Here is a 56,405-nt window from a genome sequence, read left to right as displayed (position 1 = left end):
TTCCTGCCTACCCTGTAAGCATCTCTCACCGGTTCGTGACGATGCCTGTTGCCACATCCCATACTAGATACTAGCGGAGAGTCCGGATTTGGCCTTGATAAACACCAAAGGCTGGGCCCTTGTTATTTTTCTAGGCCAGGACTTAATCCTTGTCAACCTGAAACTCATCCATCTGAATGGCGGTGTTTGCAATTGTCTGGCCACTTCTTCAAGCCGGATCTCAAAATTTTTGTACGCTACCGTACCGACTTTCCACGGCGGAAGTTCCAGGGTTATGGACTGGCTTTGTTTTTTTCCTTGAAGCTGAAAGCCATGTTTGTTAAACCAACTAAAGGAGACGCCACCATGACCCACACTACCGATCCCAAAATGCAGGCATGCATCGAGGCATGTAACCAATGCTATCAAACGTGCCTGCACGACGCGATGAATCAGTGTCTGGAGTCAGGCGGCAAGCACGTCGCCGCCGATCATTTTCGCCTCATGATGAACTGCGCCGAGATCTGTCAGACCTCGACCAATTTCATGCTGGGCAGCTCAGCCTTCAGCCAGCAGGTTTGCGGCGTCTGCGCCGAGATCTGCGATGCCTGTGCCAGGAGTTGCGAACAGCTAGGCATGGAAGACTGCGCCAGAGCCTGCCGCAAATGCGCCGAGAGCTGCCGCCAGATGGCTGGCTAACGTCCAAGATTCATCAATAGGGATGATAGCCGGCATGTCGGTCGGGCCGTTGAGCGAACTCATGCTCCAGCATATGGTGCTTATGAATCTGGCGGTGCCCGGTCTCATCTATGTACTGCGTCCCGCAGTGCCTTCCACAACCTTCCGGAACTGGCCCCTGGCCACGGCAACCCAATTGGCCCTGCTCTGGGGGTGGCATTCGCCCCCGGCACTCGAGGCGGCGATGTCGAACGTGGTCATCATGCTCGCCATGGGCGCAAGCTTGACTGCGGCGGCGGCGTGGTTCTGGCTGGCAATTTATGCAACGCCGGCGGCTGGACGCTGGCGAGCGGTCTTCGCCCTGCTGGTCACGGGCAAGCTCTTCTGCCTGCTCGGCGCCCTGCTGGTCTTCGCGCCGCGCGCATTGTTTGACACCATGATGCGCGGAGCTGATGCTGTCCCCATGGCTGCGAGCCTCGCCGACCAGCAACTGGCGGGACTGGTGATGCTCGTGGTATGTCCCCTGATCTATATCACAACCGGTGTCGTGCTCGCGTCGCGCTGGTTTCTGAGGATGGAAGCCGAGAGCCGTGCCGATGGTTGAGGGCAGAACCGGCAGGACGCGTCTATTGACGCATCTGCGGCCGCATTTGCGGCGGTTGGGCCCGGCGATGCTTGTCGTTGTGGGGGGGATGATTGTCGGCGTCGCGGTTTTCGTCGTCTCGGGGGTCTACAATGTTGCCGCCCGCAGCGAACATTGGTCCATAACCAACTGGATGCTTACAGTGGTGCGGGACCGCTCCATTGCCATGGCGGCCATCGGCATCTCCGTACCCGACCTCGTGGACGACGACCTGGCCGACTTAGGCGCCGAACACTATCGAGGCGCTTGTGCCCACTGCCATGGAGTGCCGGGGCGGGGCCCCGGCCCGGTTAATCAAAGCATGCTGCCTTTTCCGCCAGACCTGGCCTCCGCCTACGAAGACTACAATTCCAAAGAGCTGTTCTGGATTATCTATAACGGCCTGAAATTCACTGGCATGCCATCCTGGCCGGGTGACGGACGAAAGGACGAGGTCTGGTCCCTGGTCGCCTTCCTCGACCGGCTCCGCCGTGAAGGCACGGATAGCTACACCGGCAGCGAACCACCTGTGGTTTTGCCCCTGGAACTGGAAGCCGCCGGGATAGCGGCCGAGCCGCTCGGAAATTGCGTGCGCTGCCATGGCGACGCGCGATCCCCCCCTGTCAGTAGCCTTGTGCCGCGCCTTGGCGGCCAGTCTGAGGCCTACCTAGTACGCGCTATTAAAAACTATTGGGACGGGAGCCGTCAGAGCGGCATCATGGAGCCGATCGCGCACCAGATGTCAACGGAGGAAACCGCGGCGCTGGCCCGCTATTATGCGTCCCTGTCCCCCCCCAGGGGAGGGGCGTCGGAAGACCCCGCGGCGGTGGCGCGCGGAAAGCGCATTGTGACGGACGGATTGCCCGAACGTGGCATCCCGCCGTGCTCGAGCTGCCATAAGGATAACAGGGATAATGGGGACAAGGGTGGCACGGGCAATCCACAGTTTCCCAAACTCGCGGGGCAATCCTCTGCCTATCTCAGAGGGCAACTGGAGCTTTGGCGCAAGGGGCTGCGGGACCGTTCGGGCTATGGCGCCATCATGGCCGTGATCGCGAAACGCCTGACTGACGCACAGGCCCATGATGTCAGCGCCTTCTATGCCAGCCAGTCCCCCGAGCCCGAGGTGCCGATCCCATGAGCAAAGGCCCGCTTTGGACAATGGCCGGCACCGGCCTCCTGGTGCTGCTGGCAGGGTGCAATTCGGAGCAGTCGGCCTTCACTCCCGCCGGCGCGGAGGCGGAGAGGATCAACATCCTGTTCTGGATCATGACCATCGCCGGCGGTTTGATTCTCGTCGGCGTGATCGTGCTGAGCGCCGTGGCTATCCATGCGGGCGAGACATTGCGCTCGCGGCTTTCCAGTGAGCGCTTCATCATTGGCGCCGGCCTCGTTTTTCCAGTTACCGTGTTGAGCATGCTGCTGGTCTACGGCTTTGTAGTGCTGCGCGCCGGCGCCAGTGCGCCGCCATCGGATAACGGAATACGCTTTGTCATCAGCGGAGAGCAATGGTGGTGGCGCGTTACCTACTTCGACGCGGACGGCAACAGCTTCGAGAGCGCAAACGAGTTGCATATCCCCGTTGGCCAGCCGGTGCGCCTGGAACTGACCACCGCGGACGTCCTCCATTCCTTCTGGGTTCCGCGCCTCGCGGGCAAGCTCGACATGATCCCCGGACGGACCAATGTTCTGACTATAACGGCGACCGAAGAAGGGGTCAGCCGTGGCCAGTGCGCCGAGTATTGCGGCGGCGCGCATGCCTTGATGTCGTTCCATGTCGTGGCGCAAACCCCCGAAGATTTCGAAGCGTGGATGGCGAAGGAATCGGGGCCCGCGGTCAGAAGCGAGGCAGGGCCCGCCGTGCGCGGCGGCCAATTGTTTCTCGATTCCGGCTGCGGAGGTTGCCATGCGATCCGCGGAACCCCGGCCGCCGGCGTCATTGGCCCCGATCTCACCCACGTCGGAAGCCGCCACTCCCTCGCTGCGGCAACCCTGCCCAACACCGCCGAAGCCTTTGCTCATTGGATCGCCAACAATCAGCATATCAAGCCGGAAAACAAGATGCCGCCCTACAACATCTTCACCCGGTCCGAACTTGAAGACCTTGCCTTCTATCTGGAGAGCTTGCAGTAGCTATGTTCGACTTCACCCAAACCAATATATCGGTCAACCTCTCCATCTTCGCGGTTGCGGCAGTCGTCGTCTGGTTCGCTGGCGCACGGATAACAGGATATGCCAACGCGATCAGTTCCAAGACCGGCATCGGGCAGGCAACCATAGGCCTGCTGCTGCTGGGGGGCGTCACTTCTTTGCCCGAGATCGGCGCGACAGTGACATCCGCGGCAACCGGCGCGTCAGAACTGGCGATCAACAACCTCTTGGGCTCAACCGCCATTCAGGTCGCCATTCTGGCGATCGTCGATCAGCTCATTGGGCGCAAGGCGCTGACCTCGGCCATTCCCGATCCCAACGTCATGCTTCAAGGCGGACTGAATGTCCTGCTGCTTGCCATCGCGGCGGCCGGAATGGTCGTGGGCGATATTTCTGTCCTGGGCGTTGGCATCTGGGCCTGGATCTGTGCCGCGGGATACGCCTTCAGCATCTATATACTTTCCCGGTCACGGAACCGAAAGCCCTGGATCGCCGCGGAGCACGGCAAAGTCGATCACCGGCTCGAAAAGCAACAGGCCGAGGCCGAAGAAGAGGCCAGCAAGGAGCTTGCGGATCGTTCTTTGCCGAATCTGATTACCTGGACCGCCGGACTGGGTCTTGTCATCCTGGTGGCCGGTTATCTGCTGTCGCGGGCAGGGGACGCGCTTTCGGAACAGTCGGGGCTGGGCGGCAGTTTCGTGGGATTCGTGCTGCTGGCTTTTGCGACCTGTCTGCCCGAGTTCAGCACCGCCGTAACCGCTGCCCGCGCCGGTCTCTATACCCTCGCGGTTTCCGAGATCCTGGGCACCAACCTCATCCATGTGGGCCTGATCTTTGTCATTGATCTCGTGGGCACGGGAGACCCGATCCTGAATCAGGCCGGAGCCTTCAGTGTTTTCGGGGCCCTTCTGGGCATCGCGCTCACCGCGCTCTTCGTCATTGGCATGGCCGAGCGCGGCGACAAGACCATCCTGCGCATGGGGATCGACTCCGCGACCGTGCTCGGTTGTTATTTCGCCGGACTGATCGTCCTGTTTTTCCTGCGCTGATCGGGGACCATGATGCAACAATATCCAGCAGAGCTGCCGAACAAAGGCCCACGCCCCAAAGGGGAATTGGAGGAGCTCGAGCGGATCTGGGCGACCCCCAAAGGCTTCAGAATGCTGACGGCGGTGAACAACACCGTCATCGGTACGCTTTATATCGGCGCGGCGCTCCTGTTTTTTGTCTTGGCAGGAATTCTGGCGCTATTGATGCGCACGCAGTTGGCGGTCCCCGACAACAATTTCCTCGGCCAGGACCTTTATAACCAGATTTTCACTGTCCACGGCACGACGATGATGTTCCTGTTCGCGGTCCCCGTGGTCGAAGCCCTGGGGGTGATGCTGCTTCCTCAGATGCTGGCGGCCCGCGACCTGCCTTTTCCCCGCCTCAGCGCCTTCGCCATCTGGGCCTATATCATCGGGGGCCTGGTGTTCTTCTCCACCATTTTTTACGACATGGCGCCCAAAGGCGGGTGGTTCATGTATCCGCCGCTGACGCTTACCGAATATTCGCCGGGCAGCAATGCCGATTTCTGGCTGCTCGGAATCGGCTTTATCGAAATATCGGCGATCGCCGGGGCCATCGAAATCATCGTTGGCGTTCTGCGCACGCGTCCGCCCGGCATGACGCTGGCGAAGATGCCCATTTTCGCCTGGGCAATGCTGATTTTCGCCGCGATGATCGTATTTGCCTTTCCCGCCGTCATCCTCGCCACCATGCTGCTGGAACTCGAACGCGCCTTCGGCTGGCCCTTCTTTACCGCGGCGTCCGGGGGCGATGCCCTGCTCTGGCAGCATCTGTTCTGGTTCTTTGGCCACCCTGAGGTCTACATCATCTTCCTGCCCGCAGCAGGCCTGGTTTCCATGATGATCCCCGTCATGGCGCAAACACCCCTGGTCGGCTACCGGCTAATCGTCGTCGCCCTGATCGCCACCGGCTTTTTCAGCTTCGGGCTGTGGGTGCATCACATGTTCACCACGGGTATTCCCGGGCTCAGCCTAGCGTTTTTCTCGGCGGCAAGCATGGCCGTCGCCATTCCGTCCGGCATTCAGGTATTTTCGTGGATCGCCACTATCGCCACCCGCAAAAGCCGGTTCCGCGTGACGGTGCCGTCCCTGTTTGTCATGGGTTTCCTGTTCATCTTTGTACTTGGCGGACTGACCGGGGTGATGGTGGCGGTCGTGCCGTTCGATTTCCAGGCGCATGACACCTATTTCATTGTCGCCCACCTGCATTACGTGCTGGTGGGGGGCATGGTGTTCCCGCTGTTCGCGACCTTTTATTTCTGGGCCCCTATGGTCAGCCGCAAGATGCTGTCGGAACGGTTGGGCCGCTGGGCCTTCTGGCTGATGTTCATCGGCTTCAACACGGCATTTTTTCCCATGCATATTACCGGCCTTTCCGGGATGCCTCGCCGCGTCTGGACCTATCCCGGCTATCTCGGCTGGGATATGCTCAACTTGATTTCGACAGCCGGCGCTTTCATCATGGCCACCGGCGTTCTGGTCTTCATCATCGACCTCGTCCGCAATTTCCGCTTTGGCCGGGGTGGACCGGAAAATCCATGGAATGCGGGAACGCTCGAGTTCCTCCCCAACGATGTTTATTCGACCCGCTCGATCCCCCACGTGACCAGCCGGGACCCTCTGTGGGATCAGCCCGACCTGGCCCAACAGGTGCGTGAAGGGCTGCATTATCTGCCCAATGCGCCCACGGGAGGGCGTGAAACCGTCATCACCTCGGTCATCGAGGCCAAGCCGCAATATGTGATCCAGATGCCCGGCCCGAGCTGGACGCATCTGGCTGCCGCTGTTTTTACCGCCGCGTGCTTTTTACTGCTGACTGTCAAGGCTGTTGCCATCGCCCTGACTTGCGGCGTGCTGGCCATCGTCTCCTGCATCGTTTGGGCCTGGCAGCTGGACAGGCCGGATCAAGGGGAAGTCGATATCGGCGGCGGGATCAGGTTGCCAACTTACATGACCGGTCCGATGAGCCATAGCTGGTGGGCCATGGTGATCCTGATGCTGGTCGGGGCGTCACTCTTTATTTCTTACGTCTTCTCCTATCTTTATCTCTGGACCGTTTCTCCGGAAGTCTGGGCACCCGGTGGTTCTCCGGCATTGCCCCCGTGGACCTATCCGCTTGGCTCCGCGCTTCTCCTGACTGGCGGAAGCGCGTTGGTCTATTGGGCGGAAAAGCGGCTTCCCGCAGCAGGCCGGTTTTCCTTGCTGGTGCCTGCCCTGCTGGTACTGGCGGCGGCGTTGCTCGCCGGCGCGGTCGGCCTGGAGGTGCTCGGGCATGTGCGGACGGGCCTCGACCCCTCTGCCAATGCGTACAGCGCCATGGTATATATGGCCGCTGTCCTCACCGGGCAGGCTGCTTTCGCCACGATCATCCTGTGCGCCTTCGCCTGCGGCAGACTTGCCGCTAAACGGATGGACCGGGAGCGCCGCATCACGTTCGACAATGCCGCGCTGCTCTACTGGTACACCGCGGCGCAGGGCCTGTGCGGCCTCGTCCTCATCCATGGCTTCCCGAGGTTGATAGGGTGACGCGCATGGGAACCAATTCCAATCGTCAGGGCATGGGCACGCTGGTCTTCATTCTGTTCGGTCCCATTGTCTGGGCCGTGCATCTGACCTTGATCTACGGCAGCCAGTCCTCGCTATGCGCCTTCAATCCGGGTGAAGACAGGGCAGGGGGGGATGGCCTCGTCATCTCCATCATCCTGGCCGCCACCGCCGTGTGCATCGCGATCGTCGGCTTCAGCGCTGTCCGCGCCGGTTCCGTCCATGCCCTGATCGCGCGAGTCGCCCCTCCCGCGGAGCAGGTCGGGTTTATCCTGGCGACCATGCGCGTCCTGGCCGGGCTTTCGATTCTCGCAATGTTTTATGGGGGACTGGGCGCCGTCATCCTGCCCGGCTGTGATCAGTTGCGCTGACGCTGCACCTCTCCCTGAAAGCCCGATACTAGACGGCTGCCGATTTTCTCCTAACGAGGTACAAGCGTCACATTCTCTTTTTCTACAACTTCCATACCGGCTACTGCGTGATCCCTTGATTTTGGCAAACGTTCATCCAGCTGACACGCCCAGATCATCAATGAAATAGATTCAATGCCATGCCGAGGGTGCCGCAACCCAGGATAATGGGTATGACTCCCGCTTTAAAACGAAATAAGGCAATCAGGGCTACGGCAGCAATCAGGACAGAAAGCCAGTCCACCGGCTGACCCAGGCCGGAAGGCCAGAATACGTGATAGGCGAAGAACAGGGCAAGGTTCACGATAACTCCTACCACGGCGGCGGTAATGGCCGTGAGGGGTGCCGTCAGCTTCAGGTTGCCATGCGTGGTTTCGATAAAGGGACCTCCTAGCAAAATAAAAATAAAACTGGGCAGGAAGGTAAAGAAAGTGGCGATTGCAGAGGCAACGAAGGCTGATGCAAAGATCGCATCAGGGCCAAAAGCCTCCTTGGTCCAGCCGCCAACGAAACCCACAAAAGTGACCACCATGATGAGAGGACCAGGAGTGGTCTCGCCCAGGGCAAGTCCATCGATCATCTGGACTGGGGATAACCACTGGTAATGTTCCACCGCTCCCTGGTAAACATAAGGCAGAACTGCGTAAGCGCCACCGAAGGTAAGTAACGCCGCCTTGGTGAAGAACCAGGCGATTTGGGTGAACGCACTGTCCCACCCGTACCGAAGCGTCAGCATGCTTATCACGACCACCCAAAGAGCCAATCCCACAGCTGTGACACGCGCCAGTTTTACCCAACTGAACAAGGCATGTGGGGGCGTGGGGGTATCATCATCGATGAGAGCGGGACCAAATCCTTTCTCAGCACCGCCATGTCCCCCACCTGGCTTGAAGTATCGAGGAGCTATGTTCCCCCCTACGAAGCCAATCAGACCGGCTGTCAATACGATAACGGGAAATGGCAGTTTAAAAACAAAAATCGCCAAAAAAGCCGCGGCGGCAATGCTCCAGGTAACTGTATTTCGTAATACCCGTGAGCCAATGCGATAAGCGGCGAACAGGACAATTGCAACCACCGCGGGCTTAAAGCCGTAGAGCATGCCCGCCACCGCTGGAAGCGAGCCATAAGCCATGTATACCCATGCAAGCCCTACCAGAATAAAAAACGAGGGCAGGACGAACAATCCGCCTGCTATGATCCCGCCCCAGGTTCGATGCAGCAGCCAGCCAATGTAGGTAGCGAGCTGCTGCGCTTCCGGACCGGGTAGAACCATGCAATAGTTTAAGGCGTGCAGAAAACGCTTTTCTGAAATCCAGCGTTTCTCCTCCACCAAGTCGTGGTGCATGATTGCGATTTGCCCGGCAGGACCGCCAAAGCTCATGAATCCAAGCCTTAACCAATACCGCGCAGCTTGTGCGAGCGTGATGGGCGTGGGGGGATTTGGGATTTGCGAGGCCTTGCTATTGTTACTTGCAACGTCCATGAACTCTCCTCTACGGGGGAAACCCCTAAGATTGGAGCAAGCCTTGGACGCGAGCGTCTTGAATGGGGAGGCTGCTAAATCCCCCGGTTTGGTATCCGGATGTTAGTTTTTTACAGTGCAAAAAACAAGGGGTCGGCCATGTCTATTTGTTGCTAAGATGATTAGGGAAGGGGGAAATTTCTTCGGACCTGGGTTGTCGAGCGTTTCTGAAAGGTTCCCCCGTTTCTCCCGTTTCTCATTTAAGCCGCCTGCTGAAAAGGCTGAAAGCGGGCTATCAGATGGTGGCACAAGGCCTTGGGCAAAGGCACCCGGGGCGCTGGCGTGATCCTTGATATTCACGCTAAACATGCGTTCGTCGATATTGAAGGTGTGTGCTAACTGGCTTTGGTAAATTGAGGAAATCAAAATGAAGCAATGGCTGATTCCGGTTACTGTGTTTGCGGGTATTGCCGCGGTGGGCGTGGCCTATATTTACGCCGGCATATACGACATCGCAGCCGACAAACCGCATTGGCCTATCACTACGAAGATCCTGGAAACGTTGCGCCAGCGTTCCATCGAAATCCGCGCAGCGGATATCGAGGTCCCGGAATTGGAGACCCCCAGGCTGGTGCTGCAAGGCGCCGGGGAATATGCCGCAATGTGCAGAGGTTGTCATTTGGCTCCCGGGGCGGAGGAGTCAGCCATAAGGCTGGGCCTTTATCCAAAACCGCCAGATCTTTCCGAGGTGCGTATCGATCCAAAACTAGCTTTCTGGGTGATTAAACACGGCATCAAGATGACGGGGATGCCTGCCTGGGGGCGAAGTCATGACGACGACACGCTATGGGCCATCGTCGCCTTTATCAGGAAACTGCCGGAAATGACGCCTCAGGAATATCAGGACATCACCGCAAAAGCGCAGGCTGGCGAAGAAACCACGCATATGGGCACTCCCGGAAATGCACAGGATGGACATACGCACTAGCGTCCTTACGCAAAACCGGAATCCGGAAACGTAAAACCTAGTAGCGTCGGAGAACCAGGCGAGGGGTAAATAAGAGCTGTCCTTATCGTCCCTCACTGGTAGGATGGGTGGAGCAAAGCGCAACCCATCAAAACCATCCCAAAAAACCATCCGCCATCACACACTGAATCATGACCGAATATCGGCGCAATTTCGTCAAGGGTGGCAGCTATTTTTTTACAGTGGCACTGGCTGATCGTAGCCAAAATCTACTCGTGGACCATATTGACGCCTTGCGCAAGGCGTTTCGCTCTGTAAAAGCCGAATATCCTTTTGTTCTCGACGCCATGGTTGTTCTGCCGGAGCACTTGCATTGCATCTGGACATTACCGGCGGGCGACGCCGATTATCCCGACCGCTGGCGGCGTGTCAAAGCAGCATTCTCGCGCGGCTTGCCAGATCGTAGTCCCCGCTCCCTCAGCAAAGTCCGGAAGGGTGAGCGCGGCATCTGGCAGCGCCGTTATTGGGAGCATACGTTGCGCGACGATAATGATTGGCAACGTCATATGGATTACATTCATTACAACCCGGTAAAACATCGGCATGTCGAGTACGTTGCGGATTGGCCGTATTCCACGTTTCATCGTTACGTAGAAGTTGGGATATATCAAAGAGATTGGGCTGGAAATGCGGAGGTAAGCAGCGGTCAATTTGGTGAGGTGTGAAGTAAATCGAAATGATGGGGCTGCCGAAATGATGGGTTGCGCTTTGCTCCACCCATCCTACGAAAGACTAAGCACTTTCGTTTGGCGCTCCAGGTAGGATGGGTGGAGCAAAGCGCAACCCATCACGATTGTAACAACCAAATAATCTCAGGCCTCAGGAGAGGCCCATCGGAACAATAAAATAATTCCCAAAAATTGTTCAAATATTAAAAGCTGATCTAATATGAATTATGGCTGAGTGAAAATGCGGCCCATTTGAAGTACTTGCACGTTTAGCAGCCAGGTCGCCAAGCCATATTCCCGGAAACGATTTCACGCGAGATCGGAAATGAACAAAGGCCTGAACCATCCGCAGCCATCACGCGCTCACGATCATCAGGATGAGGACGTCACGGCTCCGGGCTCCCGGCCGGCAGCGGAGGGAGTCAAATGGACGTGTCCGATGCATCCCGAGATCGTGCAGGCCTCAGCGGGCGATTGCCCCATCTGCGGCATGGCACTCGTGCCTGTTCCAGGCACCGGCGCGGGCGAGGACGAGGATTCCGAGCTAGCCGACCTTGCGCGCCGGCTGCGGGTCGGAATCGCGCTGTCGATCCCCTTGGTGGCCGTTGCGATGGCGCCAATGACGGGCATCCACGAGCCGTTCGGACTCCAGCCCCGTGAACGCGGCTGGGTCGAGTTCCTGCTGGGCACGCCGGTGGTGCTGTGGGTTGGCTGGCCGATCCTGCATAAGTTCTGGCTTTCTCTCGCACATCGTGCACTCAACATGTATACGCTGATCGGGCTGGGAGTGGGGTTTGCATACCTGTTCAGCCTCGCCGCCGTGCTAATGCCCGGCTGGTTCCCGGCGGGATTCCGCGAGCACGGCGCGGTGGGAACGTATTTCGAGGCGGCGGCAGTCATCGTCACGCTGGTGACGCTCGGCGACTTCCTACAGTCGCGGGCCATGGGCCAGACCAGCCGGGCAATCCAGCAATTGCTGAAACTCGCGCCCAACCAGGCGTGGCGGCTGAATGACGATGGAATGGAGGAACAGGTGCCGCTTGAGGTGGTGGCCGTGGGCAACCGGCTGCGCGTGAAACCGGGGGAAAAAATTCCCGTGGACGGGACGGTACTCGAGGGCTCAAGCCGGGTGGATGAATCGATGATCACCGGCGAGCCCGTGCCGGTGGCCAAGGCAACGGGGGACAAGGTCACCGGTGCAACCGTGAACAGCAACGGCTCGCTGGTCATTCGCGCCGAGCACGTGGGGGCGGATACGCTGCTGGCGCGCATCGTTCACATGGTCGGGGAAGCGCAGCGCACGCGTGCGCCAATCCAGCGCTTCGCCGATGTCATCGCGGCATACTTCGTTCAGATCGTTATCGCTATCGCCGTCATGACGGCCCTCGCCTGGTGGTTTCTCGGCCCCGAGCCAAAATTTGCCTACGCGTTTCTCAATGCCGTTGCGGTTCTCATCATCGCCTGTCCCTGCGCACTGGGTCTCGCCACGCCGATTTCCATGACTGTTGCAATGGGGCAGGGCGTCAAATCGGGCATCCTATTCCGCAATGCCGAAGCGATCGAGCGCATGCGCGATATCGATACGGTGGTAGTAGACAAGACCGGCACCTTGACGCTTGGGCGTCCCGCGCTCACGGATTTTATCGCTGAAGGCATCGCGCAGGACGAAGCGCTCGCGTTGGTGGCGGGTGTGGAGCAGCTTTCCGAGCATCCGATAGGGCTTGCAATCGTCGAGGGCGCCAAAGCACGTGGGCTGACTACGCGCCCAGCGGAAGCGTTCGATGCAATCAACGGTCTTGGCGTGCAAGCCGATATCGACGGCAAGCACGTGCTGGTAGGCAGCCGCAATTTCCTTTCCCAGCACGACGTCGATACGCAAGCCTTGGAAACGCGTGCGGAAACCTGGCGCAAGGAATCAAAAACGGTGGTGTTCTTCGCTGTCGACGGCCGTGCCGCCGGCATCGCCGCGGTTGCTGATCCTGTCAAGAACAGCACCCCGGAAGCCATCGCGACCCTAAGGGATCTGGGCGTGCGCATTGTCATGCTGACGGGAGATTCACAGCGCACGGCTGACGCGGTTGCGCGGCAACTGGGTATCGATGAGGCGCTGGCGGAAGTCCTGCCCGAGGACAAGGCGGGTCATGTGAAGCGGCTGCAAGCTGCCGGGCGCACGGTGGCGATGGCGGGCGACGGCATCAACGATGCGCCTGCACTTGCCCAGGCCGAAGTCGGAATCGCGATGGGTACCGGCACCGATGTCGCGATGGAAAGCGCCGGCGTTACGCTCGTGAAGGGTGATCTGCGCGCCATCGTGCTGTCGCGCGCCACCATGCGCAACATCCGGCAGAACCTGGCTTTTGCTTTTGGCTATAACGCGCTTGGCATCCCGCTGGCAGCAGGCGTGCTGTATCCGGCCTTCGGGTTGCTATTGTCGCCGATGTTCGCCGGCGCCGCGATGGCGATGAGCTCGGTATCCGTCGTCACCAACGCTTTGCGCCTTAATCGCATCAAGTTATGACATACTATCGTAAATTCCAATGTACTATTGCTTTCTCATATCAACCCACCCACGGAGAGACATCATGAAACTGAAAAGCTTTTTCGTAAGCCTGGTTGCCCTCGGCTTTCTGGCGTCCTGTGCGCATCTCGATCCTCACCCCATGGATATGTCCAAAGCAATCCGGACTGCGGAAACCAAAGCAGACCATATCGCGCTGGCCAAGCACTACGAGAAAACAGCGCAAAGAATGCAGGCAAAGGCAGACATACAGAAAAAGAAGCTCCAGGAATACGAGGTACACGGCTATTACTACGGCAGGGTAACGGAAGATCTGCAAGAGCATACCGCGGCATTAATACGTCTCTATGAGGAGGCGGCGGAAGCAAACATGAAGATGGCGAACGGTCAGCGCCAGTTGGCGGAGCAGGCCCCACGGTGACGGTTATAGGAGGCTTATGGGCGATCTGTCGGCAACCTAACTCCTGGGTTGCAACTCCAATCCAAGAGTTACAAGGTGGGATACCGAGCGTGATTCTGTTTGGTAGGAGGCCACCATTGCTGAAAAACTTGGGACCGACCTCTGGAAAGAAATGCTGGGAAAACCGGCAACCATGAAAAGATGGAAGCCGTCCCGGCTTGTCACCCCCTGGACGGCAATCGCCAAGAAAAATATTTCAGGCAGCGCGAGCGCCCAAAAAGGCTTTGCCATGCCCTTCGAGATAACAATAAAGGGGAAGAGCCTTTTTGATATTTCGCCGTTCACGTGACTTGCTGGAACATCGCTTGCAGGATCAAGCCGGCACCAGCAACGGAAACAGTCCGCGCAGTCCGGTGGCCATCATCTCTATGGCCATCGCCGCAAGAATAAACCCTCCAACGCGTTGCACGACATCGAGGGTGGATTGTCGAATCTTCTTTTCCGCGTGGCTTGCCATATAAAACGTTATCCAGCACACGATGCCCACGATAAGGATCGGCACCACGACATGAACCAAATCCGCAGGGGTATGCCACACATTGGTTCCCATCACATAGCTGAACGCCGCTGGCCCGGCCAGTAGTGGCACCGCCAAGGGAACGATTGCCGCTTCCCGGACCCCTTCTTCGTTGACAATGGAGGGCGATCCCTTGAAAGTCGATTCCTTGCCGAGAACCATCGCTATTGCAAGCAACAAGACGATGACTCCGCCACCGACCTGCATCGCTCCTATGGATACGCCGAGCAATCCTAAAATAGGCGTTCCCAGAAACGTTGCGGCCAGCAATGCGACCGTCACGCTGAGTCCAATCGTCCTGGCAAAGCGGCCCCTGCTACGCAGATCGAAGCCTTCCGTCGCGGCAAGGAAAACCGGAATCATGGAAATAGGCCCCATCAGCACAAAAAGCGTGATGGTTTTCTTGATGGTTAAGGCCAAAATGGAAAGCATTGTCCCGCCGAGGGGTGAAATATCGGGCATTCCATACTGATGTGGAATAGCGGTTTATGCCTCTTCATCCAGGCACTCAACATTCGACCTGAATCACCTCCGGAATGAAATGCCGGGAAACGCCACCACGAAAAGATGGGAACATCCCCAGTTTATCGCCAAATGGACGGTAATCAAGAAGAAAAATATTTCTGGCAGCGCGAGCGCGCAAAAGACTTTGTCATGTTGACCGTTTGAATCCGCCGCAGCTAAAAATGGGGAGGGTATCCTTCTCCGATATTAGAATTATATGTCACTCATCTAAGGCTTACTTATGATTTATGACATGGCAATCCTGGAATCGATCCTGACATGCCCGCACTGCGGATACGTCAAACAAGAAATAATGCCAACCAACGCGTGCCAATTTTACTATGAGTGCAGCGGCTGCAAGACGCTGTTGCGTCCCCATCCCGGTGACTGCTGTGTCTTTTGCTCCTTTGGGACCGTCAAATGCCCACCCGTGCAGATGCACTCGGGTTGCTGCGAATAGCAATCCATTTTCTGGATTAATGGTGATATATTATTGATTCAATTAATAAACAGCGCAAACGTCATACCGGCGAAAGCCGGTATCCAGTGGCGTTCAAGGCAGGCCGCTATTTTCGGCTGGATTCCGGGTCAGGCCCGGAATGACGAATTCATAGTATTTTTTCGGTGGATCAAATAGCGCTATTCTCTCAGGACTGGACGACCACTATCTTGCTTGTTGTCCCAGCGTGATTTGTATGTCCCAACGCATCGGCCATATATACAGGGCTGCCATACTTATTCTCGACGGCCAAACGGAATAATTCTTTAGGCTCTGCATATTCTCCGCTCAGTCAAGCCGAATTTATCAGGCTTAGCGGGGCAGGGGAGTAGCCTAAGTTTTTTAGAGGGAACACTTTAGGCCCCGGGCGGAACTCTTACATGCGTTCAGACGACGCCTATCCGGACTTTCAGTCGGTAATTCCAACCCACCGGCTTTAGCCGGTGGTTGTTGGGTATTACTAATATTTTTGAAACGCATCACAGGAGATTTTGAATTCGGTTCGCGAAATGGAGAAACCGTAAGCGAAGGCCGTTATTGAGTTAGCGATCTTCTCGCGTATGCCAAGGCCGTAGAACGTAAATGACAGATTCTTTAATGTCGTAGCGCATTTCGTAATGCCCAACGAGGATTCTACGCACTTCGCGTGGGTCGAATTCTTCAAGCCTTTCGCCGCACGGGGATTTGCCAGCAAGCTCGCCGGGGCGGTGGCAAGAGATTGCACGGTGCGTGCCGCAGCTGGTTTATTCACGGGAGCCAATAACTCGTACAGCCGCGCCAGATCGGACAGCGCTTTGCTCGTCCACTTCAATTGCATTAACGTGGAAGCTGCACCGGCTGATCGGTGCTCAGGCTATCAGCCCATGCCTGTACGGCCTGGTGATCGATTACGCGGCCGGCATCTACGTCGGCCAACGCTTCTCGCGTCAGACGACTGCGTTCTTCCTCCTGATCGATCCAGGCCGACAATGCTTGTTTCATAATCCAACCTCGGGATCGCTCAAGGCGAGCGGCCATCTGATCGACTTTGTCCGCCAGCGGGAGCGGCACGTGAGCAGTAAGTACTTTCGTTTCTCTTTGGGTCATGGCTTTTCCTTGTACCGTCGACTTCGGAAGCGAGCACCAGATGCGTACTATGGGACACCGTGGGCATTCCCCACGAACGTCGGATCGCGCCAAGCGAAACGTCGGTTTTCATGATGCTCCACTTGGCTGATCATGAGCGCTGCAAAACGCCCCGGCAAAGTCCTTCATTTTCTGCCTATTATGATTCATTACGAATCATATAGATTAATTTTTGATTCAATCAACGTGCTCTGTCGATGGCGGAGTAGGGCGATCCAAGCCTAAAGTCAGGATATATAGGAGCCGTCTTCGCCGTTCACGTCATCAATAAAAAACGCGCCTTGCTGATTGGCTGGGATCCCTGGCCAAGCCCGGAATGACGAGTCATGGGATTTCGCATCGGATCAATAGAGGTGGAAACGCAACAAATCCACGATATGAGATACCGGTGGAATATCGGCGTTATCGTCTTTTTAAGCGGCTGGCGGGAATCAGCCTGATTCCTGTGAGGAATAGGGGGTGTGTTTCCGTGACCACGCGAATAACGTATCGTATGGCTAGCGATGCCGCCGAAGCAGTCACCGCTAGCCTGTCATAGCCGGCGTGGCCTGATGCCTCCCCCACAAGGATTCCGCCAGCTTATCGACACCAACTCGCCTGCCTTATCACTTTCGCGGACCTTCACACGTTGCGCGCCCACGGTGGCGCGCCCACGGTGGCGCCGCGATAAGGCAGCCCTCTTGCGAAACTATTGCCTAACAGTCCTCAGTTTCTTTACGTCACCCAGATTTTGTGCAATCTGATACGACTTTTTCTTTTTCCATACCATTCTGCATAACGGATCGCTGAAAAGGGTTCTTTTTTGCGCCACATTCCTGGCTAATCCGCTTAAAGCAGCGATACTGATTACCGTAAAAACAACAAGAAGTATCAGTGGGAACCATTTCTTTACCAAAAGTATCTCCGCGGCATAAGAGCCAAAACTGTTTTCATTTAATAACCGATTGCCCTGCATTCGTCCTGGTCAGGCTCGAATGCAGGAGAAGTCGCACGAGGAGTCGGTTGCCGAGCCGCTTTTCCGGCAATTGCTACGAGACGAACTGCTTCTCCGGCGTAGCCCGGGTGTATTGAAACTTCAGCGTGTCTCGCTTGACCCAGGTCGAATCCGGATCAATGCTCTGCGCTTCGGCGCAACTGGCGAGCGTGGGCGACATCACTGCCGTACGGCCAGTCACCCCGCCTTTTTTAACCTTGGGCCTGTTTGCGGAACCCGGCTTGAAAATCATTTCAGGCTTGAGATAGGCTGCGGATTGGACGGGCGTGGCATCAGCCATCGCACTGTGGCCCTTGACCAGGAGGCCATGACGCTGCAAGAGCGTATTCACTCCGGCAAGCAATCCCGCGAGCCTGCCTGACGTGATCAAACGATTGCGAAAACGACGCAGCATGGCTTCATCCGGCACATCATCGGATGCACAAAGACCACAGAAATGCATGAAGTCGCTACGCATGCGCAGTGCTTCCTCGAGCTTCGGGTCCGACAGGCTGTGCCACTGGCCCAGCAGCACCGCTTTGAACATGACTAGCGCATCGATGGGTTTTTGTCCCGCCTCCCGGCTGACCTCGCGCCGGTAGAGCTCAACAATCCGTACACGCAGCCCTTCCCAGTCGATTAGCGCGTGTGCCCTCATCAATGCGCTGTAGCGCCTCGCGCGTGCGTCCGTTTCCATCGGTCTTAAATTGGTCTGACTGATCTGCATTTTGTTCGCCCTCCCTTTGTCAAAGTCTCTGCTTCTGAATCATTCCAATAATCCATTTCCCCAGAGGTTCTTCAATTGAAGATAGCTATAATTCAGCCGTTTGCGCCGATGCCTGATTCATGACAGGCTGAATGAAATGGCGCGACGAATAGGATTGCCTTTGTAGTTGTCGATTTGAAGCCTTTAGTTTGCGTTAGTAGTGGCGGCCTCGGAATTCCGCCGGATAGCGGCTGCGTAGCCGTCTCGCTCGCCGCGCGCGAGTTCCGCCGCCTTTTGCCGGTGCGCTGCCGCGTTGGCAAGGCTTGTCTTTACAGCCAGCTCATACCTGTTCATGAGAGCCCACGTATGCGATTGCCGGCTTAGAGCTTGCCGCCCATAGAGGTAGCCCTTTTCCTCGTAATGCTCAAGCAGCTTTCTTTGCTCCTCTGCCTTTACTTGCATTTCCTCGGCCAGATTTTCAAAGTATTTCGTCAAGGCATCATGGTCACTGCGGGTTCTGGCATTCTGGACAACCTTTCGCAGAACGGGACTATTGACAGCCTCGTGAGGGCTCATCGGGGCGCATGAAGCCAGTAAACCGAGGATAGCGACAATCGTTATAACTTTTTTTGTTTCCATAATGTGCTTTGCAAAATTCCTATAGATCAGATCTGCGAAACGGGCTGGCGAGGTGCTTCCGAGATTGCAGACTACCAATTATCCGACACTTTGTCAACATTATTATGTTTAAAGTGTCTTAAGGACAATATCCGGGGTAATAGTCCGACATGCAATAGGGTAGGGCAAAATGATATACTTTGTTTTACGTATATCTATGAGAAGTCAATCATGAGAGTCTCGAAATGGGGTAACAGTCTCGCCATCCGCTTGCCGGCTTCGGTGGTAGAAGCACTCGAATTACGCGAAGGTGACGACATTGAAGTGATGATTGCTGATGAGCGGGTATTCAAGGTAAAAAAGAAACCCGGCAAAGACGCTTTGCTCGAACAGCTACGAAAGTATAGAGGGAAGCTCCCGGCCGATTTCACTTTTGATCGGGACGACGCGAATTCCCGTGCATGAATTCATCGACAGCAATGTTCTGCTATACCTCTTATCGGCTGATCCTGCCAAGGCCAACCGGGCGGAAGAGGTTATGCAGGCAGGCGGCGTTATCAACGTGCAGGTATTGAACGAAATAGCCAATGTGATGCGCTGCAAGCTCTCCATGTCATGGAGGGAAATCAATGACGTATTGGCGCTGATCCGGGCGATATGTCCGGCAGAACCATTGACGGCCGAAGTACACGACCGGGGCAGGCTTGTCGCGGAGCGGTATGGGCTGAACGTTTATGATGCGATGATCGTAGCGGCCGCTCTCGTTACAGGATGCAAAACCTTATACTCAGAGGACATGCAGGACGGGTTGCTGATCGATGGTCAGTTGCATATCCGCAATCCATTCAGCGCAACTGGCTGATTCTCAGCAGTATCGGCTCCTGAAGCATTTGGTACTTGATGTTGCAATGATTGCCATGCCAACGCCGTATTCTCGCATGGCCAATTGTCGATTGCGAGATACGGCATTCCTGTTCCTAATTTTGATGAAGGCGGGCTTCTCGCCGGAGCGGATCATCGATTCCGAAGCCCATATCGTCATCGAGCATCCCTTGAAAGCGTTGTCGCCGGAGCAGTTCATCGATTGTGAGGCCCACCGGCAGAAAGCCGTCGAATACGGTACCCAGCCTTTTCGTCTTAAAGAATTCCATATTCTTGGTGTAAGCTCTGGGGGGCAAGGGGATGTACTGGATTTCTCTCACCACGGCGGATGCGTTTTTCATGTAGAACTCGATGAACTCCTTGATTTCGGGTTTCTCCGCCGCCTTCATGTTCACGTAAATGAATATGGGACGGGATAAAGGCTGGTAGGTCCCGTTCTCCACCGTTTCAGCGGATGGAATGATGCCTTCGCCTCTACCATTAGCTACCGCGACAGCGCGGATCTTATCCTGATTCTCTATGTAGTATCCAAACCCAAAGAAGCCCAGCGCATTCTTGTCGTTCGCGATCCCCTGCACCAAAACGTTGTCGTCCTCGGATGCGGTAAAATCGTTACGGCTTGATCTTGCCTTGCCGATGACGGCCCGGGTAAAGTAATCGTAAGTACCGGAATCCGCGCCCGCGCCGTAGAGCTTGAATGGTTCATCGGGCCATGCCGGGTTCACCTGGCTCCATCTGGTAATTTTACCCTGGGCGGCTGGCTCCCACATTTTTCTCAGTTCCGCGACGGTTATGGTTCTGAGCCATTTATTCTCCGGATTCACCGCTACCGTTATGGGATCAAACGCCACCGGCAATTCGACGAATTCCACGCCGGCCTTATTGCAAGCCTTCATTTCCTTTCGCTGAATGGGGCGGGAAGCATTGGCGATATCTATTTCACCACGGCAAAATTTCGCGAAACCGCCACCGGTGCCGGAGATGCCGACCGTTACGTTGACTGCGCCTTTTTGGGCCATCTCAAAATTTTTCGCCACCGCTTCAGTAATCGGATGCATGGTGCTGGAGCCATCAATTTTTATTATTGCCTCAGCACCCGCTGCACTGGCAGCGCCAATTAACGTACCCAGCACAACGGTCACACCCAGTACTTTTTTATATGATATCAACATTCTTCTCTCCATTCGATTGGTCGGACAGCCGCCAAATACTAGCATATGGTATAAGACAGAAATATGACAGAAAGCACAATATTAACGGCCGGCAGCGCCAGTATTGCGCGCCGGTTCCATGCGGGTGTCAAAATGGAAATATGGGGAGCCCACGGGCAGTAATGCGCCAGTGCGCCGCGAACCGGGCAAATGAAACTGAAAACAGGAGTCCGGGCAAGAGTCAGGTGGCCGATGCAGGATTATGATGCCAGCCGGCCTTCTTCAATAAACGAAATGTCAAAAGGCATGACGACACGTTTGTCCGGCAGGATCAGCCGTTCATCTTTATCCACGTAGTCAAGACGGCCGAGAAGATCCTTGATGATATTGATCCGCGCCAGCTGCTTGTCATCGGCATGCACAATGGTCCACGGCGAGGTAAGGTTATGGGTGTGGGCCAGCATTTTGTCGCGCGCCAGGCCGTATTCTTTCCATTTCTTGAGCGCATGCTGGTCGAGCGCGCTTATTTTCCATTGCGCAAGAGGGTTCCTCTTGCGATCTTCCAGCCGCTCCGCCTGCTCGGATTTGCTGATGTCGAGGTAGTATTTGAGAAGCTTAATGCCGGAACGTACCAGCATATTCTCGAATTCCGGCACCGAACTCATGAACTCCTCATACTCCGCATGGGTGCAAAAGCCCATTACCGGTTCCACTCCCGCCCGGTTGTACCAGCTGCGGTTAAACAACACCAGCTCCTGGGCTGCGGGTAGATGCGAGATATAACGCTGGAAATACCATGAACTGCGGTCCCTGTCCGAGGGTTTGCCAAGGGCAACGACGCGCGTTTCGCGGGGACTCAGGTGCTGGATAATGCGCTTGATGGCGCCGTCTTTGCCGGCCGCGTCCCGGCCCTCGAAGATGACCAGAATCTTGTCGCCGCACTTGATGAAATGCCGCTGCAGCTTGACGAGCTCGACCTGGAGTTTATACAGGGTATCCTCATAGTCTTTTTTGGATATCTGAGGTACTGGTTCGTCCGCCTCTTTTTTAGTATCTTTCTTGTTCATGGTTCAAAACCTTTTTAGCGGACATACTCCCCCTGATTTGCTCCTGGATTGAATGGCGCTACGACCTGAGCCTCGCCCTACGTTTTGCTGGCCGCTTTCCGCAGGGGCGGCACATTAAGGCAGCCTGCGTAGGATGGGTGGAGCGAAGTGCAACCCATCGTCGGTTATTTTCATACCCTCACAACTACAATTGCGACAGTGTAGTTGAAGGTTGATGGCTTACGTTTCGCTCCACCCATCCTACAAAGCTTCGTCATTCCCGAAGTGGGAATCCAGACGCTGACTGGAACAGGCCGTCATCCCGCTGCGGGTGAATTCGGGCAACCGAAAACCCATGGATTCCCGCTTTCGCGGGAATGACAGGTTAAAGGGAAGCAGGTGTAGGGAATGTGCCTGCATAAAGAAAAAGATCAAAAATATCGTTGACAGCGAACAGAGCATGTACCAGGAACTGATTTGTTCCTGGTTGACTAGCTATCAAACCATAAAACGCGGTTTGCCTAGGTGCGGCGGGACGCTCTCCATTGCTGCACTCGCTTGGATTTCAGGATCTTGTATCCAAACAGGGTCAACAGCAGCAACGCGATCAGGGGGCCTATCGCAGCACGAAAAATATTCGTGTAATTCACCATCTTTACCCGCAACGGATACTGATAGTGCACCGGGGGCACTGCTTCTCCCGTAATAAATACCGTATACACTCCCTGGTCCAGGCTGGTTTCTCCCTTGATCACTCCGTCAGGGTGATAGCTCGGACGCAAGTAGGTCACCGTCTCATCGTCTAACTCGCTGGTTCCCCTGACGACACGCACCCCTACCGGGATATCGCGCAGTGCCTGGTCGACGAGATCAACCACCAGAAAGGTTTCTCCTTCCTTCGGTATTTCGGTGCAGTAGTGGCCGTTCGGCTCGTGTTGCGGCTGATAGGCGCTTAGATGCACCATGCTGTTGTCCCCGAGCCGGCGCATGCATGTATCTTCTTCCATCGCGACTTTTCCATGCGCACCCGCTGCGCCACAGTAAAGCGCTGTGGCGAGGACAAGAGCAGATGCGCCAGCCTGCAGTACTTGCTTGATTATCATGATTACTCCTCTCGATCTGTGTTTGCTTGCTCCGCGCGAACCCGCGCTTGAGTCAGGGTAGCAAAAAGGACGGTAAATTCGATTTTTACCGCCTGTAGAAAAAACGCGTTGTTATGATTTGCCTGCTTGCCTTATTGATTCCGGCGACGCATAAGCACTGTTCGATGTTCGAACTCAAGCCCATCTTACAGCATGCGAGACGGTTTCGAATCCGAAATTCGGCTTATCGGAAGTTGGAGTTCCACCTCCGCTGTTAGTTGCACAATAAAAGTATAATAGATTGATTGCATAATGCAACCGAAGTTAGCCTTCGATATTACCCAATTAAATCCCGGCAGAGTGAGTTGCGAGGAATTGAGGATTACTCCTGCCGCGTCATCCTCAACCCTTTAAACCCTTTATCCCGGCAATCCGGCCCTTGGAAGTTTGTTATTCCTATTCTTCGTAGCGATGACGGCACTGCCACTGAAGAATTATTTGAATTATTTTATTAAACGAACATAACGCCGGAAGGTTGACGGCAATCGCCTTGTCTCACTTGCCAGTTCTTCTGCTATCACGGAGGTAAAAATGGTACAGCTGACGGAAAAAGATAAAATGATCGCCGGGGAATTGTACCGGGCGAATGATGATTTGCTGCGTAATGAAAGAAAGCGGGCGAGGAGACTGCTTAAGCTATTCAACGACTCGCTTCCCGACGAGACCGCGAAGCGTGCCGCGACGCTACAGGAACTGCTGGGCGCGTTAGGGCTGCAGGCCGAAATTGAGCCGCCATTTTTCTGCGATTACGGGTATAACATCAGTATTGGTGATAAATTTTATGCCAATTTCAACTGCATCATTCTGGACTGCGCGAAAGTCATTATCGGCGACAACGTGTTTCTGGGACCGAACGTTCAGATTTACACCGCAACTCATCCATTGACGGCGGAGGAACGCAATAAAGGCCTGGAAGCCGCGAAGCCAATCATCATCGAAGATAGCGCCTGGATTTGCGGCGGCGTCATTATCAATCCGGATGTGACAATCGGAAAGGGAACCACCATCGGGGCGGGAAGCGTCGTTACCCGCGATATTCCACCAGATGTTTTCGCCGCCGGGAACCCTTGCAAGGTAATACGAAACCTGGCGTAATTGCGGTAACAACAGCACTATCTTCCTGATGAACGATATTGACTCAGGCGTAACGGTAAGACTTGCGTTTAAGGAAATACGGAGGACTTCATTTGGCGAAATCTGAAGTTTCCGACGACCTCATCGCTGCTTATCGCGCTGCTGCCTACCGGATAAAACCGGGGCTGGAACCGGGTTGCGACGCCATCATTTTGCGGGTCGGTCATTACTCCGAGCCGCTGTCGCGGCTTTTCGCCGCCTCGGGCCATCAGTGTGCGGCATTTATCACCGCCTGCAACCCATTCAGCATGCCCCAAAGCGATGAGCAAAACGTGGCGGCATCAGCGCGCCTTTATGACAAACTGAATCGCCAGTTGGGTAACGCAGGCCGGATACGTGAGGGCGAGGGTTGCGACCCAGCGGGGGCATGGCCGGGGGAAAAGAGTTTTCTTGCGCTTGGCCTGGATCTTGAAACATCCCGGGCGCTCGGCGGAGAGTTCGGACAAAATGCTATCGTATGGGCCGATGCCGACGCTATTCCCAGGCTGGTTTTGCTGCGATAGCAAATTAGCAGTGCGCGATGCGCGTCGCTGGCACGCCGCTGGTGAAAGCTGCGAAGCTTTCCCGTCCACCGGGCATGATATGATGCTACTTTCGGGCGTGGTTATCGCTCGTTTATCGCCGGGGAAGGATCCGGGCATTCGTATTCCCGCTATCTCACCAGCAAGTCAAACAGAACCATACAATGAATATCGAACAACTGAATACAGATCATGGAATCACCGATCAACTGAAATTCGTTGAAGGTGCGGGAGGACTTCCCTTCATTCAGATCGATAATGCCAAAGCCCGTGCTGTCATCTCCGTCTACGCCGGGCAGGTATTGTCTTTCCAGCCTGTCAATGAGCCGCACGACCTGATGTTCCTGAGTGAAGCTGCGTACTATCAACCCGGTAAGGCCATCAAGGGAGGCACGCCGATTTGCTGGCCGTGGTTCGGGCCGGACCCCGAAGCGTTCGGCCGTCCGGCGCATGGCTTTGTGCGTAACCGCTTCTGGAACGTAATACGTACGGAAACCAAATCGGACGGCGACGTCAGGGTTACACTAGGGCTGACCGACACTCCCGAAACAAGGGCTATCTGGCCGCATTCCTTCGTCCTCGCACTGGAAATTACCGTCGGGGACTCCCTGAACCTGGAATTGATCACGCGTAATACGGGAAAAGAAAGCTTTTCCATCACCCAGGCGCTTCACACCTATTTCAAGGTGGAGCATATCGGTGAGGTCGTTGTATTGGGCCTGGAAGACACCGAATATATTGATAAAGCCGATAATGGCGCCCGTAAACTTCAGAAAGGAGCGGTAACGATCAAAGCGGAAGTCGACCGTATCTACCGGGACGCACCAGATGAGCTGGTAATCGATGATACGGCCCTTGACCGCCGGATTCGCATCGCATCCCGAGGCAGCAAAACCGCCGTGGTGTGGAACCCGTGGGCAAAAATCGCAGCCGAAATGGGTGACTTGAAGGACGATGATTACAAGCGCCTGCTTTGCGTTGAAACCGCCAATGCTGCCTCGGATGTGGCGGAAGTCGGCCCTCGCGGCGAATTCAGGTTGGCGGCAAATTACCGCATCGAGCGGTACGTGCCGGATGTACTGAAAAGGATCAAGGAGCTTTTTTAACCGTTTATCGCTGACCGCTGCGCTTAAAAGTAGATGCTCTGTTCGCTGTCAACGATATTGTTTGATTTTTTCTTTATGTAGGCACATTGCCTGCACCTACTCCCCCGTTTACCCTGTCATTCCCGCGAAAGCGGGAATCCACGGGTTTCGGTTGCCCGATTCACCCACTGCAGAAATGACGGCCCGTTCCGATCAGCGTCTGGATTCCCGCTTTCGCGGGAATGACGAAGCTTTGTAGGATGGGTGAAGCAAAGCGTAACCCATCGGAATCCAAACGGTGAGTTAAACGGCCATGGCTTTGGCGAGGTGTAAATAAGGCAAATGATGGGTTACGCTACGCTTCACCTATCCTACACAGGACCTCACGCGCTCACTTCCTGCCACAATTTCTGTAGCCGCTTGACGGAGACGGGGTAGGGCGTCTTCAGTTCCTGCGCAAACAGCGAGATACGCAACTCCTCGATCTGCCAACGAAATTCGGCGAGCTTGGGATCGCTGATTCCGGCCTTGCGATGCTTCTCCAGACGTTGCTCGTATTGATTCCATAAACCGGCAATAACGGAGCCATGACGCGCGTCGCGCTCCGGGTTGCTGGAATATTTGTCGAGGCGCAGAACCATGCCTTTCAAATAACGCGGCAAATGTTGCAGGCGTTCCCATGGTGTGGCGCTCAGGAATCCCGGATAAACAAGCGCATTTAATTGCCTCTGCAGTTGCACCGCCAGTCCGTCTTTCAATCCGCGGCCATCGGCCGACGCAGCCGGCCCGGCAAAATTTGGCCTGCCCGTCAATGCGTAATGTTCGCCCGCAACGCTTTGCACCAACCGTGTAACGGCTTCGGTTACGGCGGGCAGCCGCACCCTCGCGCGCTGCTTCTGCGCGATAAATTCTTTCTCATTGCGCGGCAGTACATCGTCGCCGATAAAAGCGCGATCGGTAACCGCGTTCAGCATATCTCCCCTGAGCGCATCGGGACTGATGAGACTGTGCAATTGCAAGGTGGCCTGGCTTAGATGCTGATTCTTCCCAGCCAGATTCTTTTCCAACTGCTTCATCTGCTCTTTAAGCTCAAAACGCAGCAGCTCCCGCACGCCGTCACGCATGCCCGCTTGCGCGGCCTCGCGCGTATCGAACAGGCGAATAGCCACTTTATCCTCCCGCTGTACCAGGGCCGGATAACCGGTCAGTTTTTTGCCACTGCGGGTAAAGGCAATTTCTTCGGGCAAGTCGCCAAAATCCCAGCGCTTTACATCGTCGCGCTCGATCGGGTTGCGTTCGCCCGAATCGGGCCGGGAGAATGTGAGTTGCGCCGCCTGACCAAGCTGTGCCTTGAGTTGCGGGAGATCCCGGCTCATTGCCAACTCTTGCCCCGCATCATCGACGATTTTGTAGTTCATCCGCAGGTGCGGCAGGGGCGCTTCATCCTGCCAGGCAGTTGACGAAACCGCGACGCCGGTTTTCTCCCGGATAAATCCGGACAATGCCTCGGTTAGAGGCACGGTCCAAGACTCGGTTTTTTCCGTCTGCCGTCCGGCCAATGCAATTGCTTCCCCATCCCGGCTTTCCAGGAACTGCGTCACAAACTCGGGTATCGGCACCACGTGGCGGCGTATCTGCTTGGGCAGCGCCTTCAGATACCACGTTATTTTTTCGCGGATGAGCCCCGGGACCAGGCCGTCGAATCGCGCTGGGTCAAGTTTGTTGAGCAGCTGCAACGGCACGGTAACGGTGACGCCATCGAGTATGTGTCCAGGATCGAAGCGATACGTCAGGGGCAGCCTGGCGCCATCCACGGTGATGCTGTCCGGAAACCGCTCTTCCGTGATGTTCGCCGCCTCGTGGCGCATCAGGTATTCCCTGGTGAGATACAGCAGGCGCGGGTTTTTTTGTTCCGCCTGCCGGCGCCATTTCTCGAAAGCGGCACCGGTGCAGATGCCCTCAGGGATAATGGCATCGTAAAAGGCAAAAATTTCCGTTTCGTCCACCAGCACATCCGGGCGGCGGGCCTTGTGTTCCAGCGCGGCGACGGCAGCAATGAGTTTGCGGTTGTGCTCGAAAAACGGTGCCTGGGTTTCATATTCACCGGCCGCCAGCGCCGACCGGATGAAAATTTCGCGCGCTTCTTTGGGATTGACGGCGCCGTAATAGACGCGCCGCTTCGGCATCACCGTCAGGCCATAAAGCGTTACTCGCTCAAACGCCGATACCTGTGCCGGCTTCTTCTCCCAGTGCGGATCGAAGTAGTGCTTCTTGCACAGTCCGCCGGCGATTCTTTCCACCCAGAGCGGGTCGATCTTCGCCACGCATCGCCCATAGAGCTTGGTGGTTTCAGTCAATTCCGCGGCCACGATCCATTTTGACGCGAATTTGGATTTGGCCTTCTTGAGCACCGAGCTGGGGAAAATCGAAAACTTGATTCCGCGCGCGCCGAGATATTCGCCGTCCTCCTCGGCCTTGAAGCCGATGTTGCCCAGCAACCCGGCCAGGAGTGCGCGATGAATTTCATCGTAACCGGCGGGAATCTGGTTGGGTCTCAGCCCTGTTTCCATTACCAGTGCGTGCAACTGGCCATGAATTTCACGCCATTCACGCATTCTGCGATGCGACAGAAAATTTTCCTGGCATTGCTCCATCAGCTTGCGATTAGATTTTCTATGCTTCAATAATTCGTCGAAGAAATCCCACAACCTCAAGTAGCCCAGGAAGTCGGAGCGTTCGTCCTGAAAGCGCTGATGCGCCCTGTCGGCCGCTTCCCGCCGCTCGAATGGACGGTCACGCGGGTCCTGCACGCTCAGGGCGGAAGCGATGACAAGCATTTCGCTCAGGCAGTTCTCATCCTTCGCCGCCAGTATCATGCGCGCAATTTTCGGGTCGATCGGAAACTTCGCCAGCCGCCAGCCGATAGTGGTCAGTGCATTGCTGTCATCCACCGCGCCGAGTTCCGCCAGCAACTGGTAGCCGTCCGCTATCATCCGCGGCGGAGGCGGCTCAAGGAACGGGAAATTTTCCACCTCGCCGATCTTGAGGGATTTCATGCGCAAGATCACGGCTGCCAGCGAAGAGCGCAGGATCTCCGGATCGGTGAATTCCGGGCGGGCAAGATAATCCTCTTCCGCGTAGAGCCTGATGCAGACGCCGCTCATTACCCGCCCGCAACGCCCGGCTCGCTGGCTGGCGGAGGCGCGTGAAATCTTTTCCACCTGCAACTGTTCCACCTTGTTGCGGTAACTGTAGCGGTTGAGGCGTGCCAGTCCCGTGTCGATCACGTAGCGAATGCCGGGTACGGTGAGGGACGTCTCCGCCACATTGGTGGCGAGCACGATACGCCTTACGTTAGTGTCCGGCTTGAACACGCGCTCCTGTTCCGCGTATGACAGGCGCGCGAATAGCGGCAGAATTTGAGCGCCTGCACCGTGGCCGGGCCTGAGCCGGTCGAATGCATGCTTGCGCAATAACTCGGCGGTCTCCCGAATCTCCCGCTCCCCGGGAAGGAAGATAAGTATGTCGCCCATGCCGGAGCGGGTGGTCTCGTCCACCGCATCAAGGATGGCCTGTTCGAGATCGCCTTCTTCCCTGTCTTCATCCCTTCCTTTCTGATTCAGGCCAACAGCGTGGTAACGCACTTCCACCGGATACATCCGGCCTGACACTTCGATCACCGGCGCATCGCTGAAATGCGCCGAAAAGCGCTGCGCGTTGATGGTGGCGGAAGTGACGATAAGCTTCAGCTCCGGCCGCCTGGGCAGCAACTGCTTGAGATAGCCGAGCAGAAAATCGATGTTGAGGCTGCGCTCGTGCGCCTCGTCGATAATGATCGTGTCGTAGGCGAGGAGGGAAGGATCGCCCTGCGTCTCCGCCAGCAGGATACCGTCCGTCATGACTTTGACATAAGTCTCCGGCCCTGCCTTATCCGAAAAGCGCACCTTGTATCCCACCGCGTGGCCCAGGGGACTCTTGAGTTCCGAAGCAATCCGCGCCGCCACCGTACGCGCCGCAATGCGCCGCGGCTGCGTATGCCCGATCATCCCCGCCGCCCCGCGCCCGAGTTCGAGGCAGATTTTCGGCAATTGGGTGGTCTTGCCCGAGCCAGTCTCGCCACACACGATCACCACCTGGTTTTCCCGAATCGCGCGCAGTATGTCGTTACGCCGCGCGACGACGGGCAGGTCTTCCGCGTAAACGGGCTTCGGCAGATTAGCCAAGCGTGATGCGACCTCGGCGGCGGCGGCAACGGGAGCTGTGGCAGATGATTTCCTCATCAGTCGCCTTGCAAAAAGGTATGTATTTTAGCGCAGGAGGACAAGGTAGACAGCCCAATTCCAGCTACAAGCCGATGACCTTGCAATCAGCGAGAGAGGCAAAGGGACGCATCACGTTTGGTAGCTCGCGGCTTTTGACGCCCTGGTTTCCCGGTTCTGGCTAGCTTGGAGAGCGGAGCGCAACGACGGGATTGGCCATGGCGCAGACTCATCCGTACGTTGTCGCACAGATATTTTTTTCAAACGACGTCAAAATGAACCCCATGCCATACCGCAATGCATTTCCCGCCCTTGTGAAAGAAGCTGGACTGATGCATCCGATTCGTTAAAGGCGTGCTTGAGTAGCGCAGCCCAATCATGCGCGGGATCGGGCCAGGGCTCCTTCCCTCGCATCTTCCAGATTCAGGGTTATACTAAATATTTCTTTATGCTCAAGCGCTTGCTTTACAGCTATGATTACAAACCCTCGCACGAAACGAATATTGCGGTCATTATCCTTCTCGCTGCTCGTTCTGGGTGGATTACTGATGATCCTGGTGCCTCAACAAATCTGGATCGGCGTGGTGTTTTTCGCTCTCGGTTTTGGTGTAGAAATAGCGCTTATTGTGCTCGGACGCCGCAAATCAGAACCGGCGGACGAATAGGAAGATTACTGGCGAAACGGGCAGGATGTCCACCTGGCGCGCCTGAACCAATGCCGTTCTCAGTCGGGGCCCAAGGGGCAAACTCGTATAATCCATGGATTCATCGCTGGGTTCCACTATTGAAGCCGCCGGTTCGAATACCGAACCTGATCAACTACCCAGCAAGTTGCCGGAAGTTGCCCTATACTCGAAAGCATGCAATCGCAGCAGAGGTAAAAGAGTAATCCACGACATAGACTGCGCGATAACGCCGTCTATCGGAACCAGGCGCGTTGGCGGTACTTTTTCACGATTTTGCTGTTTATCCGGACTTGGGAAGGGAAGGCAACATGCGAGCTACGGTTCAGTTCATCCACCCGGATAGAAAATTCGCCATCCTCACAAAACTGCTGGACATCATTCAAGCAATCGGCAATCTGCGGCAGCATATCCTGACTCACGGGATATTGCTTGAAAAGCTGAGTACGAGTGATGTAGAAACATTAAAAAAAGCACTGACCAAACTGGATTATTCCAGCTATACGGTCACGGCCAGTTCGCTTCGTCTTCTCATTGCCGATGGCGAACTGCACAATCTATTTGGGCTTGTCATCCCTATTCCCGGCAGGCGGAACGATTTCGCGGGAATATTCTGGGAGCGAGGTTTCACCCTCGAAAACCTCAAGCCAAACCAGGCCAACGACCTGAGGCAGCGGCTGGAAACCATCGCCACCGTCGGTATTAGTCCTGACATCCCCCAGCCGCGTATTTACACCGTTAGCGGGCAGGTCAGCAAGGCGGACGGGGTTCCCCTCAGCACGGTCGGCTTTACGGTTCGTCTCTTCGATGCGCTGCCGGCGAACAATTTTGTCCCTTGCGGAAATCCCGCCGCGCTTCAGATCAATGGCGCTTATCGAATCGACTATGTCTGGCAATCCGATGGCAGAAAGGGCCCCGATCTGCTTGTCCGTGTAGTTGATCCGCAAGGAAATATCGTAGCCGAAGGCGGAAAAGCTTCAGCCGCAATGCAGGAATTCATCGAGATTACGGCCGAGGATTTTGCGCCCAGAACCTATACACTGACAGGAACGGTCAGGAATCATGGGACAGGCGCGCCACTACCCAATTCATATGTCGAAGCTGTATTCCGGATCAATACACAGCAGCTGATCCGTTCAGGCACGACGAACAGCAAAGGTGTCGTTCTCTTCCCGGTTGACGAGTCTTTTTTCAGCAGGGGACAAGGCGTGGAGGTTCTCTTCCAGCTCTACCGGGATGACCAGGCTCTTGCTCCCCTGGTTACCGATACCATTATTGCAAATCTGCTGCCAGGAGACCAGGAAGTGGAAATCCTTGTCACCTTGCCTGAACCGGACGGAGAGCGATGCGTCGTTCGCGGTGCCATCCGCCACGTGGATGGCACTCCACTTTCCAACGTCATTGTGCGTGCGTTCGACAGGGATATGCGGGCAGAGACGTTGCTTGGGCAAACGATTGCGGATACTGCCGGAGCTTATGAAATTTCCTACCACACGGGGCAGTTCCGCCAGCCGGAAAAGGCGCAAGCGGATCTGTTCATCCGCGTCTTCGAACCACGGAAGGGGAGTGAGGAACGGGAAGGCGAGGAGGAACTGGAGGGTGGCGAGATCGCGGTGTCGGATATTGTATTCAACGCTGCGCAAGAACAGACCATCGACCTGGAGATTGAATCGGAAAAATTTCGCGGGCCATCCGAATACGAGCGGTATCTTGCCAAACTGGAACCTCTCGTTGAGAGCGTGCCGGTTCACGAATTGATTAATGAGGATTTAGATTTTCTTAACGGCAAAACAGGTATTCCGCTCGAACAACTCGATTACTTGCGCCTGGATGCGCAATGGGCATTTCAGCACGCACTTGCGCCTGCCGCCTGCTACGGTCTCTTTCGCCAAGGGCTGCCGACAGATCTGCTACAGTTATCGAATGAAAGGTCATCGCACCTAGAAGAAGCGCTTCAAGCATCGCTGTCGCACAATATCGTCCCCGCAGCGCTGGCTACGCAAGCCGATCAGGTTATCGAGCAGCTTCTATTTGTGACCGGCTCCAGGGTTTTTGAGTTGGACGCGGACGCCGGATAATCCGGTGAGGATGCGGAACGAAAGGTCCGCCTCCCTGGGTAAATTATCCCGCAGTGTGTCGGAAACAGGAAATGGACGTTTTTCCAGCGGATTCCCTTAAATCGAATCTGCCGAATCTGACGCGCCACTAGTATTTTGCCTGTCAGGGTCTATAGTGATATTGATTTATTCGCGAAGAATTCCATATACCATGATCAGGAATCCTCGTTCCAAGCGGCTCTTATCCGTCACGCTGGTCGTTCTAGGCGGTGTACTGATGTTTCTGGCGCCAGAAAATATCTGGATCGGCGCGATTCTCTTCGTGCTGGGTATTGCTGTGGAAATAGCGGGTCTGGTGCTCGGCCATCGCAAATAATGAAAATTCCAACACCAGCTGCAAGTATTGCATCAATGCGTTGCTCGTCCGCCGCGCAGAAAAAAACCCGAAGGCGACTAGCGGCTTCGGGTTTATAGTTTCCACTTACAAAGGAGAGGATTACTCACACATATGTTAACCCATCTAAAAATAAAGTCAAGTGTTTGTCGCTATGTCTTCTTCGAAATCAGACGCCAATTGGGCGGCGAAGGGGACCAGCGGTACGATTAGGATCACCTAAAAGAACGATACTATTTGCCGACAGTCAAAGATTAAATAGCCGATAGTTACTGGAAGCAACAAGGGGCTGCTTAAGGAGGGGTTATGAATCGACGCGCCGTACTCCAGAGTCTCGCTATGCTGGCGGTGCTGCCAGTGATCTCGGCATGCTCCCGCACCAAAGCAACGGGAAGTCAGCCCGGCGCGGGGACGATCAGTGTAAAACCGCTGAACAAGCCACATGAAGAATGGCGCGAACTGGTTTCGCCAGCGGCCTACCGTGTGCTGTTCGAAGAGGATACCGAGCCTCCTGGCAGTAGCGCCCTGAATCGTGAAGATCGGAAGGGCACTTACCTCTGCGCCGCGTGCTACCTGCCTCTGTTCAATAGTGCCGATAAATACGAAAGCGGTACGGGATGGCCCAGTTTTACGCAACCTATTACAGGGCATGTTACAACAAAGCAGGATTTCAGGATGATTTTGCCCCGCACCGAGTACCACTGCGCGCGTTGCGGCGGCCATCAAGGCCATGTATTTACCGATGGGCCGCTTCCTCGCGGTGAGCGCTGGTGCAACAACGGGCTTGCGCTTCGATTTGTGCCAAAGAACCAGGAGCTGCCCGCACTCAGGAGTTGACCACGACCGGCGCGTCTGGTGACGTCCTCCTTATGCGAGCCCAAACCATTTATACTTAGCAAAATGGCCCTCCGTACTCCCTGCACCCATGTTCACCACCATAGCCATTTGGCGCTTGGCCGCAGGACGCCGTTCCTGGCGTTGTTGCTGGCATTGCTGATGGCTGGGCTAGCCGCATGCGGACAGCCGGATGCAGCCAACAGGTCAACATCCACCAGTGCCAATTCCGCCGAACCGGATTCCGAGGGTATAGCCATCTTTGCCGGCGGCTGTTTCTGGTGTACCGAAGCGGATTTCGACAAAGTGCCAGGTGTGATATCCACCACCTCCGGGTACATCGGCGGTAAGACGGCCAACCCGACCTACGAGCAGGTGTCCGGCGGCAAAACGGGTCATATCGAAGCGGTGCAGGTTCGGTTTGATCCCGCAAAGACAAATTTCGCCAAGCTGTTGGCCGCGTTCTGGCCCACGATCGACCCGCTCACGCCCAACGCCCAATTCTGCGACGACGGCTCGCAATACCGCAGCGCAATCTTCTACCATGACGCCGATCAGCAGCGGCAAGCCGAGGCATCCAAGGCTGAGCTCGTGGCCTCGGGCCGTTTTACGCAGCCCATCGTCACGGAGATACTACCCGCGACGACGTTTTACCCGGCGGAGGAATATCATCAGGACTATTACATCAAGAACCCGGTGCGCTATGCCTACTATCGCAGCAACTGCGGCCGCGATACGCGCCTGGCGGAGCTGTGGGGCATGCCGCAGTAAAGTCCAAATGTATTGTCATTCAGTTAACTGCCCTTAGCGCTGAACCTGAGACGGCTCTGCCGTTGCAGCCGGAGTTGGGCCTCTTGCGTCCTCTTCCTTTATCCGCGGTCCGCTCGTCTTTGATCCTTTCGCTTTAGTGGATTTGGAATTTACTTCCCCGATTGTTTCCTGACCTGCTTCGGTATCCTTTGGCGTATCGTGCCTGGCCTTCAAGTCATTGCTAATGGCGGTGTAGCTGCGGTATTCGTTCTGCATCTGGGATTGCAGTTGCGCATACTGATGACTATACGAGGTGCGCGTGTTTTCCAGCTGACGCAACTTGTCTGCCAACATACGCCGGTTGTGGGAACTGCTTTTGGCCTCAGCCGTTTTTGCCGCTAGGGAGACCTCCTGAATCTTTTGATTCAGTTGTCTGAATAATTGAGCCATCGTTTGGGCAGCAGTGGTATAGCGCCTGTAATGCAGTTCCATGGTCTCAAAGTCTGTCAGCGGCTCACCGGGAGGAAGGAAAGTTTCCACTGGTGCGCCGCTCGCCGGTGGAATTTGTATTTTTTCGTCCGCAAGAGCGCTGGACAAACAGGCGCTCGATATCAACCACGCCAATGCCATGAAGCTGATGTGCCGGGCCGGTGTGCGTCTGATCATGTAAGGCATGGTTGACCTCCCGAATTGTTTACGTTCTGCATGAGATTTTATTACCCATCACGACGAGAGGCAGCGACCGAGGGGCAACGGTAATGGCTTCTGTCGATATGATGCTATACCTGTTTAGCACAGCTTACCAATTCCGGCTGCGATTTTTGGCTGCTAGTGTCTCTTGCCAGTATAAGATAAACTGAACAACAGGCAACAATAGGAGGCCGCTTTGTTCCAGGGGATAGCCAGTATCACGATCAGAATTTTCAGGAAATGACTGTCTCGACAACGGCCAAAGGCAAATTCATCACGCTCGAAGGCATAGACGGCGCGGGCAAAACCACTCATCTCGGCTGGCTTGATAGGGCTTTACGAGATAAGGGTCACAAGGTGATGGTGACGCGCGAGCCAGGCGGCACACCCTTGGGCGAGAAACTGCGCGAACTCCTGCTTGACAGCGGCCGGGCAATGCATGCTGAAACAGAGGCGTTGCTGATGTTCGCGGCGCGGCGGGAGCATTTGGACAAAGTCATTCTGCCAGCCCTGGCGCGGGGCGAGTGGGTTATCTCAGACCGTTTCACCGATGCAAGTTTTGCATACCAGGGCGGAGGCAGAGGTTTAGCTGGGCACAAACTGGATGATCTGGAGCGATGGGTGCAGGGAGATTTTCAGCCGGACCTGACACTTTATTTCGACGTAGCGGTTAAACTGGGAAGGCAGCGCATCAACGCCATTAAACCGGCCGACCGGTTCGAAAAGGAACAGGATGCGTTTTTCGAGAGGGTACGGGAAGCTTATCTGGAAAGAGCGCATAAATTTCCTTCCCGGATACGCGTGATAGATTCAAACCAGTCTCTGGAAGAAGTTAAGAAGTCACTTGATAAAGTTATTTTAGCTATTTGTTAATGAATGCTATTTATCCATGGCAGAAAGACGTATGGCGGATATTGGCGCAAGTAGCCGAGATCGGCACATCCGGTAGCGCGTCCATGAGCCACGCGTTGCTGCTGAGAGGCAGACGGGGTATTGGCAAGCTTGCGTTGGCCACGCATCTGGCTAAATTCCGGTTATGCAAGAATCCATCTATTGAAGGTGAAGCGTGCCTACGTTGCGCCAGCTGCCGATGGTTTGAACAGGGAAATCACCCGGACTTTCGCCTGGTTGAACCGGAAGCAATATCAGTAACGTCGGGATCGGCCAGCGGCGCGAGGGACGAGGGAACACTCGATTCTCCGGCCGGCGTCGGGGAGGAGGGGGCAGACGGCGTGGGTGCAGTGGAATCCGGCAGCGCGAAATCCAGGAAAAAGCCCAGTAAGGAAATACTTATCTCGCAAATTCGTGAGCTTGGCGATTTCATTAATATTTCCAGCCACCAGAATGGCTATAAAATTGTTCTGATTCATCCTGCGGAAGCAATGAAACCCGCGGCCGCCAATGCGCTGCTGAAAAATCTGGAAGAACCGCCTGCGCGAACATTGTTTATTCTAGTCACGCACCGTGCGCAGCATTTACTTCCGACCATACGCAGCCGCTGCCGGCAAATCGCCATGCCCGCGCCTGACCTTGCTACCGCGACTGCGTGGCTTAAACAGCAAGGGGTGAAAGACCCCGCAACGTGCCTTGCTTCCGCGGGGTATGCCCCGCTGGCCGCGCTGGAATTCAACGATGACACTTATCTTGGCCGGCATGAGGCCTTCATCCGGCAAATCAGCGCGCCGGGAAATTTCAATCCGGTTGCGCTGGCTGAGGAAATGCAGAAATCGGATCTGCCCACGGTGGTCAACTGGTTGCAGAAATGGTGCTATGATTTGATGAGTTTTCGCACAACCAGGAAAATCCGCTATCACCTGGAAATGCGAGCTACCATAAAATCGCTCGCATCCGGGATCGATCCGCGTGCACTGGCGACTTACTTACGCGCCTTGAATGCGACCCACCGGCTAGCGCATCATCCGCTCAACCCCCGGTTATTCCTGGAGGAAATGCTGTTTTCCTATGTCATGTCGGTTGCTCCCGCATCCCGTACCCCGGGGCAGGCGCAATGATTGGAGGAACCATTCAGTATCGGCGCAACCAAAACTTGCATTACTTGCCGGTTCTCAGCCATGTTCGTTGATTCCCATTGCCACCTTGATTTCCCCGATCTTGCCAGCAACCTCGATGCGCTGCTGGGTAAAATGCGGGAGAATGATGTCAGCCATGCGCTTTGCGTGAGCGTCAATCTGGAAGACTTTCCCCGGGTGCTCGCTCTGGCGGAAACCCACTCCAACCTGTTTGCTTCTGTCGGCGTTCATCCCGATTATGAAAATCTGGCCGAGCCGCAGGCGGCGCATCTGGCATCCCTGGCCGACCATCCCAGAGTTATCGCTATCGGCGAAACGGGGCTGGATTACTTTCGCCTGAAAGGCGATCTGGAATGGCAACGGGAGCGCTTCCGCCAGCATATTCGCGCCGCGCGCCAATGCGGTAAACCGCTTATCATTCACACCCGCGAAGCCGCTGCGGATACACTGCGCATCATGGCAGAGGAGGGCGCGGATAGCGTCGGCGGGGTGATGCACTGCTTTACCGAAAGCTGGGAAGTCGCGCAGCAGGCGATGGAAATGAATTTCTATATTTCTTTTTCCGGCATTGTCACTTTCAAGAAAGCGCTTGCTCTGAAGGACGTAGCCAAAAGAATTAAACTCGAAAGAATGCTGATAGAAACCGACTCGCCCTATCTTGCCCCGGTGCCGCATCGCGGCAAAATCAATCAGCCTGCTTTTGTACGATACGTCGCCGAAGAAATAGCGGTGTTGCGCGGTATCAGCGTGGATGAGGTGGCCACGGCCACCACCAGTAATTTTTTCAACCTGTTCAAGGCTGCCTGAATGATGAATTCGCCAAGAAAATCTTTTTTTGCGGCTTGCCTGGTGCTTGCCGCAGGTTTGTGCCAACCATCGATCGCCGCAGCGGGCGTCTATGAGGACTTACGCTGGGCAGTGGAAGATAACAATATTCCGGATTTGCGCAAGCTCCTGGCAAGGGGCGCGGATCCCAACACGCCTGATGCGCATGGAAATACGCTTTTGATGGTGGCCGTCCGGCAAAAAAACCCTAATCTCGTCGACCTTCTGGTGGATGCCGGCGCCAAGCTTAATCTGCGCAACAAGTATGGTGAAACCGCTATTATGCTTGCCAGCTACAATGGCCTCGGCGGCATCGTCGAGAAACTTTATGTCAAGGGCGCGGAAGTCAACCATGACGGCTGGAATCCCCTGATTTATGCCGCGACGAACGGGCACGCGGACATCATTCAATTGTTGCTGAGCGGAGGGGTGCAGGTAAATTCAACTTCGGAAAACGGGACAACGGCATTAATGATGGCGGCAAGAGGCAATCATTCCGACGCCGTCAAGGTTCTCCTCAAAAATGGCGCGGATCCCAATATCAGGAATGAATCGGGCGGAACCGCGCTGAAGTGGGCTCTGGCCAGGAAACATCATGAAGTCGCCGAATTGCTGAAAGGCAACGGTGCAAAGGAATGAGAAATAATTTATCCATCCCGGCCTAGGAAGAACGCCGCCGCCATCCGCAACTTGCACGGGGAAATCGATATGGCCACGATTGGTTTCAATCATTACAATCTGCGCGCTCCGCGTGCACTCATGGATGAACTCAAGGCCTTCTATTGCGACATAGTGGGACTCGAAGAGGGACAGCGGCCAGATCTTGGCAACTTTGGATACTGGCTTTATGCCGGCGATCAATGCGTTCTCCACCTGAGCCAGGCAGGGCCGGACGAACCGCGCCTGACCCATGTGAACGCCACCTTTGATCATGCGGCATTCACCTGCACCAACCGCCCGGAAATGGAGGCACGCCTGAAACAGCACAACATCAAATTCGAGAGGGGAGAGGTGCCGATCCTGGGCATCGCGCAACTGTTCATTAAAGACCCCGCTGGAAACGGCGTGGAACTGAGCTTTACCGAACGTGATTCCTAACCTTGCACTTCCAACTTTGTAATTCGCATCGCTGAATATAACGAATACGGCCTGGAAAACTGAAGGATGCCCTTATCGCTCCGGGACAAAGTCGCCATCATTACCGGCTCTTCGCGTGGCATCGGCGCCGAGATTGCGCGCATGTTGGCTGGCGCGGGGGCCAAAGTCGTAGTCAATTATGTTGGAAAGCAGAAGGCCGCGGAGGCGGTGTGCGCCGGGATAGCGGAAGCAGGGGGCGAATCGCTGGCCGTCCGGGCGGACGTCAGTAATTCGGCTGACGTCCGCAAGCTTTTTGACGCCGCGATGGAGCGCTTCAACCGCGTGGATATCCTCGTCAATAATGCCGGCGTGCTTCTTTCCAGAAAAATTGCCGATATTAGCGACGAAGAGTTCGATCGTGTCCTGGACATTAACGTCAAAAGCGTTTTCTACGCCTTGCGCGAAGCCGCCACCCGGCTCGCGGACGGCGGGCGCGTGGTGAGCCTCTCCAGCACCGTAACCCGGCTGATGCTGCCAAACTACGGTGCTTACGCGGCTAGCAAAGGCGCGCTTGAACAATTGACGCGCATCTTTGCGAAAGAAGCCGGGGAGCGGGGCATTACCGCCAACATTGTCTCCCCGGGGCCGGTAAATACGGAAATGTTTACCACCGGAAAGAGCGAGGAAACGATCAGGCGCATGGCCAGCATGTCTTTTCTCGGCCGCATCGGCGAACCGGCGGACATCGCACGCGTGGTGCTTTTTCTTGTTAGCGACGAAGCTGGCTGGGTTACAGGGCAAAACATCAGCGCCAGTGGCGGCGTTGCTTGAATGTCAAATTCCCGCCAGGAAACGAGTCCTTACTGGCCTGAAGCAACTTATTGAGAGTAAAAAGCCCAGCAAGCCCGGGGTGGCTACCGGGACCTCTGCCGGTCCGCGGGATTTACCGGCAAAGTATGGACAGCAGTCGTTTTTTTAATAATTCTTTTCAGGAACGATTACCGTGGTACTGCCTGGTTCACCCTTAGGCCCTTGTGGTCCGGGAGAACCCTTTGAACCGATGGATATGCAGCCGCTTAATGCGGCCATTATTATTACCAGCGTGCACAGCTTCAAGTTTTTCACCTAGCTACTCCTTGTCGTAGATTAATACAAGTACATTACTGTTATCAGCCTGGCAAACCCGTCGGCGTAAATTGCCACGCAATGTGCATCTCGCGCTTCTTCGGATACCGGATGCCAAGTTGTATTCTACGATAATGCAGTAAACCAAAGGTGATCTTAATCCACCATTTTTTAACCTCTCAGGTGGCGCCTGCTCATTTTAACGCATATATACCATATGAATAATCACATAAAAAAAAGAATGCGGAGAGCGTTAACTAGGAATGAGATAATTAACATATAATCAGTGCTGTATTCTGGTATACTAAACTTCAACCTTAATATGAAACATCGCGCGTAGCGTTTTTTGGGATTGGTAATCTCAGGGGCGGTGTAGATCCGACCGGTGAAGGAGATGAATTCCGATTATCTTGTAATTATTATTCATCTTGCCGGGGCGGTGATCGCGGGGGGCGCGATCGGCATTGAAAGAAGCCTTCGCGGCCATCCTGCCGGATTCAGAACCCACACGCTCGTATGCCTCGCATCCAGCCTGCTGATGCTGGTGACGCTTTATCAGGGGAAATGGCTACCCTCCGACATGCTCCTTGATTCCATACGGACGGATCCGACCCGCATGGCCCAGGGGATAATGACCGGCATCGGCTTTCTCGGGGCAGGGGTGATTTTCAAGGAGGGGCTGAGCGTCCGTGGTTTAACGACCGCGGCTTCCATCTGGATCACTGCCGTTATTGGTATTCTGATGGGAATAGGATTTTATTTTCCCGCTATTTTTGGAACCATTCTCATACTTGGGGTCCTTTATCTGTTTCAATTGATTGAAGACAGAATCCCTACCCAGGCGTACGCGCAATATCATATTAGCTTCGATAGGAACAACGTGATGCCGGAGCACCAAGTCAAAACACTTTTGGCCGACCATGGTTTTGAGATTGCCAAGACAGGCTATCGCATCACCGCAGCCGGATTGTTCGAGTATCGCATGGATATTCGAACTACCAATCTCAGCAGGGCTTCTGCTCTTGCGGAAGAATTGCGCAAACTGGAATCTGTAAGGGAATTCCGTATCTCGACGACCGGCGATTAGCATGAAGAAACTAACCGATACGACCAGTCGCTTGCGCCAGGCGGCCGACGTTACCATGCAGGTGTGCTGGTCGGTCGACCCTTCCGCACCTTCTAGCACGGTGCGCTGCTCGTCGGTCAACATCGCGGTAGCAGCTTGAAGACTTGCCGCTGCGCACAAGTGGAGCCTGGGTACACAGGCGCGATCGTCGCCACGGGTGGCAGTACGACGTGGCGCGGCGGCTCGGGAAGCCATGTCTTGTTCGTTAGTCGAGACGCGCGCAACACGCAATGTTCTGCCATTGGGCGTTCAACAATACGTTGCGTAAACGCTCGTTTGCGCTCCGCGTTCGATCCGCCTGATAATGCCGTTTCGGGCTGTCGATTTCCGGGTTTCCCGTTCGACTACGTGTGCATAGTGCTGCAGCATCGCCACTTTTGTGGCCACGATGAATTGAGAAAGGAATCTCCATGACTAAGCTACGCGTTCACAACTTCGCCATCCTACTTGATGGCTACGGTGCCGGCTCCAATCAGGGCTCCGACAATCCGCTCGGCGGGACTTTTCCCTGGTCGGCGGCAAATAGGGGAGAGTAACGATGATGAAGAACACAATCTGTCTATGGTACGACCATGATGCGGAAGAGGCCGCTCGCTTTTACGCCCAGACCTTTCCCGATAGCACGGTCGGCGCGGTGCACCGGGCGCCATCCGACTTTCCAGGCGGCAAGGCGGGCGACGTCCTGACGGTCGAATTCACGGTGTGCGGCGTGCCGTGCGTTGGCCTCAACGGCGGGAACATGTTCAAGCATAGCGAGGCATTCTCCTTTCAGATCGCCACGGACGACCAAGCGGAGACCGACCGTTATTGGAATGCGATCGTCGGCAACGGCGGCGCGGAAAGCGCGTGCGGCTGGTGCAAGGACAAATGGGGCCTGTCCTGGCAGATCACCCCGCGCGTCCTGACCGACGCTATGGCGAGGGGCGGCGATGTATGGAAGCGCGCGTTCGCGGCGATGATGAAGATGCGGAAGATCGACGTCGCCATGATCGAGGCGGCGGTGCGCGGGTAGGCTGCGCTGGCATGAGTCGCCACGCTTCGAGTCCAGCTCTGGCTCGAGCTTCATGTCCAAGCTCAAAGACGCGCGGCTGGCCTACGCTTGTCGATGAGGATACTTCTCGTTCGTCGTACCCGACGGACACCAAGGGGAGACGCCATGGGAAAACTGACTGGCTGAGACTGCTCAACAAGTCTTCTGATATTGCTCTTTCACGACAGCAATGAAATATTTTGCTGCGGGACTTAAATATCGATCTTTCGTAATGGCCAGCACTATTTTCCTGGCAGGGGGTTCGCCTTTACTATCCAGGTTGATATAACGTATGCAAGAACCGGGATCTTTGTCGATCGCGATCGCAGGCAAAATGGAAACACCATAGTCCAGTTCAATCAGCAGCTTAATCGTGCTTAACTGTGAAACCTGAAACACCACCTTCGGCATGAACCGTTCATTGAAACAATACTGTTCGATCTGCCGCGTTAAACAATGAATATTTTCCAGCAGGATAAAAGGCATATCCCCCAGCGTATCGAGAGAAACAAGTTCCATTCCGGCCAGAGGACTATTCCGGTTAACGGCGAGATAGAATGTATCCGAGAATAATGGTTCGACGTTAAGGCAGGTTTCGTCAAATGGCAGGGCTTCGACAAGGATGTCGATTTCGCCACACACAGCGGCAGCGATCAAGGCTTCGGAAATTTCTTCCCGCACCGTGACAATGGCTTCAGGGAAGTTTCTTGAGAGCGCGATCAGCGTCCCCGGCAATATGAAAGGCGCCAGCGTTGGCAAAATGCCTATATTGACGGAACCGCCGCTGCTGCTGTCGAAATCGCTGACTCGGCGTTTTGCATCCTCCACGTTCCTTAAAATATTGCATGCCTGCTCGTAAAATATATGGCCGGGATCGGTAAGAATCAGTTTGCCTTTCACTCTGCTGAATAATTTCCTTCCGATGCTCTCTTCCAGTTTTGCTAACTGCTGGCTGATTGAAGGTTGTGAAATAAAGCATTGCTCCGCAGCTTTAGTGATGCTGCCGGTTTTCACCACGGCGACGAAATACCTGAGCTGATGTAGCTGCATGAGAGTGTCGCTTTAGTTTTCTGGATTGGCAGAAGGCTGATTCCTGATTTTAATACTTCACCCCCTACGTTGGAACCACATGGCCGGACAAGCCGGCCACATTTTTCTGCAAGCTGATAAATATTACCGACCAGGCTTGCTTAGCGTCGGATAGCCTTCGACGTAAATCCAGTCGGTGTTTTTTGCCGGCATATGACAGGATAAGCATTCGGCACGATAATTGGTGGTGGTGTTTCGGTTTGAGCTGTCGGTTTTAATCAGTGCCCAGCCCCATCCGTCGCCCCAGACAGGATTGTCGGCAAAGCGCGCTTTGGTATCCTTGATCATTACAAACCATTGCTTGACGCCACCTGTCGCATGGCTGACATTTGTGCCGGTAGTGTAGTTGCTCGCGGTCGATGGTCGCAATTCTTTGACTAGCGTCGCCCCGTCTGGAAATATCCCCGTTTTACGGTAGGCTCTCACGGTTTCCGGCTCTGTATAGACATCGTGGAAACCGCTTGCCTCGCCCTCCGGCACAAACCAGGAGCCCAAATGGGTCATGGAGAGCCGAAAGTCATCCGGCAAGCTGATGTTGCCTGACTTGTCGACATATAACGAAAAATCCGCCTTGTCGGCCATTGCTGTTCCAGGGTGTGCCAGCAACGCCATCGCAAACAAAACCGCTGTCAACGAAACAGTGGCGGATTCATTTCGAAACAGGTATGTATACCGGGTTGCATTCCCTATCCGTAGTTTCATTTTATTTGCCTCCGACGGCATTCTCCGGATTCGCCTTTCCAGCACGGAGAACAGGATAATATTGCGTAAAAACAAAGTCATCTTGCGCGGATGTTTCATGGCAGCCGTTGCAATTCGCCTGCGATTGCGCGTTGGCAGTCTTTTTTACCGATCTGTGATCCTCGGTAGTGAAGCTGAAGTAAGCCCAGTTGCCGGGCTCACCGGGAAATTCGCGCTTGCTTTTTATTGTCGCTTCCAGGCCTATGAAGTCACCCATGAAATAACCCTTTCCGCTTGTTGCGGCCTTGCTGCCGACACCGGCCATCTCTTTGATAAGAATAGCGCCCTCCCGAAATTTACCTGTTTTTTTCCAGTGTTCCCAGCTCTCCGGATCAATGTAAACGTTATGGAATTCCGGAAAGCTGGCCCTTCCGTTATTCATGTCATCCGGGGTAAGAGGTGTGCCCACGTAAATCCACTCGCGAAATCCACTCGGGCGTTCTAGCACCCCGTTCTTGATAGTAAAGTATTCTTTAGCAGAAACGCTGCCAGACATTAAAAAAGGCCCCAGCGCAGCCAGGATCAACAAACCGGTTAAATATCTGTCAATTCTCATTCAATCCTCCTGTGTGTTTTCAGATACAAACGAAATCCGCCTTTGGAGCCATTTCCGGCGGCGATTCCTCGTGGACCCATTTGCACCGCTTACCGTCCGACGGCGCTCGTCAGCGAATGGGGCTCACGTGAAGCATCATATTGGTGGAAAGATATTCTTTACCAATATTTATTTTCTATTGGCTCTTAGGAATTGCTTATGGGGTATGGAAAGGAGGTCCAGGTTATCCCATGACCTTGAGGGAAAGGCTGCATACTGACAGCATGGGCTATGGCATGAGGATGACTGATAAGGCAGAACCGACCGAACCACAGCGGTGCGTTATTGTCAACGCCGCCTGGGTTCGGACCCTGACTGGAAAACTGACTGTTCGATGGTGTGATGGGCGCACAATCACTTTTCTACGGTAGCGAGCGGCGCTGTTTGCACTATGCTGGTTAGCGCGGGTGGTTCGAGTTCAGCGTAGCGTGCGTGGCGATGCCGGATTTTTATTGGTGGGAAACTTGGAAAGTCATTGTCATCCCAGCGTTGTTTTATCAGTTATCGCGGCTAATGCGCTGAGTTCTCAGCGAGTGAAGTGCCTGGAAAGGAGTGCGTGGCGCTTTACAGCAGAAGCGAGGGGTAACTGGAAAAAATCCTTGTTGATTTCTTGGAAACCTTCAATTTCCAGTCTTTCCTCCACAATATATTGAACGATAACATCGCCGGGAATCGATTACTGATTCAGCCTGTCTTTGAAGCGACATTTAAATTCAGACAATCTTCAGATAAGGAATCTAGTGTAGTGATCGAGATCCTCGCTCAGACTATGCAACAATCTCGATAAGGCCGACAGCGATGCCACCGGAATGGCGTAATCAGATTCCCACCGATGGGCTGAATGCTGGTCGCGGCCGTTTGAAATGCAGGTTGTTACAGATACTCACTCGCTACCTTCAACAATTGATATTTCCAGGGAGGGGAGAAAACAACGCGCAAAAAAAATCACCATCCTGGTGATCACAATCCGAAGGCAAAAAAACGCAGAGGAATCTTCTTGCCGTTCACCCTTCAGCCGTTTATCTTCAGACTTACCGTTTTCACGCTCTCAAAAATATCCGATCTTCGGTCTGCTCCGGCTCTTCGTTCCAAGCCGGTTAATCCCTGGCACTTCACCCTATCCATGGAGATACAGAAGTCTCTCATTTCCAGGCAGTCACGCGCCCATTCTCCAGCCTCAGATTCATTTATCGCATCTTCCATCGTCGACGCGGCGGCATCCCAGTGGCCATGTGCAATCTCTACCATCGCAATTTTGCATCGTGTCACTTGTTCGGGCGGCGCCGTCATCAAAATTTCGTGCATCGTTTTCATGATGACCTCCTTACTTAAAACACCCCCTCCGTGATTTTTAGACCGCGATTCTTTCAAGAAGTGCAAAATTCATACATAGCGGTTTGGCACGTATAGGGAACGGCCTGCAGCAGTCGTTAAAACGATTTTCCCGATATGTGCGCCTGATTCCATCAACGCATGAGCTTCAGCCGCCTCCTCCAGCCTGAATACCTTGAATATAGGGGGTTTCAGTTTTCCCTCGCGGAGTAGCGGCCACACTTGCTGTTCCAGTTCCTGTGCAATCTGTGCTTTTTCGGGGATGCTGCGGGCTCGCAATGTGGATCCTGTATGCGTAAGGCGCTTGGTCAACATGATCATCAGGTTGAGTTCTCGCGCAACTCCGTTCTGGATACCGATCTGGATGATACGGCCATTCATTGCGGCGGCCCGATAGTTTCTGGCCACATAGTCGCCGGCAACAATGTCGACAATGACGTCGGCTCCTCTACCGCCAGTGAATTTTCTGGTTTCCTCGACGAAATCCTGGGTGCGGTAATTGATGGCTAGATCGGCTCCCAGTGCCAGGCATGCCTTCCGTTTCTCCTCCGTTCCCACTGTCACCAGCACCGTGGCTCCAAACGCCTTGGACAACAACGTGGCGGCCGTGCCGATTCCCGAAGAGCCCCCATGAATCAGTACTGTTTCACCGGCGATGAGCTTGCCTCGCTGAAACACGTTGGCCCAAACCGTGAAGAACGTTTCCGGCAACGCGCCCGCTTCGACCATATCGAGGCCTTTCGGCACCGGTAGTGCGTAGCTTTCATGCGCGACACAGTATTCGGCATAACCGCCGCCCGCAACGAGCGCACACACCTTGTCGCCTATGCTGTAGCGCGCGGTTTCCTCGCCCAAGGCGATGACTTCCCCGGCAATTTCGAGTCCTGGAATTCCGGAAGCACCTGCCGGTGGCGGGTATAGTCCCCGCCGCTGCACGATGTCCGGACGATTGACGCCGGCCGCCTCGACCCGGATCAGAATATATCCTTTCATGGGTTGAGGAATCGGATGCAACGCGGGCACCAGCACTTCCGGACCCCCGGGCTGCTGGATATCAATGGCCAGCATGCTCTGCTGGCTATCGGGTTTGAGATCCATGGCGTCCCAGGATTACGATCTCAAGGCTTTTCCGCTTCGAATAGTATGGCTTGCATCGGATAGCGCATGGGATTTGATCCATATTCTCTTGTCAACGCTTCCGCCAGCGCTTCGATTATCCTCTCGGGCTCGACTCCGCCTCGCTCTCTGATTTCCTCGATGAGCGGACTGAATACCAACCCGCGCGCGAAGGCCATCACATCCAGAATATCGTATTCCCGTGGCTGTACCGAGATGACAATCTGCTCAAAGCCGGAGCGAATAAGCGTTTCTTTGATAGGGTCGATTTCGAAACAGGAAACGGGATCCTCAAGGAACCTGGGCGGGTTCGACGGAAAGAACTGCTTCATCACCTCAAAAGTCAGGCTGGCGAAGGGATTGTAGCGCCGCGAATCCCAGACGCTGAAGAGATACCGTCCTCCACGCCTAAGCGTCCGGTGCATTTCGCGAAACGCGGCGTCCTTATTGAAAAACATCACCCCGAACTGGCAGATCACCGCATCGAACGCCTCATTGTCGAAAGGCAGCGCCGTGGCGTCGGCGATCTGGAACGTCACCTGTTCGTGAGGGAGAAACTTTGTGCGCGCGACGTCCATCATGGAATCGCTGATGTCGATAGCAGTCAGCAGCGCGTCCTTGGGGAGCGCATCGCGCAATTTGCGGGTGACTATGCCCGTACCCGCCGCGATTTCAAGCGCGTCGCGGACAGACCTTTCCGTTGCGCGTCGCGCAATGTCTGCAGCATAGTGCTCGAAAAGCACGTGTCCGAGATCACGATCGTAAGCGATGGCGACATCGCCAACATAACCTGCCATAGGATAATTCTCCGGTAAATACAACCATTAGAGAACGAGAACTACAAGAAATCTCGCATTTCAGGGGATTGTGAACGTCACGGTGCCAGCTGTAGATGGTTGCGGGCGCGGAGCACCTGCTTTTGTGGAATCCGCACCGGTATCAAATTGCCCGATCCCGTTAGAAAACACAGGTTTCACCGTCCTCAGGCACCAATACCCGTGGGGTCATGCCTTTTTCATTGAGGAAATCCCGCAGTTCCTTTCTGGAAAGCATGGCATGGTTCACGGATTCCATATGGCTCGCAATAATGGTCGCCTTGGGGGCTGCCTTGTAAACCTCGTAAACATCTTTTTTATCCATGATGATAGGTTCATAACCGAGCACCTGCGCGTCTCCGCTGTTAAGGATGACGACATCGGGCTCATATTTCTTCAGGTTTTCCTCGACTCCCTCATACCAGACGGTATCGCCAGCGATATATACCGTTTTTTCATTGGGATGCTTGAATACGACACCGGATACAAGGCCCAACAGGTCGGCGTATTTTTCAACAGTTTTTTCTCCGCCATGCCTGCCCGGGGTTTTGATGAGGGTGATGTCTTCAAAAACCGTCTTCTCCCCCATAACCCGGATGTTCTTGAAGCCTTGCCCCTGGATTACCGCTGCATCATTCTCGTCTTGCGTAAAAATCAGCATGTCCTTGGGCACCAGATTTATGGCTGCATCGTCCCAGTGATCCATATGAACATGGGTCACAATGACTGCATCGACATCAAGGATCTCGTTCATCGGAATAGGCAGATCCACGACAGGATTAGCTATGTGACTGTTGGGGGTGCCTTCAAATCCTGGAAAAGCTCCCTTTTCTCCCAGCATGGGATCAATGAGGAATTTTTTTCCCGCATATTCGATAATGAGCGTTGCATTGCGAAGTTGTTGGAATTTCATGAGAACCTCCTTAAAGTTTTCTGAAGATATGAAAAACGATTGCCACCACAATCAGAAGCAACAGAGGCCAGAATTGAGCGACATTTTCGTACCATTGCGTTCCCACCGCGATGGGAATTTCCAGCGTGAAATCGGCATGGTTCTCATCTTTCCCGGAGAGATAAAGCTTGTATTCACCCGTTTCGCCGATACGTAATGCCTGAGTGATGGTGCCGGCCCCGTAGATTTCCGCAGGGGTCGTCAGCAGTGTTTTGGAGGGCGTGCCGCCTTCCATTTTTGCAAGCCTCATGGCCAGCAGCCACTCCCGCGCAGACTCGGGGTAAAGAAGATCGATCGTGACATCCAGCGTTCCAGGGGTGGGTATTTTTCCGCACAGGACAGGAACGGACATCGCGCTGTTCGCATTCTCGGGAATTTCATAATTTCCCGGAATGAAATAACCGGAGTACCCTACCACCAGGGACCCCGACTCTATCGTGCATGTGCCGCCGCGAAAGCCCTTCGGATAGGTATTTGACTGATCTCCCTGGGAACTCACGTGAAATTGCAAGCCAACCGCGGAGATAACCGTAAGAGCTCCGGTCAGGATTAGGAAACGCCGCATCCCAGTCGATAAATTTGCCCAGATACCATCCATGGTTTTTCCCTGTAAAAATTCGGCTAAGTCGATTCCATTGATTCCATGGCAGCAACCGATGCCGATGTCTCTGCCTTCGAGGGCAACCATTCGGTGCAACGCAGAACGTCCTCAGCAGCAAGCCGTGCGATGTGGGCTGCCTTGCTGTTTTGGGTGACCATGGCAGTGATGATCGCGCCCTCGATGATCAGCCCCAATTTCTGGACGACAACATCTGGATTCCTGGCGCCGCTTTCCATAACAAGTGCCCCGAGCCGGTCAATTATCTGGTCCCGGTATGTGCCTGCCATATCCCTTACCCAGCCGCTATCCTTTTCGTGCTCCGCCACGGCATTAACGAATATACAGCCGAAAAAATCTTCTTTCTCGAACCATTTCTCGATCAGATCGAACAGTGCGAGGATGCGTTGACTGGGGGAACACTTCAGAGCCGGCAGGTCCAGGTCGAACCATTGAAACCACATGTTTGCTTCCGTATCGAGCACCGCCTTGAGCAGGTTTTCCTTCGAGCCATAGTGCGTATACAGGCTTTGACGGGCCACGCCGGCTTCCTCAAGAATGCGTGTAATGCCGGTAGCATGTATTCCCGCTTGGCAGAACAGGCGGCGCGCGGCAAGAAGCAACTTTTCCTCCGGTGATTTACGAGCTGTCTTCGTCACCCTATTCCTCCACAGTCTGCATTGATTGATGCGGGCCTGGTCGGTCGGGGATGCTGAGGGCGGCCAATTGTTTCCCGACTTTTCTCGCGATCCTGCCTGCATCCAGGCGAATTTCACGCAGATAGCCGCTCAAGGGAACAAAGTGCCCGATGATGTAAAGCCGTGGGGCGTCCGGAAATTCATGCTCCCCTTGGGCCACAGGCCTGTCATCCCCGGTGGTAATGCCGGGAACCTGGATCAGTTTGGTGAGACCGGTGCGAAAACCTGTCCCGGCAACAATCGCATCCGTGTTCAACGCGGTTTCCTCCCGGTATGCGTGAGGTTTCGCTTCAATGGAATTGAAGGCATGCACGGTCTGTCCTTCGATTTTCCTGATCTGCCCAACGACCCGGATACGCCCCGCACGGACATCCTCTGCGAAGGGATCATAGACAATCGGCACGACCTGGCTCCGGGCAAACTGCTGCGATACCGGGGATGCAGGAAAAGGAAGTCCGTAGGGTGTCAGGTCGCCTATGAACAGCCGACGCAGGGCGTGCAGGAGGCCATCGACCCCGGCTGTTGGCAGGGGACGGATCGCCACGCCAATTCCGGCTAATGGAATGCCAAATACACTTTTGGGGAGAATATGGGGCAGTGCCCTGACGGAGAGGGTCACCGATTTCGCGTATTCAGCAAGTCTGCTTGCAATTTCCGCAGCGGAATTGCCGCTGCCGACGACCAATACCCGCTTTCCCGCATAGGCTCGAGCGTTCCTGAATTTCGAGGAATGGATTATTTCTCCAGGAAAGGTTTCCATGCCTTCCCATTTCGGGATGACAGGTGTGCACGCGCATCCCGTCGCGACAACCACGGCTCGTGATTCGAACGTTTCCCCGTCCTGGCTGGAAATGGCCCAAATGCCGCGCTGGCGGTCATACTCGACTTTCTCGATGTTGATCCCGGTTCGAACCTTGAATCCTCCTCGTTCGGGAAACGTTTCAAGGACACGCACCACTTCATCACGCGAAGGCCAGCCGCCGGCCGAGCGGGGAAACGGATTTCCCGGGAGGTGGGAAAAGAAACGCCCAGTGTTCAGGCGCACGCCGTCATAATGATTGCGCCAGACATCTCCCACCGCGGCGGTTTTCTCCAATACCAGCGGATCGAGGCTAATTCTTTTCAGTTCATACGCCACCGACAATCCCGCCGGGCCGGCACCGATTACTGCGACATCATGTGTGCCCGTCATCTCCATCCCCCTCTCCTGCGGTTATGAAAGCTCAGCCACCAGCTCAGTCTGCTTGCAACTGATCTCCACATCGAGCGGGACCGGACGGATGATCGTGTCCGGAACGGGCGCGGTCTTCAGCAGCTTGTCCAGAATCTCCTTCACCTTGTCGGGCGAGGAATCGGTCTGGATATCCACCGCTATCTTGATGCTCTCAAACCCGGGATTGGCGGCTTCAAGGCCATAGGCAGCGCGGAAATTCACCTGGCCGGAAACATCGAGTCGCAGTGCTTTCACCGCGACGCCGGCGGCAGATAATCCGCCAATATAGGTGGCGGCAAGGCAATTGCCGACTGCCGTGAGCAGCATGTCCTCCGGCGTGATGCCGTCCCCGCTGCCGCCGTATTGCTCAGGCTCGTCTCCGATGACTTCCTGACCGTCAGTGACGCGGGTTTTTGTATGATAAGCGTTGTCCCAGACAATAGTCGATTCGTACTGAGGGTTGGCGAGAGGCCCATCTGCATTCGCCTCGATAATATCTCGAGTTGCCCGCAGTTTATCGAGGTCAATTCCATTCACGCATTTCGCCGTCATCGTTCACCTCCATATCGTCACAGGGAATACTGATGGGACTCTTGATTTTCATATATCCACGGGAGCATCAAAAATAGACCGATCAGTCTAATTTCATTCTATACCCCGAAAGGAGACATTACAAGAGGAACGGATATTAATTTTGAAGAGGAGGGCGGAGCACTGGCAATGCGTCCAAATGAAGAAATAGGATGGGAATGGCGGTACACTGCCGTTTGATGGGTTGTTTAACAGAAGGAGGTTTGCCATGAAAATTCTCATTGTTCTCACGTCTCACGATCAACTTGGCAGCACGGGAAAGAAAACCGGTTTCTGGCTGGAAGAGCTCGCCGCCCCCTATTATGTGCTCAAGGATGCGGGAGCGACGGTTACCCTGGCTTCGCCGAAGGGCGGCCAGCCGCCGCTCGATCCGAAAAGCGATCTGCCAGAAAATCAGACCCAGTTAACCCAGCGCTTTCGCATGGATCCTACTGCAAAGGCTGAGCTTGCCGGCACAGGAAAGCTGGACGAGGTGTCGGCGGATAGCTTCGACGCGGTTTTCTATCCCGGGGGACATGGCCCGATGTGGGATATGCCCGACAACGAAACATCCATCGCGTTGATCGAAGCCTTTGTAAAAGCCGGTAAACCAATCGCCGCGGTATGCCACGCGCCGGCCGCGTTGATCAATGCGCGCGGAGAAGATGGCGAATACCTGGTTAAAGGAAAGCGCGTGACCGGGTTCACAAATACGGAAGAAGAGGAGGTGGGCTTGACCGCAGTTGTCCCTTTCCTGCTGGAAGACCGGCTCAAGGAACGGGGTGGCATTTACAGTAAAACGACCAACTGGATTCCCTATGTCCAGGTGGACGGCAAGCTGGTGACCGGCCAGAATCCCGCTTCTTCAGGACTTGGCGCAGCGGAGCTGCTGAAGTTGTTGCGATCCTGAGCTATGCAGCCTCGCGGCAACAACGCCTCCGCAGGAAGTCGAGCTGAAAAATGAGGGAAACTAGCCCAAACTGCCGAATCTAGGATAATCAGCATGAATCAAAACGAATGGTATTTTGAAGTAGGGTATGTGGAACTATTGTATGCGGCGATGGTTGTCGGCATTTTTGTCGCTTTGCATTTTTTCCGCCGCCTTAACCGCGTGTCCGGCCTGGCGGAACATGTCATTGGGGAGCACGGACTATTGCTGGGCTTACTCGCGCTCGCCATCGTGCTCTTCGTGATCAACAGGGTGCTGGGAGATCTGTGGTGAGAATAAACCGCGGCATGTACTGGCTGGTGCTGGCTTTAGCGTTGTCCGCCGTTACGGGATGCAGCGTAGCCCGTTTCGGCTATAACCAGGCGAATCATCTGACTTACTGGTGGCTTGACGGGTTCGTGGATTTCAACGATGCGCAGAAACTGCGCACGCGTGAGAGCCTTACGCAGTGGTTTGCCTGGCACCGGCGTGCACACCTGCCCGAATATGCCAACCTGCTTGCAAGAGCGCAAAATCTCTCACTGGAAGATATTACCGCCGAGCGCACGTGCGGCTTGTGGAAAGAAGTACGCGGTTACATGGACGCCGCGTTCGAACATGCCGTGCCGATGACAACCGAGATAATGTTAACGCTGACGCCGCAACAGATACAGAATATCGAACGGCGATATGCAAAATCCAATGAAGAGTTCCATGACGAAAATCTTAAGGGCGATGCCTCGCAGCGGCTCAAGAAATCAATCAAGCGCACGGTGGAACGGGCCGAGCACGTATACGGAAAACTCGACAATACGCAACATGAGCTGATTACCCGCCTGGCAACCCTTTCACCCTATGATGCCAATATCTGGAATACCGAGCGTCAGCGGCGTCAGCAGGATTTTGTGCAGTTACTGCGGCGATTGAGCGCCGATGGTACAAGCCAGGATAAGGCACAGGCAGCGCTACGAGCCTATATTGAACGCATTCATCGTTCCCCGAATGATGAATACCGGCGATATGCGGCGCAATTGTCGCGGTATAACTGCGCATTTGTCGCGGACCTGCATAACATCACGAGCTCCGCGCAACGGAAAAATGCAGCCGGGAAATTCAAAGGCTGGGAGTCCGACATACGCGCCCTTTTGCCCTCCGTGGAAACAGCCGGGCTCGGTCCGGTTGTTCCATAAACCAGTGTTTGGAGCGAGCTCCGAATGACACGCAAGGATCTGCAAGACCGAAAGCGTCAATAATACCAAAGGGCCAGTTTCTTTAATTCCCGCCACGCATCGTGTTTAGATTGATGCGCCAGCACCGGCCATCAAGTTATCATCTTTTACGCTTGGCTCGAAGGCATCAATCAAGGATGGATTAAAGGTGGTCCGGAACGCGCCTTTCAAGACGGTGTTCGTAATCGATGAGGCAAAGAAGAAATCGATCTTTGCAATTACGCAAAATATCGATTTGGTCAATGAACGTAGAAAAAAAGGTGGCGGCGGGGGAGGCGGGGCCCGTTGCCGCCCGACCCAGTATCAGAATGCTGCGCTACCTGCCTGGCTCGTGAGGCTTCCCGGGTGGCTCCTGGACGAACACCTCGGTTGTACATGCCTTTATGACGACGGGAGTGGCACTGATCCGAGGGACGTAGATACTAACGGAACCCTGGATTCGTTACCGCGCTAGAAAAGATTGCCAAATATTACCTGGTCGGGTGTCGATTTTCCTGAAGTCTGTTCGACAATGGGTGTGCGCTCATGCATGGTCAACTGAGAGGAACCTCTTATGCAAAAGATCACCCCATTCCTGTGGTTCGACAGCAATGCCGAGGAAGCCATGAATTTCTATGTCTCCATCTTCAAGAACTCCAGGGTCGGCAACCTCACCCGCTATGGAGACGCAGGGCCCGGGCCGAAGGGAACGGTCATGTCCGCGGCATTCCAGCTTGATGGACAGGATTTTATTGCGTTGAATGGCGGCCCACACTTCACTTTCTCACCAGCCATCTCATTTTTCGTGAATTGCGAGACGCAGCAGGAAGTGGATGAACTGTGGGAGAAGCTCTCCGCAGGCGGAGAAAAACACCAATGCGGATGGCTCAGGGACAAATACGGTCTGTCGTGGCAGATCATTCCCTCGGCCCTGGGCGAGATGCTGCAAGACAAGGATGCCGCGAAGGCACAGAGAGTCATGGAGGCCATGCTCAAGATGAACAAGATCGAGATCAAGACGTTGCGGCAAGCGTATGAACAACTGTAGGCCAGCAAGCGTCGGATTGTCTTAAATCATCGCCAGTGGTACAGTTTATTGGCTCACGCTGTCTCAGCGCCGCCCATCATACCAGACCGATAGCCGCTTCTTGTCCTGCAACGTCCGGCGCGGGTGCAGAATGACGCGGAGGATCTGAGCGGTAATCTCCCGCCTGGAGTAGAGCAGTATCTTGCGCGGCGACGACTCCAGCGGATGCTTGGTGAGGATGACAAATTGAAGCCCGCGTTGCCGGCCCCATTTCTTTAGTTGCTGGCTTAACGTTACTTCGTCGGCAGCATAAAGCTCCTGGTCGAAGCCACCCACGTCACGAAATGCATCGCTGCGGCACACGACCAGCGCTCCCGCCGCCCAGCGAAACAGGATCGACGTGCCCGTCCACAATTTCAATGTCCAGTTCGCCCACCATGGCAGTCCTTGCATACGTATTGTGCTGCCACAGCCCACGCTCTTGCCGTCTTCAATCACCCGCAGAATATCATCCAGCAGCTCGGGATTTAAAATACTGTCGGCATCCACAAACAGCAGCCAGTCGCCAGTCGCCTCGGCGGCGCCGGCATTGCGTGCACGGCCGATCTGATTGATCGGTTCAAAAACAACCTTGGCACCTGCCTTCCTTGCCAGGTCAGCGGTTTTGTCGGTCGAGTTGTTGTCGACTACAATAATTTCGGATGTAAATCCGGCCTTGCAGTTTTTGGCAAGCGATATGGAAATGGACTGCAGGCAGTCTTCAATCAGGCGCTCTTCATTGAAAGCTGGAATGATAATTGAGAGATGCATGCGAATATGGATTCCGGCTGGTAGACAAGATTCTTATTATCGCAGATATGACTGATACGAAAAGAGCGTAAGAAGCTGGCGTGATTCGAGTGTTCGAGCGAGTTGCGCGAAGAGGGGATTTAACCTATACATATTAACAGCTTTGATTGTTATCTAAGCATTCAGCAATTCCGATCAGCTCCAGAGAGGAGGCGGTATGGGCGAGCTTGGGATCATACAGTGGGTAATCGCAGCTGCAATATTTTTTGTCGTGCCATTCTGGAGAATTTGTGGGCGAGCGGGCTTTAAGCCCGCCTTTTCCTTCCTCGCACTAGTCCCTGGAGGCATTCTGATACTTCTAT

Annotated in this window: 58 protein-coding genes; 35 read left to right on the top strand and 23 right to left on the bottom strand. The window is 54.9% G+C overall.

Translation table 11 applies throughout. The features are described 5' to 3' along the window. Positions 1-345 precede the first annotated feature (345 nt). From BLP45_RS03745 to BLP45_RS03715, 7 genes are all read left to right on the top strand, one after another. Positions 346-678: a four-helix bundle copper-binding protein gene (locus BLP45_RS03745; RefSeq protein ID WP_090370068.1), complete on the top strand. Its 333-nt coding sequence runs from the start codon at positions 346-348 to the stop codon at positions 676-678. A gap of 61 nt (positions 679-739) precedes the next feature. Next, positions 740-1,261: a cytochrome c oxidase assembly protein gene (locus BLP45_RS03740; RefSeq protein WP_218117941.1), complete on the top strand. Its 522-nt coding sequence runs from the start codon at positions 740-742 to the stop codon at positions 1,259-1,261. Then, positions 1,254-2,420, top strand: coding sequence for a c-type cytochrome (locus tag BLP45_RS03735; protein ID WP_090369881.1), 1,167 nt, complete (start codon positions 1,254-1,256; stop codon positions 2,418-2,420). The genes BLP45_RS03740 and BLP45_RS03735 overlap by 8 nt, the downstream gene beginning before the upstream one ends. Then, entirely contained in the window at positions 2,417-3,412 is a 996-nt protein-coding gene (gene coxB, locus BLP45_RS03730; RefSeq protein WP_090369880.1) for a cytochrome c oxidase subunit II, read from the top strand. The genes BLP45_RS03735 and coxB overlap by 4 nt, the downstream gene beginning before the upstream one ends. A gap of 2 nt (positions 3,413-3,414) precedes the next feature. After that, positions 3,415-4,479, top strand: a complete 1,065-nt coding sequence (locus BLP45_RS03725; RefSeq protein ID WP_090369879.1) for a sodium:calcium antiporter — start codon at positions 3,415-3,417, stop codon at positions 4,477-4,479. Between the two features lie 9 nt (positions 4,480-4,488). Beyond that, entirely contained in the window at positions 4,489-7,026 is a 2,538-nt protein-coding gene (gene ctaD / locus BLP45_RS03720; protein WP_218117940.1) for a cytochrome c oxidase subunit I, read from the top strand. After that, a complete protein-coding gene (locus BLP45_RS03715) occupies positions 6,981-7,415 on the top strand; it encodes a hypothetical protein (RefSeq protein WP_143002383.1) in 435 nt (144 codons plus the stop codon). The genes ctaD and BLP45_RS03715 overlap by 46 nt, the downstream gene beginning before the upstream one ends. A gap of 157 nt (positions 7,416-7,572) precedes the next feature. On the opposite strand, the gene chrA is transcribed toward BLP45_RS03715, so the two are convergent. Continuing rightward, positions 7,573-8,937 carry a chromate efflux transporter gene (gene chrA / locus BLP45_RS03710; protein ID WP_090369876.1) on the bottom strand — a complete coding sequence of 455 codons (1,365 nt, stop codon included), beginning with the start codon at positions 8,935-8,937 and terminating at the stop codon, positions 7,573-7,575. 406 nt (positions 8,938-9,343) lie between these two features. On the opposite strand from chrA, the gene BLP45_RS03705 reads away from it, so the two are divergent. The 4 genes from BLP45_RS03705 (at position 9,344) to BLP45_RS03690 (ending at position 13,550) form a co-directional block, all read left to right on the top strand. Then, the gene (locus BLP45_RS03705) at positions 9,344-9,904 is read left to right on the top strand and encodes a c-type cytochrome (protein ID WP_090369873.1); all 561 of its coding nucleotides are present in this window, start codon (positions 9,344-9,346) and stop codon (positions 9,902-9,904) included. Between the two features lie 170 nt (positions 9,905-10,074). Next, entirely contained in the window at positions 10,075-10,608 is a 534-nt protein-coding gene (locus BLP45_RS03700) for an REP-associated tyrosine transposase (protein ID WP_090369871.1), read from the top strand. A 328-nt stretch (positions 10,609-10,936) separates the two neighbouring features. Next, complete coding sequence (locus BLP45_RS03695) at positions 10,937-13,129, top strand: copper-transporting P-type ATPase (protein ID WP_090369869.1); 2,193 nt, start codon at positions 10,937-10,939, stop codon at positions 13,127-13,129. A 64-nt stretch (positions 13,130-13,193) separates the two neighbouring features. Then, positions 13,194-13,550, top strand: coding sequence for a hypothetical protein (locus BLP45_RS03690; RefSeq protein WP_176754645.1), 357 nt, complete (start codon positions 13,194-13,196; stop codon positions 13,548-13,550). A 352-nt stretch (positions 13,551-13,902) separates the two neighbouring features. Here the strand turns inward: BLP45_RS03690 and BLP45_RS03685 are convergent, their stop codons facing one another. After that, positions 13,903-14,538: a MarC family protein gene (locus tag BLP45_RS03685; protein WP_176754644.1), complete on the bottom strand. Its 636-nt coding sequence runs from the start codon at positions 14,536-14,538 to the stop codon at positions 13,903-13,905. Positions 14,539-14,863: 325 nt separating this feature from the next. Between BLP45_RS03685 and BLP45_RS14880 the strand changes: the two genes are divergently transcribed. After that, positions 14,864-15,070: a GDCCVxC domain-containing (seleno)protein gene (locus BLP45_RS14880; protein ID WP_090370063.1), complete on the top strand. Its 207-nt coding sequence runs from the start codon at positions 14,864-14,866 to the stop codon at positions 15,068-15,070. 499 nt (positions 15,071-15,569) lie between these two features. Here the strand turns inward: BLP45_RS14880 and BLP45_RS03675 are convergent, their stop codons facing one another. The 4 genes from BLP45_RS03675 to BLP45_RS03655 all read right to left on the bottom strand — a co-directional run bounded on the left by BLP45_RS03675 (position 15,570) and on the right by BLP45_RS03655 (position 18,552). Next, positions 15,570-15,926, bottom strand: coding sequence for a type II toxin-antitoxin system RelE/ParE family toxin (locus tag BLP45_RS03675; protein WP_256327664.1), 357 nt, complete (start codon positions 15,924-15,926; stop codon positions 15,570-15,572). Next, entirely contained in the window at positions 15,926-16,195 is a 270-nt protein-coding gene (locus BLP45_RS03670) for a CopG family ribbon-helix-helix protein (protein ID WP_090369866.1), read from the bottom strand. The genes BLP45_RS03675 and BLP45_RS03670 overlap by 1 nt, the downstream gene beginning before the upstream one ends. 1,067 nt (positions 16,196-17,262) lie before the next feature. Then, positions 17,263-17,934, bottom strand: coding sequence for a transposase (locus BLP45_RS03660; protein ID WP_090369862.1), 672 nt, complete (start codon positions 17,932-17,934; stop codon positions 17,263-17,265). Positions 17,935-18,117: 183 nt separating this feature from the next. Next, on the bottom strand, positions 18,118-18,552 hold the full coding sequence (locus tag BLP45_RS03655) for a hypothetical protein (RefSeq protein WP_256327663.1): 435 nt from the start codon (positions 18,550-18,552) through the stop codon (positions 18,118-18,120). 210 nt (positions 18,553-18,762) lie between these two features. Here BLP45_RS03655 and BLP45_RS03650 point away from each other — a divergent pair, with 210 nt between their 5' ends. After that, complete coding sequence (locus BLP45_RS03650; protein ID WP_090369860.1) at positions 18,763-18,996, top strand: AbrB/MazE/SpoVT family DNA-binding domain-containing protein; 234 nt, start codon at positions 18,763-18,765, stop codon at positions 18,994-18,996. Further along, positions 18,989-19,393 (top strand): PIN domain-containing protein, encoded by a 405-nt coding sequence (locus tag BLP45_RS03645; protein WP_218117939.1) that lies wholly within the window; start codon positions 18,989-18,991, stop codon positions 19,391-19,393. The genes BLP45_RS03650 and BLP45_RS03645 overlap by 8 nt, the downstream gene beginning before the upstream one ends. 115 nt (positions 19,394-19,508) lie before the next feature. Here the strand turns inward: BLP45_RS03645 and BLP45_RS03640 are convergent, their stop codons facing one another. The 3 genes from BLP45_RS03640 to BLP45_RS03625 all read right to left on the bottom strand — a co-directional run bounded on the left by BLP45_RS03640 (position 19,509) and on the right by BLP45_RS03625 (position 22,713). Further along, entirely contained in the window at positions 19,509-20,585 is a 1,077-nt protein-coding gene (locus BLP45_RS03640) for a PstS family phosphate ABC transporter substrate-binding protein (protein WP_090369858.1), read from the bottom strand. Between the two features lie 239 nt (positions 20,586-20,824). Next, positions 20,825-21,631 (bottom strand): polyphosphate kinase 2, encoded by an 807-nt coding sequence (gene ppk2, locus BLP45_RS03635; protein ID WP_090369856.1) that lies wholly within the window; start codon positions 21,629-21,631, stop codon positions 20,825-20,827. Positions 21,632-22,131: 500 nt separating this feature from the next. Then, a complete protein-coding gene (locus tag BLP45_RS03625; protein WP_371128727.1) occupies positions 22,132-22,713 on the bottom strand; it encodes a hypothetical protein in 582 nt (193 codons plus the stop codon). Between the two features lie 570 nt (positions 22,714-23,283). Here BLP45_RS03625 and BLP45_RS03620 point away from each other — a divergent pair. The 3 genes from BLP45_RS03620 to BLP45_RS03610 all read left to right on the top strand — a co-directional run bounded on the left by BLP45_RS03620 (position 23,284) and on the right by BLP45_RS03610 (position 25,513). Beyond that, complete coding sequence (locus tag BLP45_RS03620; RefSeq protein ID WP_090369853.1) at positions 23,284-23,847, top strand: sugar O-acetyltransferase; 564 nt, start codon at positions 23,284-23,286, stop codon at positions 23,845-23,847. Positions 23,848-23,939: 92 nt separating this feature from the next. Next, a complete protein-coding gene (locus BLP45_RS03615) occupies positions 23,940-24,389 on the top strand; it encodes a DUF3293 domain-containing protein (protein WP_090369851.1) in 450 nt (149 codons plus the stop codon). Positions 24,390-24,571: 182 nt separating this feature from the next. Next, positions 24,572-25,513 (top strand): D-hexose-6-phosphate mutarotase, encoded by a 942-nt coding sequence (locus BLP45_RS03610; protein ID WP_090369849.1) that lies wholly within the window; start codon positions 24,572-24,574, stop codon positions 25,511-25,513. A gap of 362 nt (positions 25,514-25,875) precedes the next feature. On the opposite strand, the gene hrpA is transcribed toward BLP45_RS03610, so the two are convergent. After that, on the bottom strand, positions 25,876-29,772 hold the full coding sequence (gene hrpA, locus BLP45_RS03605) for an ATP-dependent RNA helicase HrpA (protein ID WP_090369847.1): 3,897 nt from the start codon (positions 29,770-29,772) through the stop codon (positions 25,876-25,878). A 482-nt stretch (positions 29,773-30,254) separates the two neighbouring features. Between hrpA and BLP45_RS03600 the strand changes: the two genes are divergently transcribed. The 5 genes from BLP45_RS03600 to msrA all read left to right on the top strand — a co-directional run bounded on the left by BLP45_RS03600 (position 30,255) and on the right by msrA (position 34,490). Next, the gene (locus BLP45_RS03600) at positions 30,255-30,416 is read left to right on the top strand and encodes a hypothetical protein (RefSeq protein ID WP_256327662.1); all 162 of its coding nucleotides are present in this window, start codon (positions 30,255-30,257) and stop codon (positions 30,414-30,416) included. Between the two features lie 329 nt (positions 30,417-30,745). Further along, complete coding sequence (locus tag BLP45_RS03595; protein WP_143002382.1) at positions 30,746-32,512, top strand: hypothetical protein; 1,767 nt, start codon at positions 30,746-30,748, stop codon at positions 32,510-32,512. A gap of 190 nt (positions 32,513-32,702) precedes the next feature. Then, the gene (locus tag BLP45_RS14545; protein ID WP_176754643.1) at positions 32,703-32,867 is read left to right on the top strand and encodes a hypothetical protein; all 165 of its coding nucleotides are present in this window, start codon (positions 32,703-32,705) and stop codon (positions 32,865-32,867) included. Between the two features lie 324 nt (positions 32,868-33,191). Beyond that, positions 33,192-33,722 carry a peptide-methionine (R)-S-oxide reductase MsrB gene (gene msrB / locus BLP45_RS03590; RefSeq protein ID WP_090369841.1) on the top strand — a complete coding sequence of 177 codons (531 nt, stop codon included), beginning with the start codon at positions 33,192-33,194 and terminating at the stop codon, positions 33,720-33,722. A 63-nt stretch (positions 33,723-33,785) separates the two neighbouring features. Continuing rightward, positions 33,786-34,490 carry a peptide-methionine (S)-S-oxide reductase MsrA gene (msrA, locus tag BLP45_RS03585; protein WP_218117938.1) on the top strand — a complete coding sequence of 235 codons (705 nt, stop codon included), beginning with the start codon at positions 33,786-33,788 and terminating at the stop codon, positions 34,488-34,490. A 33-nt stretch (positions 34,491-34,523) separates the two neighbouring features. Here the strand turns inward: msrA and BLP45_RS03580 are convergent, their stop codons facing one another. Continuing rightward, the gene (locus BLP45_RS03580) at positions 34,524-35,144 is read right to left on the bottom strand and encodes a hypothetical protein (protein WP_090369839.1); all 621 of its coding nucleotides are present in this window, start codon (positions 35,142-35,144) and stop codon (positions 34,524-34,526) included. A 255-nt stretch (positions 35,145-35,399) separates the two neighbouring features. Here BLP45_RS03580 and tmk point away from each other — a divergent pair, with 255 nt between their 5' ends. The 9 genes from tmk to BLP45_RS03540 all read left to right on the top strand — a co-directional run bounded on the left by tmk (position 35,400) and on the right by BLP45_RS03540 (position 42,354). Next, on the top strand, positions 35,400-36,032 hold the full coding sequence (gene tmk / locus BLP45_RS03575; protein WP_090369837.1) for a dTMP kinase: 633 nt from the start codon (positions 35,400-35,402) through the stop codon (positions 36,030-36,032). Next, positions 36,032-37,171 (top strand): DNA polymerase III subunit delta', encoded by a 1,140-nt coding sequence (holB, locus tag BLP45_RS03570; protein ID WP_090369835.1) that lies wholly within the window; start codon positions 36,032-36,034, stop codon positions 37,169-37,171. Before tmk ends, holB begins: the two co-directional genes overlap by 1 nt. 60 nt (positions 37,172-37,231) lie before the next feature. Continuing rightward, positions 37,232-37,996, top strand: a complete 765-nt coding sequence (locus BLP45_RS03565; RefSeq protein WP_090370053.1) for a TatD family hydrolase — start codon at positions 37,232-37,234, stop codon at positions 37,994-37,996. After that, positions 37,997-38,653: an ankyrin repeat domain-containing protein gene (locus tag BLP45_RS03560; RefSeq protein WP_256327661.1), complete on the top strand. Its 657-nt coding sequence runs from the start codon at positions 37,997-37,999 to the stop codon at positions 38,651-38,653. Positions 38,654-38,722: 69 nt separating this feature from the next. Continuing rightward, positions 38,723-39,112, top strand: a complete 390-nt coding sequence (locus tag BLP45_RS03555) for a VOC family protein (RefSeq protein WP_090369834.1) — start codon at positions 38,723-38,725, stop codon at positions 39,110-39,112. A gap of 66 nt (positions 39,113-39,178) precedes the next feature. Continuing rightward, on the top strand, positions 39,179-39,922 hold the full coding sequence (locus BLP45_RS03550; protein WP_090369831.1) for an SDR family oxidoreductase: 744 nt from the start codon (positions 39,179-39,181) through the stop codon (positions 39,920-39,922). A 688-nt stretch (positions 39,923-40,610) separates the two neighbouring features. After that, the gene (locus BLP45_RS03545; RefSeq protein WP_090369829.1) at positions 40,611-41,303 is read left to right on the top strand and encodes an MgtC/SapB family protein; all 693 of its coding nucleotides are present in this window, start codon (positions 40,611-40,613) and stop codon (positions 41,301-41,303) included. 449 nt (positions 41,304-41,752) lie between these two features. Then, positions 41,753-41,878 carry a hypothetical protein gene (locus BLP45_RS14875; protein ID WP_256327660.1) on the top strand — a complete coding sequence of 42 codons (126 nt, stop codon included), beginning with the start codon at positions 41,753-41,755 and terminating at the stop codon, positions 41,876-41,878. A gap of 2 nt (positions 41,879-41,880) precedes the next feature. Continuing rightward, positions 41,881-42,354, top strand: coding sequence for a VOC family protein (locus BLP45_RS03540; RefSeq protein ID WP_090369827.1), 474 nt, complete (start codon positions 41,881-41,883; stop codon positions 42,352-42,354). Positions 42,355-42,525: 171 nt separating this feature from the next. Here the strand turns inward: BLP45_RS03540 and BLP45_RS03535 are convergent, their stop codons facing one another. The 11 genes from BLP45_RS03535 to BLP45_RS03485 all read right to left on the bottom strand — a co-directional run bounded on the left by BLP45_RS03535 (position 42,526) and on the right by BLP45_RS03485 (position 52,073). Continuing rightward, a complete protein-coding gene (locus tag BLP45_RS03535; RefSeq protein ID WP_090369825.1) occupies positions 42,526-43,422 on the bottom strand; it encodes a LysR family transcriptional regulator in 897 nt (298 codons plus the stop codon). A gap of 123 nt (positions 43,423-43,545) precedes the next feature. Continuing rightward, positions 43,546-44,163, bottom strand: a complete 618-nt coding sequence (locus tag BLP45_RS03530) for a cytochrome P460 family protein (RefSeq protein WP_218117937.1) — start codon at positions 44,161-44,163, stop codon at positions 43,546-43,548. A 1-nt stretch (position 44,164) separates the two neighbouring features. Continuing rightward, positions 44,165-44,758: a cytochrome P460 family protein gene (locus BLP45_RS03525; RefSeq protein ID WP_090369823.1), complete on the bottom strand. Its 594-nt coding sequence runs from the start codon at positions 44,756-44,758 to the stop codon at positions 44,165-44,167. A gap of 1,050 nt (positions 44,759-45,808) precedes the next feature. Next, on the bottom strand, positions 45,809-46,111 hold the full coding sequence (locus BLP45_RS03520; protein WP_090369821.1) for a hypothetical protein: 303 nt from the start codon (positions 46,109-46,111) through the stop codon (positions 45,809-45,811). Positions 46,112-46,180: 69 nt separating this feature from the next. Next, positions 46,181-47,227 (bottom strand): NAD(P)H-quinone oxidoreductase, encoded by a 1,047-nt coding sequence (locus BLP45_RS03515; RefSeq protein WP_176754642.1) that lies wholly within the window; start codon positions 47,225-47,227, stop codon positions 46,181-46,183. Between the two features lie 20 nt (positions 47,228-47,247). Then, positions 47,248-48,042, bottom strand: a complete 795-nt coding sequence (locus BLP45_RS03510; RefSeq protein ID WP_090369818.1) for a class I SAM-dependent methyltransferase — start codon at positions 48,040-48,042, stop codon at positions 47,248-47,250. 160 nt (positions 48,043-48,202) lie between these two features. Continuing rightward, positions 48,203-48,973 (bottom strand): MBL fold metallo-hydrolase, encoded by a 771-nt coding sequence (locus BLP45_RS03505; RefSeq protein WP_090369816.1) that lies wholly within the window; start codon positions 48,971-48,973, stop codon positions 48,203-48,205. Between the two features lie 10 nt (positions 48,974-48,983). Next, the gene (locus tag BLP45_RS03500) at positions 48,984-49,610 is read right to left on the bottom strand and encodes a hypothetical protein (RefSeq protein WP_090369814.1); all 627 of its coding nucleotides are present in this window, start codon (positions 49,608-49,610) and stop codon (positions 48,984-48,986) included. A 23-nt stretch (positions 49,611-49,633) separates the two neighbouring features. Further along, positions 49,634-50,269: a TetR/AcrR family transcriptional regulator gene (locus tag BLP45_RS03495; protein WP_256327659.1), complete on the bottom strand. Its 636-nt coding sequence runs from the start codon at positions 50,267-50,269 to the stop codon at positions 49,634-49,636. Between the two features lies 1 nt (position 50,270). Next, a complete protein-coding gene (locus tag BLP45_RS03490; RefSeq protein WP_256327658.1) occupies positions 50,271-51,500 on the bottom strand; it encodes a flavin-containing monooxygenase in 1,230 nt (409 codons plus the stop codon). 21 nt (positions 51,501-51,521) lie between these two features. Then, positions 51,522-52,073, bottom strand: a complete 552-nt coding sequence (locus BLP45_RS03485) for an OsmC family protein (RefSeq protein ID WP_090369809.1) — start codon at positions 52,071-52,073, stop codon at positions 51,522-51,524. 247 nt (positions 52,074-52,320) lie between these two features. Between BLP45_RS03485 and BLP45_RS03480 the strand changes: the two genes are divergently transcribed. The 4 genes from BLP45_RS03480 (at position 52,321) to BLP45_RS03460 (ending at position 55,275) form a co-directional block, all read left to right on the top strand. After that, entirely contained in the window at positions 52,321-53,001 is a 681-nt protein-coding gene (locus BLP45_RS03480; RefSeq protein WP_090369807.1) for a type 1 glutamine amidotransferase domain-containing protein, read from the top strand. A gap of 93 nt (positions 53,002-53,094) precedes the next feature. Beyond that, positions 53,095-53,313: a hypothetical protein gene (locus BLP45_RS03475; RefSeq protein WP_090369805.1), complete on the top strand. Its 219-nt coding sequence runs from the start codon at positions 53,095-53,097 to the stop codon at positions 53,311-53,313. Continuing rightward, a complete protein-coding gene (locus BLP45_RS03470; RefSeq protein ID WP_143002381.1) occupies positions 53,310-54,209 on the top strand; it encodes a DUF6279 family lipoprotein in 900 nt (299 codons plus the stop codon). Before BLP45_RS03475 ends, BLP45_RS03470 begins: the two co-directional genes overlap by 4 nt. A 592-nt stretch (positions 54,210-54,801) precedes the next feature. Continuing rightward, complete coding sequence (locus BLP45_RS03460) at positions 54,802-55,275, top strand: VOC family protein (RefSeq protein ID WP_090369800.1); 474 nt, start codon at positions 54,802-54,804, stop codon at positions 55,273-55,275. A 63-nt stretch (positions 55,276-55,338) separates the two neighbouring features. Here the strand turns inward: BLP45_RS03460 and BLP45_RS03455 are convergent, their stop codons facing one another. Continuing rightward, complete coding sequence (locus BLP45_RS03455; RefSeq protein WP_090369798.1) at positions 55,339-56,064, bottom strand: glycosyltransferase; 726 nt, start codon at positions 56,062-56,064, stop codon at positions 55,339-55,341. Positions 56,065-56,405: the final 341 nt, after the last annotated feature.

This window comes from Nitrosospira sp. Nl5, assembly GCF_900102495.1.
In the GTDB taxonomy this organism is placed as follows: domain Bacteria; phylum Pseudomonadota; class Gammaproteobacteria; order Burkholderiales; family Nitrosomonadaceae; genus Nitrosospira.
This window is presented reverse-complemented; position numbering and strand designations above follow the sequence as displayed.

What these genes read in the sequence shown, in the direction of transcription:
- BLP45_RS03745 (WP_090370068.1), top strand. Translation starts at nt 346, where the DNA reads ATGACCCACACTACCGATCCCAAAATGCAGGCATGCATCGAGGCATGT.
- BLP45_RS03740 (WP_218117941.1), top strand. Translation starts at nt 740, where the DNA reads ATGCTCCAGCATATGGTGCTTATGAATCTGGCGGTGCCCGGTCTCATC.
- BLP45_RS03735 (WP_090369881.1), top strand. Translation starts at nt 1,254, where the DNA reads ATGGTTGAGGGCAGAACCGGCAGGACGCGTCTATTGACGCATCTGCGG.
- coxB (WP_090369880.1), top strand. Translation starts at nt 2,417, where the DNA reads ATGAGCAAAGGCCCGCTTTGGACAATGGCCGGCACCGGCCTCCTGGTG.
- BLP45_RS03725 (WP_090369879.1), top strand. Translation starts at nt 3,415, where the DNA reads ATGTTCGACTTCACCCAAACCAATATATCGGTCAACCTCTCCATCTTC.
- ctaD (WP_218117940.1), top strand. Translation starts at nt 4,489, where the DNA reads ATGATGCAACAATATCCAGCAGAGCTGCCGAACAAAGGCCCACGCCCC.
- chrA (WP_090369876.1), bottom strand. Translation starts at nt 8,937, where the DNA reads ATGGACGTTGCAAGTAACAATAGCAAGGCCTCGCAAATCCCAAATCCC.
- BLP45_RS03705 (WP_090369873.1), top strand. Translation starts at nt 9,344, where the DNA reads ATGAAGCAATGGCTGATTCCGGTTACTGTGTTTGCGGGTATTGCCGCG.
- BLP45_RS03700 (WP_090369871.1), top strand. Translation starts at nt 10,075, where the DNA reads ATGACCGAATATCGGCGCAATTTCGTCAAGGGTGGCAGCTATTTTTTT.
- BLP45_RS03695 (WP_090369869.1), top strand. Translation starts at nt 10,937, where the DNA reads ATGAACAAAGGCCTGAACCATCCGCAGCCATCACGCGCTCACGATCAT.
- BLP45_RS03690 (WP_176754645.1), top strand. Translation starts at nt 13,194, where the DNA reads ATGAAACTGAAAAGCTTTTTCGTAAGCCTGGTTGCCCTCGGCTTTCTG.
- BLP45_RS03685 (WP_176754644.1), bottom strand. Translation starts at nt 14,538, where the DNA reads ATGCTTTCCATTTTGGCCTTAACCATCAAGAAAACCATCACGCTTTTT.
- BLP45_RS14880 (WP_090370063.1), top strand. Translation starts at nt 14,864, where the DNA reads ATGGCAATCCTGGAATCGATCCTGACATGCCCGCACTGCGGATACGTC.
- BLP45_RS03675 (WP_256327664.1), bottom strand. Translation starts at nt 15,926, where the DNA reads ATGCAATTGAAGTGGACGAGCAAAGCGCTGTCCGATCTGGCGCGGCTG.
- BLP45_RS03670 (WP_090369866.1), bottom strand. Translation starts at nt 16,195, where the DNA reads ATGACCCAAAGAGAAACGAAAGTACTTACTGCTCACGTGCCGCTCCCG.
- BLP45_RS03660 (WP_090369862.1), bottom strand. Translation starts at nt 17,934, where the DNA reads ATGCAGATCAGTCAGACCAATTTAAGACCGATGGAAACGGACGCACGC.
- BLP45_RS03655 (WP_256327663.1), bottom strand. Translation starts at nt 18,552, where the DNA reads ATGGAAACAAAAAAAGTTATAACGATTGTCGCTATCCTCGGTTTACTG.
- BLP45_RS03650 (WP_090369860.1), top strand. Translation starts at nt 18,763, where the DNA reads ATGAGAGTCTCGAAATGGGGTAACAGTCTCGCCATCCGCTTGCCGGCT.
- BLP45_RS03640 (WP_090369858.1), bottom strand. Translation starts at nt 20,585, where the DNA reads ATGTTGATATCATATAAAAAAGTACTGGGTGTGACCGTTGTGCTGGGT.
- ppk2 (WP_090369856.1), bottom strand. Translation starts at nt 21,631, where the DNA reads ATGAACAAGAAAGATACTAAAAAAGAGGCGGACGAACCAGTACCTCAG.
- BLP45_RS03625 (WP_371128727.1), bottom strand. Translation starts at nt 22,713, where the DNA reads ATGATAATCAAGCAAGTACTGCAGGCTGGCGCATCTGCTCTTGTCCTC.
- BLP45_RS03620 (WP_090369853.1), top strand. Translation starts at nt 23,284, where the DNA reads ATGGTACAGCTGACGGAAAAAGATAAAATGATCGCCGGGGAATTGTAC.
- BLP45_RS03610 (WP_090369849.1), top strand. Translation starts at nt 24,572, where the DNA reads ATGAATATCGAACAACTGAATACAGATCATGGAATCACCGATCAACTG.
- hrpA (WP_090369847.1), bottom strand. Translation starts at nt 29,772, where the DNA reads ATGAGGAAATCATCTGCCACAGCTCCCGTTGCCGCCGCCGCCGAGGTC.
- BLP45_RS03595 (WP_143002382.1), top strand. Translation starts at nt 30,746, where the DNA reads ATGCGAGCTACGGTTCAGTTCATCCACCCGGATAGAAAATTCGCCATC.
- BLP45_RS14545 (WP_176754643.1), top strand. Translation starts at nt 32,703, where the DNA reads ATGATCAGGAATCCTCGTTCCAAGCGGCTCTTATCCGTCACGCTGGTC.
- msrB (WP_090369841.1), top strand. Translation starts at nt 33,192, where the DNA reads ATGAATCGACGCGCCGTACTCCAGAGTCTCGCTATGCTGGCGGTGCTG.
- msrA (WP_218117938.1), top strand. Translation starts at nt 33,786, where the DNA reads ATGGCCCTCCGTACTCCCTGCACCCATGTTCACCACCATAGCCATTTG.
- BLP45_RS03580 (WP_090369839.1), bottom strand. Translation starts at nt 35,144, where the DNA reads ATGCCTTACATGATCAGACGCACACCGGCCCGGCACATCAGCTTCATG.
- tmk (WP_090369837.1), top strand. Translation starts at nt 35,400, where the DNA reads ATGACTGTCTCGACAACGGCCAAAGGCAAATTCATCACGCTCGAAGGC.
- holB (WP_090369835.1), top strand. Translation starts at nt 36,032, where the DNA reads ATGAATGCTATTTATCCATGGCAGAAAGACGTATGGCGGATATTGGCG.
- BLP45_RS03565 (WP_090370053.1), top strand. Translation starts at nt 37,232, where the DNA reads ATGTTCGTTGATTCCCATTGCCACCTTGATTTCCCCGATCTTGCCAGC.
- BLP45_RS03560 (WP_256327661.1), top strand. Translation starts at nt 37,997, where the DNA reads ATGATGAATTCGCCAAGAAAATCTTTTTTTGCGGCTTGCCTGGTGCTT.
- BLP45_RS03555 (WP_090369834.1), top strand. Translation starts at nt 38,723, where the DNA reads ATGGCCACGATTGGTTTCAATCATTACAATCTGCGCGCTCCGCGTGCA.
- BLP45_RS03550 (WP_090369831.1), top strand. Translation starts at nt 39,179, where the DNA reads ATGCCCTTATCGCTCCGGGACAAAGTCGCCATCATTACCGGCTCTTCG.
- BLP45_RS03545 (WP_090369829.1), top strand. Translation starts at nt 40,611, where the DNA reads ATGAATTCCGATTATCTTGTAATTATTATTCATCTTGCCGGGGCGGTG.
- BLP45_RS14875 (WP_256327660.1), top strand. Translation starts at nt 41,753, where the DNA reads ATGACTAAGCTACGCGTTCACAACTTCGCCATCCTACTTGATGGCTAC.
- BLP45_RS03540 (WP_090369827.1), top strand. Translation starts at nt 41,881, where the DNA reads ATGATGAAGAACACAATCTGTCTATGGTACGACCATGATGCGGAAGAG.
- BLP45_RS03535 (WP_090369825.1), bottom strand. Translation starts at nt 43,422, where the DNA reads ATGCAGCTACATCAGCTCAGGTATTTCGTCGCCGTGGTGAAAACCGGC.
- BLP45_RS03530 (WP_218117937.1), bottom strand. Translation starts at nt 44,163, where the DNA reads ATGAAACTACGGATAGGGAATGCAACCCGGTATACATACCTGTTTCGA.
- BLP45_RS03525 (WP_090369823.1), bottom strand. Translation starts at nt 44,758, where the DNA reads ATGAGAATTGACAGATATTTAACCGGTTTGTTGATCCTGGCTGCGCTG.
- BLP45_RS03520 (WP_090369821.1), bottom strand. Translation starts at nt 46,111, where the DNA reads ATGAAAACGATGCACGAAATTTTGATGACGGCGCCGCCCGAACAAGTG.
- BLP45_RS03515 (WP_176754642.1), bottom strand. Translation starts at nt 47,227, where the DNA reads ATGGATCTCAAACCCGATAGCCAGCAGAGCATGCTGGCCATTGATATC.
- BLP45_RS03510 (WP_090369818.1), bottom strand. Translation starts at nt 48,042, where the DNA reads ATGGCAGGTTATGTTGGCGATGTCGCCATCGCTTACGATCGTGATCTC.
- BLP45_RS03505 (WP_090369816.1), bottom strand. Translation starts at nt 48,973, where the DNA reads ATGAAATTCCAACAACTTCGCAATGCAACGCTCATTATCGAATATGCG.
- BLP45_RS03500 (WP_090369814.1), bottom strand. Translation starts at nt 49,610, where the DNA reads ATGGATGGTATCTGGGCAAATTTATCGACTGGGATGCGGCGTTTCCTA.
- BLP45_RS03490 (WP_256327658.1), bottom strand. Translation starts at nt 51,500, where the DNA reads ATGACGGGCACACATGATGTCGCAGTAATCGGTGCCGGCCCGGCGGGA.
- BLP45_RS03485 (WP_090369809.1), bottom strand. Translation starts at nt 52,073, where the DNA reads ATGACGGCGAAATGCGTGAATGGAATTGACCTCGATAAACTGCGGGCA.
- BLP45_RS03480 (WP_090369807.1), top strand. Translation starts at nt 52,321, where the DNA reads ATGAAAATTCTCATTGTTCTCACGTCTCACGATCAACTTGGCAGCACG.
- BLP45_RS03475 (WP_090369805.1), top strand. Translation starts at nt 53,095, where the DNA reads ATGAATCAAAACGAATGGTATTTTGAAGTAGGGTATGTGGAACTATTG.
- BLP45_RS03460 (WP_090369800.1), top strand. Translation starts at nt 54,802, where the DNA reads ATGCAAAAGATCACCCCATTCCTGTGGTTCGACAGCAATGCCGAGGAA.
- BLP45_RS03455 (WP_090369798.1), bottom strand. Translation starts at nt 56,064, where the DNA reads ATGCATCTCTCAATTATCATTCCAGCTTTCAATGAAGAGCGCCTGATT.